This is a genomic window from Pinirhizobacter sp. (assembly GCF_036499745.1).
Classification (GTDB): domain Bacteria; phylum Pseudomonadota; class Gammaproteobacteria; order Xanthomonadales; family Rhodanobacteraceae; genus Pinirhizobacter.
In genome coordinates, this window is sequence record NZ_DASYDG010000033.1 from 57,672 (window position 1) to 102,015 (window position 44,344).

The window sequence follows — 44,344 nt, forward strand, 5'->3', positions numbered from 1 at the left end:
GTAAGCTTGGGCAGGGCGGCGTAATGGTTCTCGGCCCACTTTCTGAACGGCGGCACGGGTGTGCCTGCACGTACCGCAACAGCGCGGTCGCGCAACTGGGCGAGGTCCTGGGCATAGGCCGCCTCGCGCTCGCCTGCTGGAATGATGTAATCGAGCAACCACAGGGCGTGCCAGGCGTTCTTCGCCGGCAACGGGGTGGAGTCCACGCGCAGCAGTTCCAGCGCATCACGCTCGGCAGCGCTGGGCGCGCGAAAGCGGCCCCATGCAGCCAGGCCCAGTGCCAGCAACAGAAGCAAGAACACCGCGCCAGCGATGCGCCTGGCCAACCCCATCGATCCCATCCCCCTGCTTCGCCACGGTCAGCGTGGCCGGATAGTACCGGTATCGGCCGGGGATTCAACTAGTTGAGTGGGAAACCTGTGCGGGTGGATGAACGGCCCGGGTAAAAGCCTTGGGCTTTATTCCGCTTCGGCGAAGGGAAAGGGGGAGGCAAATTGCCCCCACCCTTCGGCCAACGGAGCGCGGCTGCGAGACTTTAGGTTCCTACTCAGCTGATCCGCTTGATACCGGAAGCGCGGCGGCGACCTCGCGAAACGACAGCAACGCAGCTTCCAGGTGATCAATGATCTCCTGAGCCAAAACATCTGGGGGTGGCAGATCGTCGAGGTTGTCCAGGCTGTCATCCTTCAGCCAGAAGATGTCCAGGCTCGCTTTATCGCGCGCTACCAGCGTCTTGTAGTTGAAGTACTTGAAGCGCTCGGTTTCCTTGCGCTTATGCCGGTTAGTCGGGTTGTAACAGGCGATGAAGTCCTGCAGGTCTTCCGCCTTCAGCGTCTTCGTCTTCAGGGTGAAATGCTTATTCGTACGAAGGTCGTAGATCCACACGCCTTTGGTCTGGACCTTGCCAACCTTGGGTTTTGCATCGAAGAACAGTACGTTCGCCTTCACACCCTGCGCGTAGAAAATGCCTGTGGGCAGCCGCAGCAGGGTATGCACGTCACACGTTTCCAGTAGCTTGCGGCGAATCTTCTCGCCAGCGCCGCCCTCGAAAAGCACGTTGTCGGGAAGCACCACGGCCGCCTGGCCGGTTGTTTTGAGCATCGACACGATGTGCTGCAGGAAGTTGAGCTGCTTGTTCGAGGTGGTCTGCCAGAAGTCCTGGCGCTCATAGGTCAGCGCGTCGCGGTCTTCCTGGCCGTCCTCGTTGGTGATGGTCATGCTGCTCTTCTTGCCGAAGGGCGGGTTGGCCAGCACGTAATCGAACTTTTGCTTCGACTCTGAGATCAGGGCATCGGAACGATCCACCGTCGGCTCGCCATCGAGGTCGCCGACGTTGTGCAGAAATAGATTCATCAGGCACAAGCGACGAGTCGCGGCGACAATCTCGTTTCCGAAGAACGCTTTGTGGCGTAAGAACTCCTTCTTTCTTTTGTCGAGTTGACTCCCGGGCCGCGTGAGCCATTCGTAGGCACCGAGAAAGAAACCGCCGGTGCCGCAGGCCGGGTCGGCAATGGTCTTCATCGGTTCCGGCTGCACGCACTCGACCATGGCCTGGATCAGTACGCGCGGAGTAAAGTATTGGCCGGCACCGCTCTTGGTGTCCTCGGCGTTCTTATGCAGCAGGCCTTCGTACAGATCGCCCTTGGTGTCGGCATCGAGGCTGATCCAGTCTTCGGCATCGATCATTTGCACCAGCCGCGCGAGTTTAGCCGGGTCTTGAATCTTGTTCTGAGCCTTGAAGAAGATCGCGCCGAGCATGCCAGGTTCCTCGCCCAGCCGGTGCAACACTTTCAGATAGTGCGCTTCCAACGGCTCGCCGACCTTGCGTCGCAGGCTCGCCCAATCGCAGCTCTTGGGAACGTGGGTCTCGCGGTTATAAGGGGGCAGCGAATACTCGTGCGCCATCTTCAGGAACAGCAGGTAGGTCAGCTGTTCTAGATAGTCGCCATAGCCGACGCCGTCATCGCGAAGGGTGTGACAGAAGTTCCAGATTTTCTGGACAAGGGCGGTGCTGTTCATCGTTATGGCTTGCCCATATTCTTGGAGGATGTCAGCCGTGTGGCTTGCGCCTGCAACTGAGTCAATTCTTCGTCGGCCTCGTGCTCGGAGGCCTGCAACTCGATGGCGCGGCGACGGCCATCAAAGTCGGCGTAGCGCTCGCCGATAGTGGCTTCCATCCGTTCCCGCGAGATCCGCCCGGAACCGATGAGCAATGAGCGTTCGTTAAAGCTGAGGAAACGATCTGTTTGCGCGACCCAGTCGATCATGCGGGTCTCGATGCGTCGCATCGCGCGGTCCTCGGCAAAATCCAGGAACATGGTGACCAACCGATCGAGCTGGTCGAGTTCTTCGTCATCAAGGTAATTTTTGGATATAACTGCATCGGACTTGCGGACTTGATCTCCGGCCCAGGTAGTCAACGCCATGTTGGCTGCGTCAGGATTTGCACGCTCCACGATCAGCTCTGCAGCGGTTCGGCCGGTAACCGCAAACACTAGTTTGTTTTGGATGGTGGCGAAGAAGGTTTTGGCCGTGGGCACAGTGCCGTCGTAGTCGCTGCTACTGGTTTTGAATAGGTCACGTAACCTTTGGTAGAAGCGCTTTTCCGAACTACGGATATCGCGTATGCGGCGCAGCAATTCATCGAAGTAGTCGGCGCGCTCGGCATCCTTCAAGCGCTGGTCGTTCAGCACGAAGCCCTTAACCAAATATTCGGCAAGCGTGGAGCCCGCCCAGCGCCGAAACTGGCTGCCACGTGGAGAGCGCACGCGGAAACCGACCGCCAGGATCATGTCCAACCGATAAAGCTGAACAGGTCGACTAACGCGCCGGCTACCCTCGATTTGAACTGTCAAGGAATCCTTGACAGTTGCCTCTGTTGACAACTCGCCCTCTTCGAGAATGTTGCGGATGTGCAGGCTCACGTTCTGCTTGGTGGTGTCGAAGAGGTCGGTCATCTCACCCTGGGTGAGCCAGACCGTGCCGCCGGCGGCGCGTAGGTGGACGTCGGTTCGTCCGTCCTCAGTGCGGTAGAGGATCAGTTCGCCATTGCTCTCGTTCATGCGCGCTCCTTCTTCTGGCGAGCATTCTTTGTTTTTGGTTTCTCGGCGACCGCGACACGCGCTCCGCGGATCCGATCCAGCAGTACGCTGGCAGGTTCGTCACTTGGTTCCTGTGGCACTAGTTGACCGGCGAAGGCGGCCCTTAGGATGTTCTTACGTTGGGCGGAAGCCTGCCTGATTCCAAGCGCTGCGGCCTCGTCTTGATCACGGACACTGGATAGCGAATCTGACAGTCTTTCGACCAGCAGGAGTTGCTCGTGCATCGGCGGAATTGGTACCGGAAGACGCTCAAGGATCTCGAGATTTATGTTTTTCTGGGCCGTTGCGGGAGCCTCATCCTCTAGCTTCTGCTGCGCTGTGCGGATGTAGTACTCGACGTATTCCACCGACACTGCATCACTCGCTGGAAGAAAGCCTACGACGCTATCGGGAAAGCAGGCCTCCACCGCAAGCAATGCCGTCTTACCGATGTTTGCGGCGATCGTTATACAGAGGGTCTTCGTTGGCCACAACCGACTTTGCGCGAGCCCGGCCTCGCTATAGGTGATGGATGCTTTGCGAACGAAGGTGTCCGAATCCCGAATGTCCCCAGTTTGCACAAAGGGGTAAGGGCCGCCGTACAAATGCGGGGCGTTTCTTGGCCGATGCTTGGAACGACCGCGGTCAAGCCATCCGATTTGGGACAGGGTGGCCCATACCCATCCTTCTGGAAGCTCGGAAAAGTCGGTGGTGTCGAGAGATATCGGCTCAGGGTATTTATTCCGCCAATCTCCCGGAGGAGTCTTGCCTTGTTCAATAAACTTAGCAAGTTGTTTTGCCTCCCAGTGTGCGCGACGATCGGTGAGAATGCTTTGCAGCAGGTCGGTGCCGATTTCCCTCGGTCTTCTGTTCGCGATGCGGGCCATACGCCAGTCGGCGGTCAGTGCGCCTTCCATCGCCGCCTTCAGTAGTGATTGGCGATACTGCTCAAGCTTACGCTGCAACACCTTCAACTCAGTCACGCCAGCATCGAGGTCGGAGAACAGCTCTTCGAGCTTCTTGACGATTCGGTATTGCTCGCTCTTAGGCGGCAACATGAATTTGTAGTTGGAGATGTCTCTAGGACGAACTGCTGGATAAAGCGCCCCTTGAACAAGGCTCGACATTGTGTCGATGAAGTGGTCCGTCTGAACGAGGTAGTAAAGGAACTTCGGCTCGACCCAACGTGTACGCAGAACATGAAATCCGGTTGAAGCAACGAGTTGCGATTCCGAGCAAGGGACCATTGCCACTGCGTTCAAGTTTGGTCGCGTCATCGACACCAATACGTCGCCGGGAGCAACGATCTGCCTAGCTCGGCTAGGAGCCTCGTCGAGCTCGAGGAGCCTCTGTTCGCGCAAGGCTTTTGCCTCACGGTCAATGCTGCCGATGTCCAGATAGACAAAAGCCCTAGTCGGCCCAGTTTGCGCAACATGGCCCTCAACGACCTCGGCGAGCGTGGTCAGTGCGTAGCCCGGTGCAATCAACTCAGCAGACCGGTCGTGCTTCGAAATCAAGCGACTAACTCCTCGTTCATTTCTGTCAGCAGTTCATCGAACTGCTCGCCAAATACTTGCCATACTTTCTGCAGTCCACCCTTGTCGGCTAGCTGCGCATAGTCGAAATCTTCGCGACTGATCGAACAACTAGATGCGACGTGATCCTTCATCAAACGTAGCCACTCGGTTTGTTCCAGAGTAAACGCCGTGGCGCGCTGCGCATTATGGCGGAATATCCACTCCTGGAAACGCTTGTCGACACTGTCAGCGAACGGGCGTAGTTCTTCGTCGAGGCCCAATGCGAAGCGCACGAGTGCGATCAGGTCGGTGAGCTGGCGGCGGATTTCGGCGCCTTTGACCTTGCCGGCCTGGACACGTGCGTAGGCCGACCACAGCCGCTCAGTGGTGAGCATCAGCGGTGGCCGAGACAGTACGTCGTGCAGATCCTCAATCATGGCGAAGGTGAGCAGCCGACGCCGGTAGGGCTGCTGGTAGAAGAAATCCAGCGCGGTGATCTCGTCGCGGTGTACGCGCAAATAATCGGCGAATACCTGAATGGTGGCCGTGGCCTGCGCCTCTGCCTGTGCGCTGAATCCGGTCGAGACCACTTGGTCAATGTTGATGTGATCGATGAGCTGTTCGTGCTCGCGGCGGGCGGAGTCGATCAGATCGCGCAGCTTGGGATCGTCGAACGGTTGACAAGCCGCGGCAACTCGGCGACGACGTGCGGCGTCCAATTCGTCGGCCGCGAGGACGTCCTCGCTGGACGTGATGCCGGCGGCATTGGCGGTATCCAGCGCATCGGCCACGATCCGATCGGGATCCAGCGCTATAATCAGGTTACGCGCGAGATCATTGAGGCTGCGGCCATCTGCAACCTGTTTGATCCGGGTCAAAGCCTTATCGTCTAGCTGCTTGGCCAATCGCACCAGACGGTTGCCGAGCGTGAGTACCGTGTCGTCATCGCGGCTACCAATCGCAACACCCTTGAGCAGATTGTTCAGCGAGACGGCAGGCATTTTTTCCAAGGGTCGGCTTTCGGTTTTCAGCGATTTTTCCACCCCGACGGCGTCGATCAAAACGAAGTGTGTCTTAGCGCTGTCGGCGCTACTGCTGACCTTCTTCAACGATTCCGCATCAAGGCTTCGCACGCCGCGGCCTTTCATCTGCTCGTAATAGCCCTTACTGCGCACATCGCGCATGAACAGCAGCACTTCCAGTGGCTTCACATCTGTACCGGTAGCAATCATGTCGACCGTGACGGCGATACGCGGGTGGTACTCGTTGCGAAAGTTGGACAGGATGCTGTCCGGGTCTTCCTCGGCCTTGTAGGTCACCTTCTTGCAGAATGCATTGCCTTCATCGTAGACCTCACGCACGGTGCGAATAATGTCATCCGCGTGGCTGTCGGTTTTGGCGAAGATAAGGGTCTTGGGCACTTCAGCGCGATTAGGATAAATGCGAGTTTCCACCGCCGTTTTCATCGCTTGTATCACCTGGCGGATCTGGCTGGGGTTGACCACCGATCGATCGAGGTCAGTTCTGCTGTAGGTCGTGTCTTCCTCGGTCTGAGCCCAGCGCTTCTTGCGAGTCTGACGGTCGCGGTGATCGATCCATTCTTTGGCCTTCAGCTCGGCACCGGCGCGGGTGATCTCAGTTTCGATCTCGTAGACGTCATAGCCCACGTTGACGCCGTCAACCACCGACTGTTCGTAGCTGTACTCAGCAACCACATTTTCGTTGAAGAAACCGTAGGTACGCTTGTCTGGGGTGGCAGTGAGGCCAATCAGGAAAGCATCGAAGTAGTCCAGCACCTGCTTCCATAGGTTGTAAATGCTCCGATGGCACTCATCGATGATGATGAAGTCGAAGGTCTCAATCGGCACTGACGGGTTGTAACGGACCAGCTTGGCCTGTTTGTCCAACGCCCCTAATTCCGCGGTAGATATGTCCTCGGCCGATTCGTCGATCGGCTCGCCGGAGAGGATGGAGTACATGCGCTGGATGGTGCTGATGCAAACCTGCCCATGAGGATCGATGTTGCTGGAGGACAGTCGCTGCACGTTGTAGAGCTCAGTGAACTTCCGGCCGTCATCCGGCGGCGTGTAGGCCATGAACTCCTGATGCGCCTGCTTGCCAAGGTTTCTAGTGTCGACCAAGAAAAGAATGCGCTTGGCTCCGCCGAACTTGAGTAGACGGTATACAGACGTGATGGCGGTGAACGTCTTACCCGCGCCCGTGGCCATATGGACCAGTGCGCGGGGTTTGTTCATAGCCAGCGATTTCTCCAGGCCGGTGACGGCACTGACCTGGCAGTCACGCAAGTTCCGCTCCGGAAGGGGCGGCATCTGGGTCAACCGACGGCGCAGTGTTTCTGGCAGTGCGGCCCAATCCGCTAGAGTCTGGGGCTGAAAGAAGTAAAACAGTTCGCGGGATCGTGGCACTGGGTCTGCGCCATCGGTAAAGAAAAGGATCTGACCGGTGCTCTCGTAGAGAAAGCGCAGCGGCAATCCGCCCTTGTGCCATTTCAGCGAAGCACCGGCATAGCGTTCCGTCTGGGTTTCATGGACGCTCAGGTTCTCGCCGGCCTCGTCGCGCTTGGCTTCGATAACTCCCACGGGGTTGCGATCAACGTAGAGAACGTAATCTGCAGGCCCGGTGTCGGTCGGGAACTCGCGCACGGCCACGCCCTGGGCGGCGCCCAGGTTTAGTTCCTTGATGTCCTGGACAAGCCAGCCCGCTGTTTCCAGCTTCTGATCGATCAGGAGGCGGGCCTTGGCCTCGGGCGTCATGCTTCGGGCCTAGTGGCCCCTGCCAGCCAACCGTGGGCGGCGACGCATTGATTTGGAGCCACCTCGGAAGCACTCCCGCTCTCGCCGCGAACCATCCTTATCTTTGCCATTGGAGCCCCCTTGCCAGTTGGGGCCTAATTTACGCACATAGCGGAACGCCGTCCCAGAAGATCTCCAAGGCGAAGATGTCACGGAGTCTCTCGGAAGGCACTTGCTCAAGATATTCGCATGCAAGTCAACTACTTGCGTGGTATTGCGCTGTAATAACGGCCCGTCGTTGACATGCAGGCTTATAACGTATAAATTGGAACTGCAATATACGATTTATACGTTATGAGAACGCAATGACAAAAACCGTATCGCTGCCCGACGATGTTTATGCGCAACTTGCCACATTGGCACGCCCCTTCGTTGATCGGGAGCCTAGCGATGTGATTCGACGCCTTGTCGTACAAGAAATCCTTGCCCTAGGCAATTCTTCTAACGGTAAGGCTAATAGCGCTCATTCGATGAAGCTAGTGGGTCGTGCACCCAGGGAGCGCGGCGTAACCATCATGCTCGATGGGACTGCCATCGATGCAGATACTGTCCCTGACCTTATTGAGAAAGTAGCCGCCTTCCTTTTCGATAGTGGCTATTGGTCGAAGCTTCTGGCGATAGCACCGTACAAAACCAGCTCGCGACGCTATCTCTTCTCCAAGACACCGGTTCACCCCAGTGGTAAGAACTTCTTCTCTGAGCTCAAGTACCGGGATCTCTATTTTGAGGTTCATAAGAATTACGCCACGTCGCTTGAACAGCTCCGTCGCCTTCTCGGAAAATTGGGAATAAACCTAACTTTCTAACGGGTCGCGTTCACAGATAGCAAGCCTCGATAAAAAAGCCCCGCCGGCGATCAATGAGATCTCGGCACCAGCAGGGCTTTACATCAGGCGGAACTCAACTACCGCGAGCAACCATCAGATCGCGTAATACATCTGGAACTCCAGCGGATGCGTGCTGGCGCGGTAACGGGTCACTTCCTGCATCTTCAGCGCGATGTAGCTGTCGATGAAGTCGTCGGTGAACACGCCACCGGCCTTCAGGAAGTCACGATCCTTGTCCAGCGCCTCAAGGGCCGCGTCCAGGCTCGAGCATACCTGCGGGATGTTCTTCTCTTCTTCCGGCGGCAGGTCGTAAAGATCCTTGTCCGACGGCGCGCCCGGGTCGATCTTGTTGATGATGCCGTCCAGCCCCGCCATCATCAGCGCGGTGAAGGTGAGGTAGCCCGACTGCACGGGATCGGGGAAGCGCAGCTCGATGCGGCGGCCCTTTGGGTTCGACACATACGGGATGCGGCAGCTGGCCGAGCGGTTGCGGGCCGAGTACGCCAGCATCACCGGGGCTTCGAAGCCCGGCACCAGGCGCTTGTAGCTGTTGGTGGAGGAATTGGCGAAGGCGTTGATGGCGCGGGCGTGCTTGAAGATGCCGCCGATGTACCACAGCGCCGTCTGCGACAGGCCGCCGTAGAGGTCGCCGGCGAAGAGGTTCTCGCCGCCCTTGGACAGCGACTGGTGCACGTGCATGCCCGAGCCGTTGTCACCCACGATGGGCTTGGGCATGAAGGTAACCGTCTTGCCGTTCTGGTGGGCGACGTTCTTGACCACGTACTTCAGCGTGATGAGTTCATCCGCCTTCTTCACCAGCGTATTGAACTTCACGCCGATCTCGCACTGGCCGGCATTGGCCACTTCGTGGTGGTGCACTTCCACCACCTGGCCCAGCGACTCGAGCACCTTGCACATATCGGCGCGCAGGTCGCCCAGGGTGTCCACCGGGCTCACCGGGAAATAGCCGCCCTTCACGCCGGGACGGTGGCCGGTGTTGTTGCCTTCGTACTTGTAACGCGAGCTCCACGCGGCTTCTTCAGAGCCGATTTCGTAGAACACGCGGCCCATGTCGTTCTGCCAGCGGACCGAATCGAAGATGAAGAACTCAGGCTCCGGACCGAAGAACGCGGTGTCGGCGATGCCGGTGCTCTTGAGGTAGGCCTCGCCGCGCTTGGCGATCGAACGCGGGTCGCGGCCGTAGGCCTGCATCGTGCTGGGCTCGAGCACGTCGCAATGGATGACCAGCTGCGTGTGCTGGGAGAACGGATCCAGGTAGGCCGTATCAGGATCTGGCATCAGCACCATGTCCGATTCGTTGATGCCCTTCCAGCCGGCGATCGACGAGCCGTCGAACATCTTGCCGTCCTCGAAGGTTTCCGCGTCCACCGCATGGGCCGGGAAGGTCGTGTGATGCTGCTTGCCCAGCACATCGACGAAGCGGAAGTCGACGAACTCGACATCGTGCTCCTGCATCAGGTCAAGCACGTTTTCAACGGAGGACATGGGGCGAAACCTCGGGTTTAGTGGGTGAATGGATCGTCCATAGCAATGGATGTGCCAAGCCAAGCTTGATATACATCAATGACTTGACGGCGACGTTGCACAGCGATTGCACCACCATGGGGCATTGCAAATGCGTGCCTCCCCAGTATGTCGCGCGGCGGTGCAGGGCGAAACCCTTTGCAGCGCATAGGCCTTAAGCTAGGCCGCTCCCTTACCTGCCGGAATGTTTCGTGGGCGACCTCCTCAACTCCATCCTGCTCGGCATCATCGAGGGCATTACCGAATTCCTCCCCATCTCCAGCACCGGTCACCTGCTCATCGCCGAGCGGTGGCTGGGCGAACGGTCGGACACCTTCAACGTGGTGATCCAGGCCGGCGCGATCCTGGCGGTTACCTTCATCTACTGGCGGCGTGTGTGGGAACTTGTCTCGCAATGGCGCGATCCGGCCAACCGCGATTACCTGGCCAAGCTCGCCGTGGCCTTCCTGATCACAGCCGTACTGGGCTTCATCGCGGTGAAGATGGGCTTCAAGCTGCCCGAGACATTGGGACCGATCGCCTGGGCGCTGGTGATCGGCGGCCTGTGGATGCTGGCGGCTGAGAAACTGGCCGAGCGCAGCGTCGACCGTACGGAGATCACGTGGCGCACCGCCATCGTGGTGGGCCTGCTGCAGATGGTGGCGGGGCTGCTCCCCGGCACGTCGCGATCGATGGCAACGATCTTCGGCGCGATGATGGCCGGCACCACCAATCGCGCGGCGGCCACGGAGTTCTCGTTCCTGGTGGGTATCCCCACCATGTACGCTGCCAGCGCCTATGAGCTTTACAAGACACTCCACCACGGCAACGGCATCCATGAGGACTGGACCTCGCTCGGCGTGGCCTTCGTGGTGTCCGCGGTGGTCGCCTTTATCGCCGTGAAGTGGCTGCTGGGCTACATCCGCAGCCATCGCTTCACGCCATTCGCGATCTACCGCATCGTGCTGGGCGTGGGCCTGCTGGTCTTCCTGAAAGTCGGCGGCTGATGCAGTACCGCCTGCTCGATCTGGGCATCGACACCGAACGCCAGCGCGTTACGCGCGGCGAGGATGTCCTTCCCGTGTCGGGGTTGAGCTTCCGCTTGCTGGCCTTCCTGCTGACGCAGGGTGATCGGGTGGTCGGCTTCGATGAGCTGATCGACCAGGTATGGGCGCCGGCGGTGGTGGGCGAGGAAACCGTGACCCAGCGCATCAAGCTGCTACGGCAGGCGCTGGGCGATGAAGGGCGGCAGCCGCGCTATATACGATCGGTGCGCGGACGCGGCTACCAGCTGGCGGCGATGCCGAGGATCGAGGGTGAAGACTTGCCCGCGCCACCACCGCGGCGATGGCCCTGGTGGGTGGCGGTGGGTGTTGCCGGCGCGTTTGCGGCTGCCTGCGCGGCTTACCTGTGGCTGCACAGGGTCGACCGTACGCCGCCGCCCGATCCACGCAGCCCCTTGTTGGTACGTGCCTCGTACTATGCCGCGATCGGGCAGCACGACAACAACGAACGCGCGATCGAGCTGTATACCGATGCGCTGAACCAGGCGCCGCTGGACCGCGACGCCATGCTGGGCCTCAGTCGCGCAATGAGCGCCCGCGCCTGCCTTTACAATGGCGACCGCGATGACGTCGAACGCGGCCTGGAGCTGGCCAACCGCCTGCTTGCCATCGACCCTGCCCGTGCCGCCGCGTGGTCGGCGAAGGGTTATGCACAGGATTGCGCCGGCCGCATCGACGAGGCGATGTCCGCCTATGCGCACGCCGTGCAACTGGATCCCGCCGACGATGCCACGCGTGCCTCCCTGGCCTATCTGCACCAGGAGAAGGGCATGCTGGCGCAAGCCCTGCATGAGAACCTCTCGATGCACGGCGACGGCAGCAAGGTACGCTTTCGCGAGGTGCAGATCGGCCGCGAACTGGAATTGCTCGGGTTCACCGCCAACGCGCAGATGCGCCTGGAACGCAGCTTCCGGCTTTATCCCGACAATGTGTTCTCCAATCTGGCCTGGCCGCGCTCGCTGTTCCTGCAGGGTCGTTTCACGCAGGCAGCGTCGGCGCTGGCCGTGGCGCAGGAACGCAACACCCCGCACGTGGACCTGGACATGCTGTCCGGCGAACTGGCCCTGCAACGCGGCGACCGCGCCACCGCGGAAGCTGCCTTCCAGCATGCGGCGCGCCTGCGACCCCTGATGAGCCTTCCGACCACGCTGCTGGGGATCTATGGCCCGGGCGGCGTCGATCCGGCGTGGACCGCCGAACGCGTCGACGAATTCGACCACCAGCTGGTGGGCAGTACGCCGTGGCCATCGCAGTATCTGGAACTGGCGATCCTTGAATTGTCACGTGACCGCAAGGCGCCGGCAGTGGCGGCGATCAATCGCGCGATCGACGCCGGCTACCGTGACCAGGCCTATCTTCAGGTCTCCCCGCTGTTTATCAAGCTGGCGGGCGATCCCGGTTTTGCCCACGCCCTGGATCGCATCGCCGCCGATGTCGCCCGCCAGCGCGCCGAAGTACTCAATGCGAGCTGGCGGCCGCCGGACCTGCCGCCCCCGTCGCACTGAGCACGTAGTCGCTGAAGATTTTCTGCGATTGCGGGTGTGCGTAGCGCTGGTTATAGGCATGGCTGGTAAGCACCGTCACCAGACGCAGTTCGGGCACCACGAACACATAATTGCCGCCATTACCCGACATGGCCCAGGCCACGACCTCGCGGCCGGCTGTCTTGAAGTGGAAACGCCACCAGAAATAGCCGTACTCGGCATCCTCCCTGGCCTTGGCGTGCGGCGTGAGCATCGAATGGATGAATGCCGCCGATATCACCTGCCGACCCTGCCAGCGGCCATCATCCAGCGCGAGCTGGCCGAGCTTCGCCAGGTCACGCGCGGTGTAGCGGGTACCACCGCCACCCATGCCGATGCCCTCGGCAGAAACATTCCATTGCACGTGGTTGATGCCCAACGGCTTTTCAAGAACGTCAGCGGCGAAGGCCGATAGCGGCCTGTGCGTGGCGCGTTCGATGACGGCACCGACGGTGAACGCGCCAGCGGTGCAGTATGAAAACGAACGCCCGTAAGGACTATCCGAAGGCTTTGTCATCCACGGCGCGAATCCCTTCACCGGCAGCGAAAGCGCGAACGTGAGCCAGCGTTCGCTCACATACATCCGCTCCTCATTGCCGGTGGAGAACTGGTTGTCGTCGTCACATTCCCAGATCGAGCTCATCGTCATGAGGTCTTCGACGGTGATGGCGCGCTTGCGCGGGTCCACCTCGTGGTAGTCGGGAAAGAAGTCGTACACCTTCGCATCCACGCCCTTCACCAGGCCGCGGTCGATCGCTGCGCCCATCAGCAGGGCGGTCACGCTCTTTGAAGCTGAGCGGATGTCGTTCAGAGTGTCGGCGGTATTGCTGTTGAAGTAGTGCTCGTACACGGTGCGGCCGTCCTGGACCACCAGCAGGCTGGTGATGTCCTTGAACGTGTTGTCGGCGATCTTCGGCTCCACCGCCGCAATGCGGGCCGGGTCCAGGCGCTGCGCTGGCGGCGACGCATGCGCGGCCGACGCAAGGGCGAGGGCGGCGACGGAAGAAAAGACCAGGGCAAACGACTTCATCACTTCAAGCTCCATCGGCGTGCGGCCCACTGCCGCTTCGGCCATCAGGCCACGCCGCCGAATGAAGTGCCTGAAACGGCAAGTGAAGAATTATGAAGGCGCGGCAATCACCGGAAACGAAGTGATCCGCAGCTTTGCCACGGCGTAGGGCACCAGGGTAAGCGTGGTAGCCGGCTCGTCGATGGCGGCCTTCGGCTGGGCCGGTACCGGATCGGCCGCGCCCTCCTCGACCTTCCATCCCGGTACCGGCCGGCCTTCGACGGCCAGGGTAAGCGGCGGTGGGCCCGCAAAAGGCGAGACGGGCAGCGCGTGCTCGCTGGCAACCACCCCGGCGCCCGTCGATACGCCGTAGTTCCAGCGCGAGCCCGGGTAGACCTGCCAGTCGGCGGTGAGGCCTCGCTTGCGCCAAAGCACCCAGTTCTCTTTGATGGGCAGGGAAAAGACCAGGGCGCCGAAGGTGAAACTGTGTGAGCCATTGAAACCCGCCTCGGCGATCGGGCGAGCGTCGAAGGCGAGCTCGACCGTATCGGCGGCCTTCCAGCTACGCTCAATCGTGGCGAAGCTGCCGGGCGCACCGGCGGCCACGGGCTTGCCGTTCACCTTGATCGCGGTATGCGGCGACCAGCCGGGCATGCGCAGTCGCAGTGGGAAGGCCACCGGCGATTCTGGATGAAGGGTGATCCTCACCTGCTGTCGGAAGGGGTAGTCCGTGGCTTGCTCGAGCCTCAGCGGAATCCCGCGGACCGTGGTCGAAACCTCACACGGGGCGTAGGCGGCAGCGGCCAACCCGCCGTCGGCCGTGGCCATCCACAGGCTGGCGGTGAACTTGGGCCAGCCCTGGTGGAAGTTGGCCGTGCAGCAACCGAAATGCGGATCCAGGCCGAACAGGTTCGCTTCCGGACCATTGGTGGTCCAGGGCCGGCGGTGCAGGCTCGATTCCACCTGATTGGGCTGCTGGTCGTACTGGTGCGCCCACATGTCGTCGGTGAACGTGCCCGGCAAGGCATTGAAGGCGATCCGCTCCAGGCGATCGCCGATGGCCGCATCGCCGGTAATGGCCAGGGCCAGCTCCAGCGAGTACATCGCCTCCACCACGGCGCAAAGCTCCACGCCCTGCGACGGGCTGCGTCCGGCCAGGTGTTCATCGGCCGAGAACATGCCGTTGGGCAAGCCGTGATATTGGTCGAGCATGGCCAGCTGGTGATTCACTGCCTCACGGTCGGCGCTCTTGCCCGATACCTGCGACCACACCGGCGAGGCCTTCAACGCCTGGGCGTTGTTCACGCCATGCACCTGCAGCCCGATGTCTTCCATGAAGGCATCGCCGCCATGGGCTTCTTTCTTGATGGCCTCGGGATCCACCTTCGTCTTGAAGGGGAAGTTGGCAAACATGCCCTGCCAGTCGTAGCCCTGGGCCTGCAGCAGCTTCGCCAGTTCCAGCAGGCGGGGATCGTGCGTACGGCTGTAAAGCCACACTACCGATACCAGCTCGTCCTGCCAGCGCATGCGGCCCCAGTCGCGCAGCGGACGCGCGGGCAGCGCCTGCAGCTGGTGAACGAAGTAATTCGTCATTAAAGGAATAACGCGCGGATCGCCGGTGAGCTCGTGGAACTGGGTGAGCACTTTGAGCATCACCATGCGCGGCCACCAGTCGTCGTTGCCGTGTGGGCCGAACATGCCATCGGGCCAGGGATGGTCGAGCGTGAAGTCAATGAAGCGGCGGGCCTTCGCCTTCAGCGGTTCAGAGTCCAGCTGCCAGGCCAATGGCAGCAGGCCGTCTAGAAAGTAAGGTCCGCGCTCCCACGACTCACCCTTGCCACCCAGCCATCCGCTGTCAGGGCCGACATCCGGCCAGGTCTCATCCAGATGTCCGCCCAGGCCGTCGGCCTGTATCTGCAACTGGCGGCGCAGCCAGCCGGTGGGCTTGATCGCGCCCGTAGGCAACAGCTGGAAGGGTTGCCGCGCCAGGGGCGATGGCGGAAACACTACCTGGCGGAACGATGCATCGGCATCGCCCGCGCTGTGGCTGTCGCCGGATGCGGGAGCCGCGAAAGCAACGCCACCGAAGCTGAGGGCGGGAGCCGCGACGGCGGCGCCCGCGGCGCGGATGAAGGCGCGCCGGCCGTTACGTACGTCCGTATCGACCATGCCTCAGGCAGCCGCCATGTCGGGCTCGTCCTCGGTCACTTGTATGTTTCGTCCCGTGGCTGCATCGGCCGCGGCAAGTTCCGTGGCGTAGGCAGACGGCGGGTCCTTGGCAAAGGACACCGCGCAGGAAGGCTCATTCGTGCGCGAGAACAACGCATCCACCCATCCGATGAAGGCCTGCACGCGCGCTGACAGGTGGCGCTTCTGCGGGTAGACGATCCACACCGGCGAGCCGGTGCACACCAGCTCCGGCAGCACCACTTCCAGCATGCCCTTGGCCACCATGCAGGCGGCCATGCAGTGCGGGGCGTAGATGATCCCCAGGTCGTTCACCGCGGCCTGGATCACCGATTCACCATCGTTGATCAGCATGTGCGGCTCGTAGTCCACCTCGATCCGGCCTTCGCTGGTTTCCAGGCACCAGGCCGTGGGCTTTCCGGTGCTCGGGGAGATATGGCGGACCAGGCGATGGTTCTGCAGGTCTTCGATGCTGGTGGGCCGCCCGTGCTTTGCCAGGTAGGCCGGCGAAGCAAACAGCACGTTGCGCAGGTAGCCGAGCTTGCGCGCGATCAGGTTGGAATCGGGCAGGTCGCCGATGCGGATCGCGCAATCGATGCCTTCTTCATTCAAGTCGTAGGGGTAATCGCACATGGACAGATCCAGGCGGATCGCGGGGTATTTCTCCTCGAAATCGGCCAGGTTCTGCATCAATACCGCGCGCCCGATCGACACCGCCACACCCACCCGAAGCTTGCCCGACGGACACGAGCGGGATTCCCCCAGGGCCTCGGTGGCTTCGGCCAGATCCAGCAGGATCTGCTTGCAACGTTCATAGAACGCGCTGCCATCGTCGGTTAAACGCAGGGCCCGGGTAGACCTGAAGAACAGCCGGGCGCCCAGCGTTTCTTCCAGCCGGGCGATGGCCCGGCTGACCCCGGACGGGGTCATGCCCAGTTTCGGTGCCGCGGCGGAGAAGCCCTTTGATTCCACTACCCGCACGAAGGCGGTAATTGCCGAGAAGTCTTCCATCGTGCCACCTATTGATGACTGCTGGTCACAGGACAAATGATTCTACGCCGACTTTTATCCACCGGAGCAAGACCCAGTTACTAACCTGACCGGTCCGGTATTTCTCCGGACCCGAACATTGGGGCTTGTTAGATGAAGACAAAGATCATATTCGCCACGGCGGCAGCCGCGGTGGTGGCAGCATCGGCTTTCTGGTTAGGGCGCCCGGCACCCATCCAGGCCGCGGCCGCCATGCCGGCGCCTGAAGTCACCGTCGCCCAGGTACTGGTGCGCCCGGTGGACGACGCCGTCGCCTTTACCGGCCGGCTGCAGGCGGTGGACACCATTGCGCTGCGCCCGCGGGTCAGCGGTTACGTGGATTCCGTTGAATTCACCGAGGGGGCGCTGGTCAAGAAAGGCCAGCTGCTCTTTCGTATCGACCCCCGACCCTACCAGGCCGAAGTCGATCGCCTGGCAGCCACCCTTGCCCAGGCCAGCTCGGAACTATCGCTAGCCCAGGCCAATGCCTCGCGTGCCGGTCGCCTGCTGGAACAAAAAGCCGTATCGAAGGAAGAAGCCGACCGTCAGCAGACCGCGGCCGTGACGGCGCAGTCGCAGGTGGCGGCCACCACCGCGGCCCTGGCGTCCGCACGCTTGAACCGCGAGTTCACCGAGGTGCGTGCGCCGATCGACGGCCGCGTATCGAACGCGTTGATCACCGCGGGCAACCTGGTGACGCCGAGCGACGTGCTGACCACGGTGGTAAGCGTGAACCCGGTGTACGCCTACTTCGACGTGGATGAACAGGCTTACCTCAAGCTCGACCGCTTGCGACGTGAGCGTGGCCATGCACCGGACGTATCCATGGGCCTGGCCGACGAGCAAGGCTACCCGCATGCGGGCCATATCGACTTCGTCGACAACCAGCTGCGCACAGGCACCGGCACCATCCGCCTGCGCGCGGTGTTCGACAACGCCGATAACTCGTACACGCCGGGACTGTACGCCCGCATCCAGCTTCGTACCGCCGGCAACCATCCGCGCGCGCTGATCGACGACCGCGCCGTGGGTACCGACCTTGGCAACAAGTTCGTCTACGTGGTGGGTAAGGATCGCAAGATCGAGTACCGCCGCGTGGAGACCGGTCCGCTGGTGGACGGCCTGCGCGTGGTCGACGATGGCCTGACCGCCGCCGACAGCGTTGTGGTATCCGGCCTTCAGCACGTGCGCCCCGGCGTGGAAGTGACGCCCAAGACCGTAGCGATGGACTCCCGTCGCAGTGACACCGATCCGCAGGTTGCCAACCGTACGACGAAATCCCCGTCGATCGCGGATGCCGGCCGCTAAGGCAAAGACATGAAAATCGCCCAGTTCTTCGTCGACCGCCCAATCCTGGCGGGCGTCCTCTCCGTGCTTATCGTCATCGCGGGCGGCATCTCGCTGTTCAAGCTGCCGATCAGCGAATACCCCGAGGTCGTGCCGCCTACCGTGGTGGTCAAGGCCAGCTATCCCGGCGCGAATCCCAAGGTGATCGCCGAAACCGTCGCCACGCCGCTGGAAACCCAGATCGTTGGTGTGGAAAACATGCTGTACACGTCGTCGCAGAGCACCAGCGATGGCCAGATGACCCTGACAGTGACCTTCGCCCTGGGCACCAATCTGAACGATGCCCAGGTGCAGGTGCAGAACCGCGTGTCACAGGCCCTGCCGCGCCTGCCCGAAGAAGTGCAGCGCCTTGGCGTGACCACGCAGAAGAGCTCGCCCGACCTGACCATGGTCGTGCATCTGATCTCGCCCGATAACCGCTACGACATGCTGTACCTGTCCAACTACGCGCGCCTGCACGTGAAGGACCAGCTGGCACGCCTGGATGGCGTGGGCGACGTGCAGATCTTCGGTGCCGGTGAATATTCCATGCGCGTGTGGCTGGACCCGGACAAGCTCGCCGCGCGCAACATGACCACCGGTGACGTGATCAAGGCCATCCGCGAGCAGAACGTGCAGGTGGCCGCCGGTGCGCTCAATGCCCCGCCCGGCCCGAACAACAATGCCTTCCAGGTGAACATCAACACCCAGGGCCGCCTGACCACCGAAGACCAGTTCCTCGACATCGTGGTGCGCAGTGACGCCCAGGGGTCGGTGACGCACCTGCGTGATATCGGCAAGGTGGAACTGGGTTCCAACAGCTACGCGCTGCGCAGCCTTCTGAACAACAAGGAAGCCGTGGCGGTGCCGGTGTTCCAGCGCCCCGGTTCCAACGCGATCAACATTTCCGACCAGGTCCGTGCCGAGATGGCCGTACTGAAGAAGGACTTCCCGCAAGGGATGGATTACAAGATCGTCTACGACCCTACTGTATTCGTGCGCGGCTCCATCGACGCGGTGGTGCATACCCTGTTCGAAGCCATCGCCCTGGTGGTGCTGGTGGTGATCCTGTTCCTGCAGACATGGCGCGCCTCGGTGATCCCGCTGATCGCCGGGCCGGTGTCGTTGATCGGCACCTTCGCGGTGATGTATATCGCAGGCTTCTCGCTGAACGCACTTTCCCTGTTCGGCCTGGTACTGGCCATCGGTATCGTGGTGGACGACGCCATCGTGGTGGTGGAGAACGTCGAGCGACATATCGAACTGGGCCAGCCACCACTGGAGGCCACGCGCGCGGCGATGAAGGAAGTGACCGGGCCCATCGTGGCCACGGCGCTGGTGCTGTGTGCGGTGTTCATCCCGGCGGCGTTCATCAGCGGCCTGACGGGCCAGTTCTACCGCCAGTTCGCCCTCACCATCGCCATCTCCACGGTGATCTCGGCCTTCAACTCGCTCACCCTTAGCCCGGCGCTTTCGGCGCTCCTGCTCAAGGGCCACGACGCGAAGAAGGACAAGCTCTCCATCCTGCTCGAACGCGGCCTGGGCTGGCTGTTCCGTCCGTTCAACCGCATGTTCGTGCGCGCCTCCAATGGTTACGTGGGCGGCGTCAAGCGCGTGCTGGGCAAGGGCTCGGCGGCGCTGGTGCTTTACGCAGGCCTGGTGGTGCTGGCCTTCGCAGGCTTTGCCCATGTGCCCACCGGCTTCGTGCCGCCGCAGGACAAGCAATACCTGGTGTCGTTCGCGCAGCTGCCCGATGCCGCTTCGCTGGACCGGACCGAAGGCGTGATCCGCCGCATGAGCGACGTGGCTCTGAAGCAGCCTGGCGTGGAAAGCGCCGTGGCCTTCCCCGGCCTGTCGATCAATGGCTTCACCAACAGCACCAACTCCGGCATCGTCTTCGTCACCCTGAAGCCCTTCGACGAGCGCCGCGATCCGAGCCTGTCGGCCGGCGCCATTACGGCAGCGCTCACCCAGAAGTATTCGGCGATGCAGGACGCTTACATCGCGATCTTCCCGCCGCCGCCCGTGAATGGCCTGGGCACCATCGGTGGCTTCCGTATGCAGGTGGAAGACCGTGGCGACCTCGGCTTCGAAGAGCTGTACAAGCAAACCCAGGGACTGATCGGCGCCAGCCACAAGACACCCGCCCTGGCAGGATTGTTCTCCAGCTACCAGGTATCGGTGCCGCAGGTGGATGCGGATGTCGATCGCGAAAAGGCCAAGGCCGAGGGCGTGGACCTGGGCGATGTATTCGAGACCATGCAGTCGTACCTGGGTTCGCTGTACGTCAACGACTTCAACCGCTTCGGCCGCACCTATCAGGTGAACGTGTCGGCGGATCCGTCGTACCGCCACGAGCCAAGTGACATCCTGCGCCTGAAGACCCGCAATGCAGCCGGTGAGGCCGTGCCGCTGGGCTCGTTCGTCACCGTCAGGCAGGGCGTGGGTCCCGACCGCGTGCAGCACTACAACGGCTATCCCACCGCCGAGATCAACGGCGGCGCGGCCCCCGGGTTCTCTACCGGCCAGGCCCAGGACGCGATGGAGAAGCTGGCGAAGGACAACCTGCCCAACGGCATGTCGTTCGAATGGACCGAACTGACCTACCAGCAGATCCTGGCCGGCAACACGTCCGTCGTGGTGTTCCCGCTGTGCGTGCTGCTGGTGTTCCTGGTGCTCGCATCCCTGTACGAAAGCCTGTCGCTTCCGCTGGCGGTGATCCTGATCGTGCCGATGGTGCTGCTGTCCGCCATTTCCGGTGTGTTCCTTACAGGTGGCGACAACAACATCTTCACTCAGATCGGCTTGATCGTACTGGTGGGGCTTGCGTGCAAGAACGCCATCCTGATCGTGGAGTTCGCCAAGGATGCACAGGAGCGTGGACTGTCGCGCCGTGACGCGGTGCTGGAAGCCGCCCGGCTACGCCTGCGTCCGATCCTGATGACATCCTTCGCCTTCATCATGGGCGTGGTGCCGCTGGTGACGTCCCACGGTGCCGGTGCCGAGATGCGCCATGCCATGGGCGTGGCGGTGTTCGCCGGCATGCTCGGTGTCACCTTCTTCGGGCTGCTGTACACCCCGTTGTTCTACACCATCATCCGTGGCTGGACCGAGCGCTCTGCCGAGCGCCGGCGCCTGCGCCGCGAACACGCCGCGCTAGAAGCGCAGGGCGCTGGAGAACACTGATGCCTACTCCGTTCCGTTATACGGCGATCTTCGCCGCCCTGCTCGCCGCCGGCTGCGCCAGCGTCGGTCCCGACTACAAGGCACCGGTTGAAAAACCGGTGGCCTTGATCGGCGCCGATGCCCACGCCCAGGCGCCTGAGCCGGTACCCGCCCAATGGTGGTCACAGTTCGGCGATACCACGCTGGATGCGTTGATCACCCAGGCGGCAAAGAATGCGCCCGACCTTGCCATTGCACAGGCGCGGCTGCGTGAAGCGCGGGCATACCTGGGCACGGCGAAGTCGGCCCAGATTCCCGATATCGAAACCGGTGCGTCCTATTCCCGTGCCAGGGAACAGCAGCCGGGCTTTACCGACCAGCGCACCACCATCACCAGCTACCAGGCAGGCTTCGACGCCTCATGGGAGCTGGACCTCTTCGGCGGCATCCGGCGTCAGGTGGAAGCAGCACGTGCGGATGTAGGTGCAGGCGAAGCCTCGTTGCAGGATGCACAGGTCACCCTGTTCGCCGAAGTGGCGCGCAACTACTTCGAGCTGCGTGGCACGCAGCTGCGCATCGATGTTGCCCATCGCAACATCGACAACCAGCGCGAGACGGTGCGGCTTACCTCCGCCCGTGAGCAGATCGGCTCCGGATCGGAGCAGGACGTGGCCAGCGCGAAGGCACGCCTGGCGGCGACCGAAGCCGCCCTGCCCTCGCTGGAGGCCAGTGCGTTCGCTTCACAGGCACGCATCGCCGTGTTGCTGGGCGAGCGTCCGGGCGAACTGGGCGTGGACCTTTCGCCTTCCAGCTTCCACCCCATCGATACGGCACTGCCCATCGGCGCCGCCGACGACGTGCTGCGCCGCCGCCCCGATGTACGCATTGCCGAGCGCAACCTGGCTGCCGCCAACGCGCGCATCGGCGTGGCGAAGGCCGAGTACTTCCCGCACATCTCGCTGGGCGGTTTCGTCGGTTTCCTCGCCGGCCGCAGCAACGACTTCGGCGGCGCGGACAGCCGTGCATGGTCGATCGCGCCCAGTATCAGCTGGTCGGGATTGAACGTGGAGAAGGTGCGTTCGGGCGTCAAGGCCAGCGAGGCCAGGGCCGACGAAGCCCGCGCCACGTACCAGCGTACGGTGCTGCAGGCCATCGAGGATGTCGACAATGCGCTGGTGAGCTACAACCACCAGCACGAGCGGGTCGGCAGCCTGATCGAACAGGCCAACCAGAGCCGCCGCGCCGCGGACCTGGCGCAGATCCGCTACAAGGAAGGTTCGACGAGTTTCCTGGAACTTCTCGACGCGCAACGCACGCAACTGGCGGCGGAAGACCAGCTGGCTGAAGGCGAGGCGGCGATCAATACGCGTGCGGTACAGATCTACAAGGCGTTGGGTGGCGGTTGGGCCGGCAACGAAAACGTCGCCACGCGCTAAAGCGTGGCGGAATACCGCGGCGCACGGGAGATCCCGGCGCCGCTACAAGCGAAGCCCAGACGCACCGAACATACCTTGATGGCTCAGACGACAGCGACGCGCTCGTTGGTGGGTAATCGCTGGAACTCGTTATCGGACGCCCTTGCTGGCTCGCCGCGTTCCTCGCCGTCCGACTGGCTCATTTTCCATTGCTCCCTTCAGATACCGACCAGCATCGCTCCATGCGATTTCGACCCCGCGTGACGCATCACTGAGAATCGCCTCACGACGATTGCGGTGGTAGGAGGCCTGACCCACGCCAAAAACGCTTATCAGGCCCCGAACGAACGCATTGGATTCGGTTTTAGTGGCCATCGTTGCTGACTCCTACCCGTGCTGGGCGTGCGAATAAGTGTATCCACATCACACGCCTCCTGCGACTAACCCAGTGTAGGTGCCGTCCGCTTCTTCACTGCATAACCGATTGCCAGCAACACGAACCATACAGGGCTAGCCATCAGCGCGGCACGCGTATCGGCCTGCAACGTCAACAGCACCAGTACGAAGACGAAGAACACCAGACAGGCCCAGCACATGAACACACCGCCGGGCATCTTGTACTTCGATGCCTCGTGCAGATGCGGACGCTTGCGCCGGTACGCCATATAGGCGAACAGGATCAGCGACCAGACGAACATGAAGAGCACGGCTGAGAGCGTGGTGACCAGCGTGAACGCAGTGACCAGATCGGGCACCACGTACACCATCGTCGCGCCCAGCAGCAGGATGAAGCATGAGAACAGCAGCCCGCGCGCGGGCACGGCGGCCTTCGACAGCCTGGAGAATGCCTTCGGTGCATGGCCTTCCTCAGCCAGGCCGTAGAGCATGCGGCTGGTGCTGAAGATGCCGCTGTTGGAGCTGGAAGTGGCCGAGGTCAGCACCACGAAATTGATCAGGCTGGCCGCGGCGGGGATCCCCGCCAGCACAAACAGTTCTACGAACGGGCTCTTGCCCGGCAGCACCTGGCGCCAGGGCGTGACCGTCATGATCACCACCAGGGCCAGCACGTAGAAGATGATGATGCGCACGGGGATCGAGTTGATCGCCTTGGGCAGGTTGCGCTCAGGGTCAGCGGTTTCCGCCGCCGTGGTACCCACCAGCTCAATGCCGACGAAAGCGAACACGGCAATCTGGAACCCGGCGAAGAAACCACCGATTCCCGTGGGGAAGAAACCGCCGTCGTTCCAGAGGTTGGCAAGGCTCGCCTTGTTGCCCGAAGACGAGGTGAAGCCCCAGGCCACCAGGCCCACGCCTGTGATGATGAGCGCCACGATGGCGACGATCTTGATCAGCGCGAACCAGAATTCCATCTCGCCGAACAGCCTTACCGTGACCAGGTTCAAGGTAAGCAACAGCAGTACGCAAAGCACCGCGGGTATCCAGGCAGGCATGCCCGGGAACCAGTACTGCACGTAGGCGGCGATGGCGATCACATCGGCAATCGCCGTGATGATCCAGCAGAACCAGTATGTCCAGCCGCAGTAGAAGCCTGCCCATGGGCCCAGGAGGTCGGTGGAGAAGTCGATGAACGACTTGTATTCGAGGTTCGACAACAACAACTCGCCCATCGCCCGCATCACGAAGAACAGCATCACGCCGATGATCAGGTACACCAGCAGGATCGACGGCCCGGCCAGGCTGATGGTTTTCCCCGACCCCATGAATAACCCGGTACCGATGGCACCGCCGATGGCGATCAGTTGCAGGTGGCGGTTGGAAAGACTGCGGCGGAGGTGATCGGGCTCAGGTTGCATCGAATGGGATCGCTCGCGGGATATTCCCTCTGACGATAGCAGCCATGCGGCCCGCCGCGAAGCCGTGCCCTGGCCGGATCTACCGGCCCACCATCATGGCAAACCACTCCCAGCCCCGCAGACGTCCGGCCACCAGCTTGGCGCTGGTAAGCATCGGCACCGCCAGCAACGCGCCCGGGATGCCCCACAGCCAGCCCCACACCAGCAGCCACAACAGGATGGCCACCGGCGACAGCCGCATGCGGCGGCCCTGGATCAGCGGGGTGATCACGTTGCCCTCGATGGCCGTGATCGCAGCGAAGCTCAACGCGGGCAACATGGCCGTACCGGCATCGTTGAAGTGCAGCAGACCCACCAGGCATAACACCACCGTGGTGGTAATGGCGCCCACGTAAGGCACGAAGTTGAAGAGCATGGCCACCGCGCCCCACAGCAGCGGGTCGGGCACGCCATAGCCATAAAGCATCGCCGCGGTGATCAGGCCCAGGCCGGCGTTGATCGCCATCGTTGTCAGCAGGTACCGCGATACCTCCGACTGGATACTTCGCACGATCGATACCGTGTGCCGCTTCTGGGCGAAGGTCGGCGATACCTCCACCGCCCGCCGCAACAGTTCATCGCCATAGATCAGGAAGAAGAACACCAGCAGCGCCACGGTCAGCACGCTTGCCATCACCTTCGGCGCACCGGTGATGACATCCCATGAACTGAATACCGCCACCGGCGCCGGCTGGCCGGCACGCGGGTTGCCGCCCACCAGGTTCTGCGTGGCACGGCTGGCCGCTTCCAGTTGCTGCGTCATGGGTTTGATCTTCGGCGCCAGCTGGCGCATGGCTTCAGGCGCCTGGTGGAACCAGTTCAGCGCCGCCGGCGCCAGCATGCTGGTGCCGCCGCCTACGGCCCCGCCCAGGGCCAACATCACCACGCAGGCACTGAGCCAGCGTGGTACCCCCAACCTTGCGCCAAACGAAACGATGGGGTTCAGTCCCAGGCCGATGAAGCCGGCCAGCAACAAGGGGATCAACAGCGGCTTGCCGATGGTCACCGTGTAAATGATGGCCAGGAACAGCATGGTCTGCAGCACCAGTCGGATCGACCGCATGTGCCGCGAGATGCGGCGGATCGAGGTGCCATTGAGCTTGCGGTGGTGTTCGCGAAGGATCGGCGCTTTCAACAAGGCCGCGGCGCCGGGGGCCACGGCTGGTGTGGCCGGGGTCGGCGGCGTCGCCTGCAGGTCGCTCATGAGTTGCCGCCGTCCCCGCCACCCATGAAATTCCCGGCGGCGAGCATCACCGCGCGGGTGGCAAGTTCCGTCGCTCCACCGGAAAGCATCGAAACCAGCCCCGGCACGCGCAACGGATTGACATCCAGCACGCCAAGCACCACGCCCACACCCGTTGCGGCGGACACCACTGTCAACGGATGCTCATAGCCCTTGGCGTAGAGCGATGCCGCCAGTGCGGCCACGGCTTCGCGCGAAGCGCGGACCTCAGCCTGGGCCAGGCGGACGGCGGCGATGTTCTTGAAGACGCTCATGTTCTGCCCCTTCCTTTCGACCGCGTTCGGTCGCCTCGTGTACCAGGGCGCGCATTTCCGCGCGCGTCACCGGCATGCCCAGCCAGGCCATGCACCGCTTGAACACGGTGATGGCGCCCAACAGCAACAGCAACTGGATCACTGCCAGCGCACCCAGTGCCCAGGCCCACGATCCGAACCATTGGGCCAGACCCCAGCCCAGCAGCGCGAGCAGTGTAAGGCCCAATGCCACCGCAAAGGTGGTGGCGGCCAGTGCCATGAACAGCATCACCACGATGCCGCTTTTGGCCAGCCGCACCTCCGCCCCGAAAAGCTTGAAATGGCTTCCGAAGACCTGCCTGATCCCACTGGCAAGCTGGCCCAACTCCGCCGTCCAGGAGGGTTCCGGTGGGTTCGGCGGATCTTCCGGCGGCGGTACGCCGGCAGTTCCTGGATCAGTCATCCGCCGCCCCTGGTCGTCTGGTTGGGTACAGGTGCGTGATGATCAGCGACGCAGGATGCGGCCGGCAAGCCAGCCGGCGGCCAGCGCGATGGCGAGCGACTGGACTGGCTTCTCGCGGACGTATTCGCGGGCGGTTTCCAGCCATTCGTCGGTGCGTTCGCGGGCGTCGCCAACCACTTCACGCGCACGCTCTGAGTATTCATTGACCTTTTCCGTGGCATGGGTGGCACCGGCAGCGGCCTTGTCGGTGGCGCCATGCAGGCTTGTCTCCACTTTATCGGCCGCGCGGTCCACCGCGTCCTTGGTCTTCTCCACCGCGTTGCTGGTGGCCTGCTTCACGCGCTCGGCGCGCTCCTCGATACGTTCGGCGGCGCTGACCGTGTTGGCGGCAGCGACGACGGCCGGTTCGACCTGCTTATTCATGGGGATCTCCAGTCCGGGCGGGTGCTCGCCACGTAGCCACCTTAGGGTAGTGGCACGCGGTCTTGCTTAACCATTAAGGCCCGCCCCGCGCGCACTGGGCGTGAACGAAGTGCGGGTAAAACCACGACGCGCTGTGCGGGCGTTCATTTTCCTGATTTCTTGCCGGTTTTCGGCGCATCCTTCCTGGGCGCGCCAGGTACCTTGGTATAAGTCACGCGGTATACCGCCCCGGCCAGGTCATCGCTCACCAGCAGTGAGCCATCGCCCAAAGGCTGCACGTCCACCGGGCGCCCCCAGGCCTGTTCACCCTGCTTGAAGCCGTCGATGAACACCTTGTAGTCGCTCACCCGATCGCCCTGGATGTCCACGCTCATCACCCGGTAGCCGGATTTGGCACTGCGGTTCCACGAACCGTGTTCGGCGATGAACAGCACCTGGTGATAATCGCTGGGGAACGCCTTGCCTTCATAGAAGCGAAGGCCCAGCGCCGCCACATGCGCCCCCAGCTTCAACGCCGGTGGCGTGTAATCGGCGCAGTGCTTGCCCTTGCCGAATTCCGGATCGAGCGTGTCGCCCTGGTGGCAGTAGGGAAAACCGAAATGCTGGCCCGGCTTGGTGACATGGTTGAGTTCGTCGCTGGGCAGGTCGTCGCCCATCATGTCCCGCCCGTTGTCGGTGAGCCACAGGGTGCCGTCCTGGTTCCAGGTGAAGCCCACGGTGTTGCGCAACCCCAATGCTACGTCTTCCACACCCGAGCCATCGGGATTCATGCGGGTGAGCTTGGCGTAGCCTTTTTGATCGCAGACGTTGCACGGTGCGCCGATCGGCACGTACAGCTTGCCATCGGGTCCGAAGGCGAGGAATTTCCCACCGTGATGGGCGTCGCGGGTGAGCTTGTCGGTCACCAGCTCAGGCTTCGGCGGGTCATCCAGGTGGCTTTCGATGTCGCGCAGCACCACGATGCGGCTGATCGCCGATATGTAAAGATCGCCGCCCTTGAAGGCGATGCCGATGGGCTGGGTCAGCCCGCTGGCCACCACGCGCACCTTGTCCGCCTTGCCCGAACCGTCGGTATCGGTAAGCGCGTAGACCTTGCCGGCGTCACTGGAGCCGACGAAAACCGTGCCATGGCCGCCGATGGCGATCTCGCGCGCATCGGGCACCTTGTCGCTATAGATGGCGATATGGAAGCCCGGCGGCAGGGTGAGCTTGTCGAGCTCCGGCGCCGCGTAAGCCGCCGGGGCGAGGGCCACCAGGCCCAGGATAGTGATCAGTGAAGCGCGCATCGGGGCCACTCTCGCCGGCTGGGCCGCTGAGGGTACTACCCGCGCCCTCGCCCCTGCCATCGTCCGGTTGCCGGGTATGGCGAAACCGCCGCGCTCGGCTAGACTCCTCCACGCGGGGAATTCTTGCGATCGACAACATTCAACCGGAAGTAAGGGGAAGGTATGGATCAGGCAAGCATCGTCACCCGGGTCAAGCAGATCCTGGGCTCGCCACGCACCGAGTGGCCGCTGATCGCGGCAGAGCCGGCGACCATCAAGGGGCTCTACCTCAACTACATCGCCATTCTGGCGGCGATACCGCCACTGGCCGGCTTCATCCGCAACAGCCTGATCGGCAATGGCGCCTTCGGCATCACCATCCGCACCCCGATCCCGCAGGGGATCATCCTGGCGGTGCTCACCTACGCCTTGAGCCTGGTGGTGGTGTACGTGGTGGCGCTGATCGTCAACGCGCTGGCGTCGACCTTCGATGGCCGCCAGGACATGGTGCAGGCGCTCAAGGTGGTGGCTTATTCCTATACCGCCGCATGGGTGGCGGGGATCTTCATCATCCTGCCGTGGCTTGGCTGGCTGGTGGCGCTGGCCGGCGCCATCTACAGCATCTACCTGATGTACCTGGGCATGTCGCCGGTGATGAAAAACCCGCCGCAGAAGTCGGCCGGCTACACCGCGCTGGCGGTGGTGATCGCCGTGGTACTGCAGTGGCTGGTGGGCCTGGTGCTGTTCATGGCCATCGGCGGCGCGGCGATTTCCGCGGCGGCGCTGTCCAACCCGCACTGAAGGTACCGAGGCTGATGAGGGGCCGGGTAGCGGCTAGCCGTTACCCGGCCCCTTGTTTTTTCAGGCGTCCGCGATCGCGTTGAAGCGGGCGGTGATGTACTCGTCGGTGAAGCTGGTCATGTCCCAGCCGCGGATGAAACCGCAATGACCGCCATGGGCGGCGATGTCCAGCTCGATGTTCGAAGGCAACGTCAACTGGCGGAAGGCGCCGATGGGAATCACCGGGTCGTCCTCGGCGGTGAAGATGGTGGCGGGCAAGGTCATGCCGCGCAGGCGATCGCCGGCCACCGAGTAGCCTTCCAGGTAACTTTCCAGCGAGTCAAAATCCGTGTGGCGCAGCACCAGCGAGCGGGTGAGGTCGCGCATGTTCTGCTTCAGTTCCGCCAGCTCGAAGTACTGCTGGTTAGGAAAGGCGTTCTGCTTCATGCGCAACGAACGCCGCCACTTCTGCATGAAATAAGCGTGGTAGAACCACGGCGCTTCCTTCTCGAGGGAAAACAGCCCCTCGGCCGGGTCGATGATCGGGCATACGGCCAGGGTGTAGTCGAGCGGAATGCCCTCCGCCGGCGCCCTCATGCCCACGCGCAGGGCAAAATTCCCCCCTAAGGAAAACCCCGCCAGGGCCATGCAGCGCGACGGCCAGCGCCGGGCGATGTCGCCTACCGCGTGCACCACTTCGTCGATGCGGCATGAATGGAACAGCGATTCGTTCAGCGGATGGCTGTCGCCGTGGTCGCGGAAGTTCAGCCGGAAGATGTCCCAGCCTTCGTCGAGAAGGCGGCTTCCAGTCTGCAGCACATAAGTGGAGTCGACGCTGCCTTCCCAGCCGTGGAACAACACGGCCAGTCCCCGCGACGCACGCCCGGTGCTTTGCGCGGTATAGGCGCCGGACAAACGGATACCCGGACCACCTTCCACCATTACATCCTGGGCGCCCTCGCGCACCTTGTGCGCGGCCTTGGGCAGCAGGAAGCTCCGTATGCCCGACGATGACAGCATGGTCTGGATGTGGCCGCTGCGCAGCGCCCAGGGCGGTTTGAAATCTGCCCCCCGAGGCAGGCTCATGCCGGTTCCCCGGCCCCCGCCGCGGCCGGTACCGGCCCCAGCGATTGTTCGATGCGCGCGCGCGAAGCCTCGGCCATGCGGCGGCGCGCATCGGGGCTGGCGGGCACGGGCTCCAGGAAATGGACTTCCGCATCCAGGGGCGCCTCGCCCAGCAGGCGCACGAAATTGCCCATGAACGACTCGCCTTCGCGGAAACCAGCGTCGATCAGGCGTTTACCATTCCGGGCAAAGCGCAGCGCCACCGGCTGCACGGGTACCTCGGCATCGAGCGCGGCCTGGAAGATGCGCGCGTGGAATACCCGCAGTACGCCGTTGTAGCCGCTTCCCCCCTCAGGGAATACTGCCACCGAGCGGCCGGCGCGCAGGCGCTCGACCATCACCTGCATCACCGACGCCAGCGAGTGGTTGCTGCCCCGGCGGTGGAAGATGGTGCCGCCGCGCGCGGCCATCCAGCCCACCAGCGGCCAGCCGGCGATCTCGGCCTTGGCCACGAAGCAGGCGGCGCGCTGGGTGTGCATCAGTTCGATGTCCAGCCACGAGGTGTGGTTGGCCACGAACATCACTGGGTCCGCCAGCGGCTTGCCGAAGCGCCGGCTGCGGAAGCCGAAGATACGCAGCAGCCAGGTGGACCACAGCCGGATGGCCCGATGGCCGAAGGGCTCGCGGCCATCCTTCATCACGCCTTGCGACCAGCTAAGGATGAGCGCGCAGATCAACACGCCGAACAGCACGTGCAGCACGAGCAAAGGGATACGCCACAGGTAGCGCCAGGGGCGCATGCGGTCGGGGGGTGCCTGGCTGGCAGCGTCGGGGGTCATCAAGCCTGCAAGATTAACCAGCCGCGCGCGAAGCCGCCAGAGGGAGCGCCGCCGAACGCTTCACCGTGCGTAGTACGAAGCTTGAATTGACGTCGGCCACGCCCGCCGCGTTGAGCAGCCGGTCGAGCAGGAAGCGGGAGAAGCCTTCGAGGTCGGCCACGTACACGTGCATGAGGTAGTCCATGTCGCCGGTGAGTGCATAGCAGTCGACCACTTCCTCCCAGTCGCGCACGCGCTCGACGAAGCCCTCGATGCTGGTGTTGTCGTGTTTCTCCAGCTGCACGCGGACGAAAGCCTGCAGCCCCAGGCCCACCGCCGCCGGATCCACCCGGGCGGCGTAGCCGGCGATCACCCCCTCGGCCTCCAGCTTCTGCACCCGACGCAGGCAGGCCGAGGGTGACAGGTTCGCCATATCGGCCAGTTCCGCGTTGGTTACCCGGCCCTGGGTTTGCAGGGTGGCGAGGATGCGCAGATCGGTCTTGTCCAGGGAAATCGTCATTTTATTGCGTCAAGTTGGCTTTCACATCGAGTATGTTGCGCCAATAGCCTCCCATGACGCAACAAAACAAGCTTATTGCGTGTGTTCGCCGCTAATCTAGGGCTAACCAACTACTGAGCCACCGTCATGCAGACTCCCCGTCGCGTTGAACACCAGCAAACCGATCGCGGTTACGTGCCGGTGTACGCCACGGGCGTGGTCGACCAGCCCTGGGACAGCTACACCGCCACCGACCACCAGGTGTGGAACATCCTTTACGAGCGCCAGCGTGCCCTGTTGCCCGCCTATGCCTGCCCGGAATTCCTCGAGGGTGTGGAACGCTTCGGGCTGGGTGACGGCGGCATCCCGCGCTTCGACCATTTGAACGAAGTGTTGGCCCAGGCTACCGGCTGGCAGCTGGTGGCCGTGGAAGGCCTGCTGCCCGACGAGGTGTTCTTCGACCACCTGGCCAACCGGCGATTCCCGGTGAGCTGGTGGATCCGCAAGATGGACCAGCTGGACTACCTCTCCGAGCCGGACCTCTTCCACGACCTCTTCGGCCATGTGCCGCTGCTGCTGAACCCCGTCTTCGCCGACTACATGCAGGCCTATGGCCGCGGCGGCATGAAGGCCCATGCCATCGGCCCCGAGGCGCTGATGAACCTGACGCGCCTGTACTGGTACACGGTGGAGTTCGGATTGATCCGCACCGACGCGGGCCTTCGCATCTACGGCGCGGGTATCGTCAGCTCCAAGGGTGAGTCCATCTACAGCATCGATTCGCCAGCGCCCAACCGCATCGGCTTCGATCTCGCCCGCGTGATGCAGACACGCTACCGCATCGATACCTACCAGCAGACCTACTTCGTGATCGATAGCTTCGAGCAGCTGTTCGACGCCACGGGGCCGGACTTTACCCCGCTGTATGCGGAGCTGGCCACGCGTCCCGTGCATGCCGCGGGTGATGTACTGGAAGGTGACAAGGTGTACCAGCGTGGTACGCGCGAAGGCTGGGCGACGGGTGGTGACAACTAGCCTCTGCTTTCGATCGTGTGGCTGAACAGTGCTGTCGGCTACTTATACGCACCCGCTAGACCCACCTTGTAGCCAGCCTTTTTCAGAAAGGCCGTTGCCTTGCCGTTGACGACCAGCAACGTGATCATATTGACCAGCGGGATCAGCAGGAAAACGAACGTGATGATCTTCGCCACGATCGACCACCCGAGTTCGCTGGCAATCTTGAAGATACCGAACAGTCCCAACACGACGCCCCCTAGGCGAAGTACCCAGGAACCCATAATCATGTAGCCGCCCGCGGTCCGGGAAACGTCCAGGTTGGGCAGCACCACGACCAAAGCGACCGCGGCAAGATTGATAAGAAAGGCACAGATAACTGCCTTCTGCCCTTTTGAAATTTCGCGTGCGGTCAGATCAGTTTTCTGGTTCTGGTTGAACTTGAGGTCGGTGAAATTCGGTTCCATGGACTGCCCCTGTCATCGTGACGATGGATTGAACGTTAGAACGCCATAACCAAATGCGCTGACAACATCTGCGCCTGATCACGTTGTCCGTTCTCGTAGTCGTAGCCGAAGTTCAGTGATGTGCGCGGTGACAGCCTGGCGTCCAGGCCCACATTTAACACCCCGCTGTAGCGAGACAGGCCAATGCCCAGCAGCGGCTGCCATTGCTGCAGGCCGACGAAACTGGCCTCGAACACGTCGCCGCGTGAAGCAAGGGTGCGCTGGAACTGCGCGCTCGCGTGGAAATCCAGCGCGCGGCCATCGCCGAAGTCCCAGTGGTGATTGGCGCGCAGGCCTACGCCCGCCTGCCAGCGATCCAGCGTCTGGGCATTCGCCTGCAGGCCGAAACCACCCGCGCCCTGCTCGGCGAAACCACCGCGGTCAATGCTCGCGTATTCCACGTTGACGAAGGGCATGATGCGACTACCCGCCCAGTTCAGATGCAGACCAGTCTCGCCATAGGCTACGTTGTAGTTGCCGCTATATGCGGTCCCCACACCTTGTGCGCTGGTGCCAAGCAGCAGTTGGCGATTCACATCCTGCTGGAAATGACCGAAGCCGATGCGGCCCTGCGTGTACCAGTTGCCGTTGAGCGCACCGGCGTAGAACATGCCTTCGGTGTTTCGGCTGTGGTTGTGGTCGTAGCCCTGTTCGAGTTGTTGCTTTCCCTGGCTCTGGCCGAACGCGAAACCGGCCACGCCGGAACTGCCGATCTTCAGGTCGTTGCCGACCAGCCACCCATTCAACTGGAAGCCGACGCCATCGAAGCCGGCGCGCCCCATGTCGCCACCCACGTCGAGGTTCTGCGTCCACATGCCATAGCCGATATTCTTGCCGAGCAGATCGTCGAAGCGATCGGCCAGCGCGCGGCTGGATGCATCGATGGCCTCGAAGGTCATGGCCGCACTGGCCGCATGCAGCTGGCCAGACAGACTCTGCAACGAGGCTTGCGCTGCCTGCACCGTGGGCGCTTGCTGGAACTCCCCCGCGGCCTTCACGAAGTTGTCCGGGACGTCCGAGAGGGTGCCGCTGGCGATCTTCTTGTCCAGCTGTGTGAAAGCGCTCTGCACGCGCTGCGCGCTGCCGAGGGAAGCCGGCGTGAATGACCCGCCACTGCGCATGATCGCAGCGGTGATGTTCAGGCCAGTTGTATCCAGCCACACGCTGTTGGCGTTGTAGTTGATGGTGGTTGCGGTAAACACCACTCCGGTGTCCTTGGCCAGTTGGCTGAAGGTACCGGTGACGCCTCCTGTGGCGGTGAGCACATCGGTATGCGTGTTGCTGGTGTAGCCGCTGCCGGCGCCGGTGATCTCCAGCGTGCCGCCGAGTGCGGCAGAACCGTTGACGGCAAGCTTACTGCCCAGGCTGACGGCCAGTGTGCCGGTGGGGACCTGGGTATAGTTGCCGCCGATGGCCGAGTCACCGCCGTGCACCGCGACCTTCCCGGCATTGGTGAGGTTTCCAGTCACCCCGGGGACGCCGTCCAGCGTACCGCCGGCATTTGCGACCACGTCGCCCGATAGCGCCTGTGTTGCATGCAGCGAACCGGCGTTGATGGATGTATTGACGACGCCCTGCAGCGCGTTGTCGTCCAGGACCCAGGTGCCACCACCGTTCTTGATCAGGTTTCCACCGAACGTCGTCGCGCCTGTCACCGCGTTTGAATACAGCTGGGTGGTGCCGGCCGTGCCGTCGAGCGTCAGCGTGGACTGGGTGTTGACACCGATTCTCAGCGCGCCGTGAATATATCCACCTGCGATCAAGGTGATGTTATTGATGACTCCTGGATCCATCTGTACGTCGCCAACGATGTAACCCGCGTTGGAGAGCGTCAGGGTTCCGTTCGAACCGTAGTTGCCGAAAGCATGGTAAACGGGCACGTAGATGCTACAGGCAAGTGTGACCGAACAATCACCGGAAGGTGCCGCCGTCGCTTCGATGGTCGATCCCGCACCGTTGATGACAGTACCACCGAAACCCAAACCAATTCCTTCTTGGGCTCCCGTGATCTTGCTGCCGCCGGTGTTGTTCACAGTGCTGGTCGCGCTTGACTGGCTTCCTATGGATACTCCGACGTTTCCCGAGATGATGCTCGCTCCATCATTGGTCACTATGCCGCCGTCAGACATGAGGATTCCGCTATTCTTCCCCAGAATGATGCTTGCGCCAAGGTTGTTTATTACGGCGCTGTTGGCAAAGGTTTCTATGCCGAAGCTTATGGGGAAATTGTACGGCGGATTGCTTCCAGACGTGATCTGACCCCCATTGGTATTGTTGACCAAGGTTGGACTACCGCTGATACCGTCAGAAAAGTTGCCTGAGATGGTTCCTCCGGTATTGTTCACCACACCTTGTGATGTCACGCCGGTGAAACCACGAATCAGGCTGCCAGTGCCGTTGGTCAATGTACTATTCAGACCCAACTGGACGGCGGGCACGTCAATCGAATAGGACGGATGCTCGTTGTCAATGACGCCGCCATTGTGGTTCAGCACATTAACTGCGCCACCACTCACGAACGGGACGTTGACAGCCTCCGTCGTCATGACGCCCGAATTGTCCACTGTTGCGCCATCCTCAAGCTCAGCGAACCCCGTGCTCGCGCCTTGGTCAATCTGCAGGACCGCGTGGGCATTGTTGCCACCCACCAGAATCTTAGAACTGAGCGACGCCCCGCTCGCGACCCTCAGCGTCCCGTCTGTGACATACGTCGCGCCGTCAATTCTTAAGCTGCCAAACGTGTTCACGCCGGTGAGTGTCAGGGTATTTGTGCCTAACTTGATCAGCTTTCCATACGTGCCACTGATGGCGCCGCTGTAGGTCAAGTCGTTACTGCGATCGAAAGCTAACGTCCCACCGTTAACTACATCGCCGACTAGCGAACCCGTGGTGCCGCCGTTACCAATCTGCAGCGTACCCAAATCGATCTCGGTAACGCCGGTATTCTTGAAATCGCCAGTGACAGTGAGCGTGTTGAAGCCCATCTTTTGCACCGAGCCGGTGCCCGTGACCTGATGGCTGAACACAACGTCGTCCGTTCGGTTAAATGCCAGCTTCCCATTGTTCGTGATGTCGCCCGCGACCCAGCCCGTGCTGCCTTGACTGCCCAGTTGCAACGTACCGCCGCTAATAAGCGTGCCGCCGGTATACGTGTTGTTGGCACTCAGCGAAAAGGCGCCCGCCCCTTCCTTGATCAGGTTGCCGCTGCCGCTTATCAAACCGCCGTAGCCAAATATTGTGCCGGGCGAGCTTCCGTAATTGAACACCAAGGTTCCGCTGTTCGTCGTGTCGCCGCCGAAAATCTGGCCGGTCGTGCCACCGTTGCCTACCTGCAACGTGCCCCTGCTGATGGTGATGCCATTGGGGAGGTAGTTGCTGTTGGTCAAGATCAGCGTGCCGGTGCCAGCCTGGGTCATCGAACCATTGCCGCTGACCTTGCCGTCGAAGGTCACGGTATCGCTGCGGTCGAACACCAGCGAAGCATTGTTGGTGATGTCGCCGGTGATCGAACCGGTGGTGCCGCCATTACCAATCTGCAGAGTGCCGGCAGAGATGGTCGTAGGGTCGGTATTGTAATAGGTCTGGGTGCCGTCCTCAGTGAGGTTGCCGGTCAGGATCAGGGTTCCTGCACCGTCCTTGATCAACGCGCCGGTCCCGGTGATGTTGCTGTTGAAGATCACATCGTCGCCGCGATTAAATCTCACATACCGATTGTTGACGATGTCACCGGTGATCCAGCCAGTCGTACCGCCGTTGCCGATCTGCAGAACGCCGTCGCTGATCGTAGTTCCACCGCCGTATGTGTTGTTGCCGGTAAGTACCAGTGTACCGATCCCGGCCTGTGTCACCGAGCCGCTACCGCTGATGACGCCGTCGAAGTTGTAGAGATCGCTGCGGAAAAAAGCCAGGGTGGCGTTGTCGGTGACGTTGCCAATAATCGATCCGCTGGTAAATCTATTGCCGATCTGCAGTGTGCCGCCACTTACTGTGGTGCCGCCCGTGTAGGTGTTTTCGCCACCGAGCACGAGCGTGCCTGCGTCGGTCTTGACCAAGCCCACGCTGCCAGCAAGTACGCTGTTGATGGTGGCGGCGTAGGTTAGGCCGGCCGTGGTGCCGTTAGCCACGCGGATGATTGAATGTGTCGGGTCGTTTTCGCTGCCAACCATGTGGATAGCATCGCCCTGCACCACGTATCCGTTGCCCAATTCCATCCCAGCAACATTGATGTCGCCATTGGCGGCATCGACAGTTACTGTGCCGTACGCACCCTGAAACACCGCGAAGGAACCGTCGTTAAACGTTGTATTGACTGCGCCGCTAGCATCGGTCCAGTTGGTGTTGGAAGCCGGACTATTGTTTTGCCAGATGCCACCGCCGCCGTTGTTCACGTGGTCATTTTTTGCGCCAACATCCCAGAAACTAAAAGTCATGCCCTGCGTGTTGATCAAATTGACGTTCTTCTCCGAGCCGGTCTGTACGAGCCAGCCATCGGGCACGCTTAAACCGTTGTCGATCAAGGTGCCGCCGTAAAAGAACAGATGGTAGACGCCAGGGCCCGGCATATCTCCCGCTGCAAGATTGACGTTGAGCACGCCATCGAGCGTCAGGTCGCCTCGAACGAAGATAAAATCGCCCAGCCGGGCGCCACTGGCGTCGGGCGCAGCAAAGTCGTAGTTCAGCTTCGAACCAGAAGACAAGCTGAGATTGCCATTCATGGTGAGCGTGCCGATCGCCCCCTTGCTGCCAGGCGCCAGGGTGGCACCGTCGGCGACGGTGACATTACCGCCGATGATGCCCTTGCCGCCCAGTGTCGCACCACCGGCAACGGTGGTTGCACCCATGGCCGCGGTCTGGTCGCCGTCCACGTACAGGCCACCCGCTTGCACCTGCAAACTGCCGTTGTAGCTGTTGCTGCCGGTAAGCGTCAGAACGTTGGTGCCGTTCTTGATCAGGCCGCCCGTGCCGCTGACCGTATTGGCGAAGCTGAAGTCGTCGGAACGATTGAAAGCCAGCGTGCCGTTGTCAACGATATTGCCCACGATACTGCCGGTGGTACCGCCGTTGCCAAGCTGCAGCGTGCCCAGGTTGATGGTGGTGCCGCCGGCATACGTGCTAGTGCCGGTGAGCGCCAGCGTACCGGCGCCACCCTTGATCAGGTTGATCGAGCCGCTGAGGTTATCTGGGAGCACCGTGACACTGTTCGCATCGACGTCGATTTCGCCGCCGGTGAACGTGGTATCGCCTGCGGGCGGGGGAGGTGGTTGCGTGGGTTTGACATTGGCGCCGCCTCCGCCCCCGCCCCCACCGCCACAGGCCGACAGCCCAAGTGCCAAAGCCACAGCCAGCGCTACTGCGCACGGCCTGAACCCGACGCCCAAAGTCATACGACCGGGTGCGCCCACACCTCGCAGTGCTTCCATGTATTTTCCCCTGTTGTGGGCGCATCTTGCCGCAAGAATGGGCGGCACGCCTTGTGCGCTGCCGCATGCGATCGAGAAGGACGAGCCGCCCGTGGCTCGCTTCAGGGGCTTAGTGCAGTGACTTCAGCCACGGCGTGACCTTGGCTACCCAGATGTCGTAACCCTGGCGATTCATGTGCAGGCCGTCGGCGATGAAGAGTTCGGGCCGTGGCTGGCCGTTTTTGTCGAGCATGTCGGGCCAGATGTCCAGGAAGGCCACGTTCTTCTGCGTGGCTGCCCACGTCTTGATCATGTCGTTGGCCTGGTGCATCGGTGCCATCAGGGACTTCCGGGCCACGCTGGGCTTGATCGCGATGAAGGCGATGGGCACGTTGGGCTGTGCCTTGCGCACCTTCGAGACGAAAGCCTTGAAGTCGTCGAACACGCCCTGCGGCGTGTCGCCACCCATGATGTCGTTGTCGCCGGCGTACACCACGATGGCCCTGGCCTTGTATGGGGTAACGATGCGGTCGGCGAAATACACCGAATCATCAAGGTCCGAACCGCCAAAGCCGCGGTTGATGGTGTGCACGAAGGGAAAGTCTTCGCTCAAGGATTTCCAGAAGCGGATCGAGGACGAACCGACGAAGAGCACCGAGCCCGGCGGTGGCGGGTTGGCTTTGTCTTCGGCCTGGAAGGCGGCGATGTCCTTGTCCCATACGCCGTGGGCATTTTCCTTGGCGAAGGAAATTGCGGGAAGCAACAGGAACAGCACGATAAGCAGGCGTTTCATGGGGACCTCGCGGTGGATTCGCGCCAGTGACGTACGGCTAAGGAGCCTCGTCGCGATCCATGAGGGTGCCAGATATCGTGGCAAGTTGGTGTATCGATGGGCCAACGGACCGGACGAATGAACCACCCAGGCATGCCCTGCCTGTCAGCCCCGGTCACGTCATGGTGTTCATGACCGGTTAGCCAGCCGCGGATCACTCCGACACGACCCGATGGTTCATTCGTCCTGCGCTGACTCGTGCAGGAGCATTCGCCACTCTGTTTTCACTCAGAGTGGCGGGCGAGCCAGGGTAGAAAACCGCTTATGATCCAATACGGCCGGGCCGAAGCCCGCCTGACCGCCCGCCATAGAAAGACGGGAAATCACGGGTACCGCAGGAGATGGGCCTGCGATACCCGGGATCATAAAAACGGGTTTCTACACCCGACCGCCAGGAGTTGCCCCGGCGGCATGCAAATGATCCCGGATTCGCCGCTACAACTCCATATAGTAAGCGTCGCAAAGTTTGCGCCGACAGCCCATCGGACGAAGCTCAAATGGGATGGCGTGAACGCCGGCAGCGATACCCAGCGCCCAGGGACCTTCAACGTCGATGGGACCCAGCCTTCTCGTCCGAACCAGATGGCTTTTCCCAAAGGCGCCCAAGTCGAACGACCTTGCAGTGATAGCAAGCGTTGTCTACCCCTGACGCCTTTCGGGATGTTGACCTAACCTACCGGCCGGGAAGACCACGGGCAGCCACCGCTTGTCCCCAGCGGCCCACCTTTTGTCCCCGAATCGAGTCAATCCGGCCCCTTGCATCTAGCCCGGCAGCCGCTGACCGGCGAGTATTTGGGTTCAACGATCCAGGGGAATTGCAACGTGCACAGCCGTGAATGGTTCAAACTCCCGCCTGCAGTTGTGGTCCCCAAGGAAAGTATCACCCCGGTACTGATCATTGCCGTGCTCTTTGGCTTAGGCCACGTGTTGACCAACGGGCAATACGGCTTCCACCGGGATGAACTGCAGTTCTTGAGCGACGCCCAGCATCTGGATTGGGGCTTCGTACCCTACCCACCGCTGACGTCTGCGCTCGAGCTTGTGGCGTTCAAGCTGTTTGGGCTGTCGCTGGTGGGGTTGCGGCTGTTCTCGGTATTGGCCCAAGTCGTGGTGATCCTGGTCAGCGGTCTTATGGCGCGTGACCTTGGTGGTGGCCGTCTGGCCCAGGTCTTCACGGCGATCGCCGTTGGGCTGTCACCGGCGCCCATGGGCAATGCCACCATGTTCCAGTACTCGTCGTTCGATATGTTGTGGTGGGTGCTTATCGCCTGGAGCGTGATCCGCTTGCTGCGCGACGACGACCCGCGCTGGTGGGTGGCAATCGGCCTGTTTGCGGGGCTTGGCCTGCAGACTAAATATTCGATAGCCTTTTTGCTTGTGGGCGTGCTGGTAGGCGTGGTGCTTACCGATGCACGGCGATACCTCGCTAGTGGCTGGCTCTGGGCCGGCGTGGTTGTTGCGCTGCTGGTATTTGCCCCCAACCTCGTCTGGCTGGCCAAGCACGATTTCATTTCCTATAGGTTCCTGCAGGGGATCCACGCGCGCGACGTTAATCAGGGACGCGCGGACGGGTTCCTGCGCGATCAGTTCCTTATCAATGCCAACCTGTTTGCGGCGCCGGTCTGGCTCGCGGGTCTGGTTGGATACTTCCGAACGCGCCGCTACCGCATGCTTGCCTGGATGTATGTCGTCCCGCTTCTGTTGTTTTTGCTTCTGCGGGGCCGCTTCTACTACGTCAGCTCGACGTACCCGATGCTGCTGGCCATGGGTTCAGTGATCGGAGAGCGGTGGCTGCGCACGTTGCATCCTGCATGGCGGGTCGCAACCGCGGCACTGATGTTCAGCGGTGTTGCGGCTATCGGCATCTACGCCGCGTTGATCATCATGCCGATGACGTCAAGTGGTCCGCTGCGGGATTTCGCGCTGAAGAGGAACAACGACCTGCGTGAGAAAGTCGGCTGGAACCAGCTTGTTACGCGAGTTGCCGCCATTCGTGATGCACTTTCCGCCGAACAACAGGCCGACCTGGGCATCGTGGTGGGCAACTACGGCGAGCAAGGCGCTATCGCCCTTCTCGGCAAGCGTTATGGCCTGCCAACGCCGATCACAGCGCTCAATTCAGGATGGCTACGTGGCTATCCGCAACCACCGCCACGCACAGTGATCGTACTGGGAAGTTCACGTGAGCGCGCCGATGAACTCTTTACCGATTGCCGTCTCGCTGGCCACTCGGGTAACGCGTGGGGCGTCGTCAATGAAGAAAGCCGGGATCATCCTGACATCTTTGTCTGCGGCCCCGCGCGCAAACTGTGGAGTGAGCTTTGGAGTTACGGGCCCGAATTTGGGTAATACGCGACCCGATACCCGGCCTGTCCAGGCACTACTATCGGTTTGTTTAGATCGGCTTGGGTCGTTTGACGGGCGTAAGTTCGAACACCATCGACACCCGCGAGCCATCCCAGCGATAGGCCAGGTGCTGTGCCTGCGTGCAGGGCGAAACGACATCGGGATAGAACGCCGCCACGCACTGGCCACCGGCGTGCCGCGCGCTCTCGTACACGATGCCATCGGATCCTGCCGCCCGCAGCGCGCGAGCCAGCGTCACGCTGGCGACGTAGGAGCTGGGCGATTGTTCGTCCGGCCAACCACCACGGATGTCATGCAACTGCGCCACGATCGATGTGGTGTAGCAACGCATTTGCATGTCGGTGGGCGGTTCCTTCGTGGCACGCATGAAGGCTTCGCAGTGGTACACGGTTTCCTCGATGGCCGTAGCCACCGTGCGCGCGGCGTAGAACACGCCCCATGACCCATCGGAAAAACGGCTGCCCATCGGGTTCAGATGGGTGAAAGCCGCCATCACCGGTGTGCTGCCGGGGCCTGAGATGCGGCGCTCACGCGGCACCAGCGACAGAGTGCCCGTCTCGGCTCGCAGGCGCGGGTTGGTCAGCGACTCGATGGCGAACACGGCGTCGAGGTCCGCCGGGTTCGCGATGCGGTCGAATAGTCCCGTGGGCGGGAATCGGCTGGAGACGATGCGCCACGCCTGCGTCCAGCGCACGCGGCGCAGCGGTGGCTCGGCGTTCATCCGTTCCAGCCGCGTTGGGCGTCCAGGTATTGGCGTACCACGAAGAGGTCGGCGACGTTCCCCGACAGCATGCGTTCCAGCGCTGAGTGCCCGCCGAATAGCGGCGCGGTGTTGGCCCGGCGGACCCAGCCTTCGGCCTGGGCCGGGTCGGGGAAGAGGATGGCCAGGTCCTTGTAAATACCCAGCAGGTAACTGATGCGTTCGATGGTGTCGCGGCCGATATGGCCGTCCTGCTCGCGCTTCCACTTGTAGAAGGTGGATTCGGGCGGGTCGCCCAGTAGGGTGCGCTGCTCGCTGGCCCGCAATTCCCAACGCTCGGCCAGGGCGAAGAAGGCGCGCAGGGCCGGGCCGCCGAGTTCGGGGAGGGGGGCGATGGAAGGCTGGGTTTGGGCCATGGCAGTAACTTCACCTGTGAAGTTGACGGGCAGTTTACAACATCCATGTAGCTCGTGCCAGCCTTCGGGCCGCGATAGGCTTCACGCTGGACCCTCAACCAAGGATGGACCCGTGAAGATTCCTGACCAGCCCCTGATGGCGACCGAATCGGACCCTCGCCTCCTCCGGCAGCAACGCGCTTTTATGGCGCGGGCTGTGGCATCACGAGAAGAGACGAAACGGACCGGAATTTACTTCGACGCGCGCGAGGTTCATGACGAACTTCGCGCGAAGCTTGCGAGCCGAATCAGGGAGGAAACAGCATGATCAGGACCTTAGTGCCTGGCTTCATGCGTGCCCTCGTTACTACGCGAGCGTTGGCCGAACGGCCAACCTGGCTGAATTCGCAGGACGTGTTATTTGCCAGCGAGTAATGGATTGGTGATTAAACAACCCCTTCGCGTCGCTCCCTCGCCAGCGCATGTGTCCGCCTGACAAAATCCGCCTGCAACGGCGTGGGCATCCAGTCGCGACGCCGCGTCAACGCGATGCCCCTGCGCAACTCCTTGCCGAGGTCGCCGATTTCCGTGAGCGTGCCGGCCCGGTGTTCGAACAGGAACTGGTCGCGGGAAATGAGGGCAAGCCAGTCGCCCTGGAGCAGCAACCCGCGCGTGACCAACACCGACCCACACTCGATGCGTAGCCTGGGCGGTTCCACGCCCCGGCTGAGGAAGATCTGTTCCCATTTCGTACGCAGGGGAATACCCGGTGCGGAGATGACCCAGGGATAGGCCAGCAGATCCGGCAACTCCAGTTGCGTCTTGCCCTGCAGGGGATGGCCGGTGCGCCCGACCACCACCGGATCGTCGTCGTAAAGTTCCTCCTGCACCACTTCGCGGTGCGGCGACGGATTGCGCCGGGCGCCGATGATCAGGTCGATGTCGCCCTGGCGAAGGCTTGTGAGTAGCTCGCGATAGGGCGCCTCGACCACCTTCACCGCCGCCGACACGTGCGCCGTGGTGAACCGGGCGAGTAATTCGGAGAAAAAGATGGCGCGCGCACTGGGCAGGATGCCGACGATCACGCGACCGGCCTCGCCGGTGCTCATGGCGCCGATCTCCTCGACACCCGCTCGCAGCTCCGCCAGCATCAGTCGCGCGAAACGAACGAAGCGGCTGGCGACGTCGGTCGGCCGTACGATGCGACCCACGCGCACGAAGAGATCCATGCCGAGGATGTCCTGCAATTCGCGCACCGCGCGATGCACCGCCGGCTGGGAGAGGCCTGTCAGTTCTGACGCCTGCACATAGCTGCTGTTGCCTTCGACAGCGATCAGCGCGCGCAGCTGCACCATGGTCACGCGCCGCTCGATATGCGGCAGCGGTGCCAGCCGCGCCGATCGCCTTACCAACCGGCCGCCATGCACCAGGTAACGCAGTGCGCGATTCACGCGGACCATCATGACCTTGCCGGCCGCGGTGGGCGCGGCGCCATCGGGCAGCCGGTCGAACAGGCGCTCGCCAAGCACGCGCTCCATCTTGGCGATCGCCTGGGCAAGGGCAGGCTGAGACAGATTCACCTCGCGCGCGGCGGCGCTCATGCTGCCCGACCGCCCGGTGACAAGCAGTGCATCCAGGTGCCTCAGGTTGAGTTGGAATATGTCCTTCACGAGCAATCAATCGTATTTGCTTATGGCCTGATCATAAAACGAATTTGGCAAACCCCATATAGGGCGCGCACCTTTGCGCTATTCCGAACGTAGGAAAAGGTGCATGTCCACAGTCAATACCAAAGTCCAAAGGCCCGACCAGGCGCTGGTCGACGCGCTGGGGCGGCTGGGCGTGGCTACGATCCACGAGGCCCAGGGCCGCAAGGGCCTGCTCGCCAGCCACCTTCGCCCCATCTACGCAGGCGCGCGCATCGCCGGCTCGGCGGTCACGGTGTCCATTCCACCCGGTGATAACTGGATGATCCACGTGGCCATCGAGCAACTGCACGACGGCGACATC

Annotated in this window: 34 protein-coding genes and 1 pseudogene (1 of these 35 running past the window's edge); 11 read left to right on the forward strand and 24 right to left on the reverse strand. The window is 62.2% G+C overall.

Annotation, left to right across the window (positions count from 1 at the left end):
• The 5 genes from VGM61_RS12975 to VGM61_RS12995 all read right to left on the reverse strand — a co-directional run.
• Window positions 1-332: the 5' end (the start) of a hypothetical protein gene (locus tag VGM61_RS12975; RefSeq protein ID WP_331523251.1), read on the reverse strand. It extends 1,006 nt beyond the left edge of the window; the window shows 332 of its 1,338 coding nt (coding positions 1-332); the start codon lies at window positions 330-332; its stop codon lies beyond the left edge, outside the window.
• A 211-nt stretch (window positions 333-543) separates the two neighbouring features.
• Entirely contained in the window at window positions 544-2,019 is a 1,476-nt protein-coding gene (locus tag VGM61_RS12980) for a class I SAM-dependent DNA methyltransferase (RefSeq protein WP_331523252.1), read from the reverse strand.
• 2 nt (window positions 2,020-2,021) lie between these two features.
• The gene (locus tag VGM61_RS12985) at window positions 2,022-3,062 is read right to left on the reverse strand and encodes a virulence RhuM family protein (protein WP_331523253.1); all 1,041 of its coding nucleotides are present in this window, start codon (window positions 3,060-3,062) and stop codon (window positions 2,022-2,024) included.
• On the reverse strand, window positions 3,059-4,597 hold the full coding sequence (locus tag VGM61_RS12990) for a restriction endonuclease subunit S (RefSeq protein WP_331523254.1): 1,539 nt from the start codon (window positions 4,595-4,597) through the stop codon (window positions 3,059-3,061). The genes VGM61_RS12985 and VGM61_RS12990 overlap by 4 nt, the downstream gene beginning before the upstream one ends.
• The gene (locus tag VGM61_RS12995) at window positions 4,594-7,371 is read right to left on the reverse strand and encodes a type I restriction-modification enzyme R subunit C-terminal domain-containing protein (protein WP_331523255.1); all 2,778 of its coding nucleotides are present in this window, start codon (window positions 7,369-7,371) and stop codon (window positions 4,594-4,596) included. The genes VGM61_RS12990 and VGM61_RS12995 overlap by 4 nt, the downstream gene beginning before the upstream one ends.
• 344 nt (window positions 7,372-7,715) lie before the next feature.
• Here VGM61_RS12995 and VGM61_RS13000 point away from each other — a divergent pair, with 344 nt between their 5' ends.
• Complete coding sequence (locus VGM61_RS13000) at window positions 7,716-8,216, forward strand: hypothetical protein (protein ID WP_331523256.1); 501 nt, start codon at window positions 7,716-7,718, stop codon at window positions 8,214-8,216.
• 114 nt (window positions 8,217-8,330) lie between these two features.
• Here VGM61_RS13000 and glnA read toward each other — a convergent pair whose 3' ends face one another.
• The gene (gene glnA, locus VGM61_RS13005) at window positions 8,331-9,743 is read right to left on the reverse strand and encodes a type I glutamate--ammonia ligase (protein ID WP_331523257.1); all 1,413 of its coding nucleotides are present in this window, start codon (window positions 9,741-9,743) and stop codon (window positions 8,331-8,333) included.
• Between the two features lie 230 nt (window positions 9,744-9,973).
• Here glnA and VGM61_RS13010 point away from each other — a divergent pair, with 230 nt between their 5' ends.
• Together VGM61_RS13010 and VGM61_RS13015 are read left to right on the forward strand one after the other, a co-directional pair.
• Window positions 9,974-10,768 (forward strand): undecaprenyl-diphosphate phosphatase, encoded by a 795-nt coding sequence (locus VGM61_RS13010; protein WP_331523258.1) that lies wholly within the window; start codon window positions 9,974-9,976, stop codon window positions 10,766-10,768.
• Window positions 10,768-12,330 (forward strand): winged helix-turn-helix domain-containing protein, encoded by a 1,563-nt coding sequence (locus VGM61_RS13015; RefSeq protein WP_331523259.1) that lies wholly within the window; start codon window positions 10,768-10,770, stop codon window positions 12,328-12,330. Before VGM61_RS13010 ends, VGM61_RS13015 begins: the two co-directional genes overlap by 1 nt.
• Here the strand turns inward: VGM61_RS13015 and VGM61_RS13020 are convergent.
• The 3 genes from VGM61_RS13020 to VGM61_RS13030 are packed head-to-tail and all read right to left on the reverse strand — an operon-like array spanning window position 12,284 to window position 16,555.
• Window positions 12,284-13,423, reverse strand: coding sequence for a serine hydrolase (locus VGM61_RS13020; protein ID WP_331523260.1), 1,140 nt, complete (start codon window positions 13,421-13,423; stop codon window positions 12,284-12,286). The two genes, VGM61_RS13015 and VGM61_RS13020, sit on opposite strands and share 47 nt — an antisense overlap.
• Before the next feature lie 45 nt (window positions 13,424-13,468).
• Window positions 13,469-15,526, reverse strand: a complete 2,058-nt coding sequence (locus VGM61_RS13025) for a beta-L-arabinofuranosidase domain-containing protein (RefSeq protein WP_331523261.1) — start codon at window positions 15,524-15,526, stop codon at window positions 13,469-13,471.
• Window positions 15,527-15,529: 3 nt separating this feature from the next.
• Window positions 15,530-16,555 carry a LysR family transcriptional regulator gene (locus VGM61_RS13030; RefSeq protein ID WP_331523262.1) on the reverse strand — a complete coding sequence of 342 codons (1,026 nt, stop codon included), beginning with the start codon at window positions 16,553-16,555 and terminating at the stop codon, window positions 15,530-15,532.
• Window positions 16,556-16,687: 132 nt separating this feature from the next.
• On the opposite strand from VGM61_RS13030, the gene VGM61_RS13035 reads away from it, so the two are divergent.
• From VGM61_RS13035 to VGM61_RS13045, 3 genes are read left to right on the forward strand one after another with little or no spacing between them, the layout of a single operon-like run.
• On the forward strand, window positions 16,688-17,881 hold the full coding sequence (locus tag VGM61_RS13035; protein WP_331523263.1) for an efflux RND transporter periplasmic adaptor subunit: 1,194 nt from the start codon (window positions 16,688-16,690) through the stop codon (window positions 17,879-17,881).
• Window positions 17,882-17,890: 9 nt separating this feature from the next.
• Window positions 17,891-21,085 (forward strand): multidrug efflux RND transporter permease subunit, encoded by a 3,195-nt coding sequence (locus VGM61_RS13040; RefSeq protein WP_331523264.1) that lies wholly within the window; start codon window positions 17,891-17,893, stop codon window positions 21,083-21,085.
• Window positions 21,085-22,500 carry an efflux transporter outer membrane subunit gene (locus VGM61_RS13045; RefSeq protein ID WP_331523265.1) on the forward strand — a complete coding sequence of 472 codons (1,416 nt, stop codon included), beginning with the start codon at window positions 21,085-21,087 and terminating at the stop codon, window positions 22,498-22,500. The genes VGM61_RS13040 and VGM61_RS13045 overlap by 1 nt, the downstream gene beginning before the upstream one ends.
• Before the next feature lie 419 nt (window positions 22,501-22,919).
• Here VGM61_RS13045 and cycA read toward each other — a convergent pair whose 3' ends face one another.
• From cycA to VGM61_RS13075, 6 genes are all read right to left on the reverse strand, one after another.
• Window positions 22,920-24,293: a D-serine/D-alanine/glycine transporter gene (gene cycA, locus VGM61_RS13050; protein WP_331523266.1), complete on the reverse strand. Its 1,374-nt coding sequence runs from the start codon at window positions 24,291-24,293 to the stop codon at window positions 22,920-22,922.
• Window positions 24,294-24,372: 79 nt separating this feature from the next.
• The gene (locus VGM61_RS13055) at window positions 24,373-25,536 is read right to left on the reverse strand and encodes an AI-2E family transporter (protein WP_331523267.1); all 1,164 of its coding nucleotides are present in this window, start codon (window positions 25,534-25,536) and stop codon (window positions 24,373-24,375) included.
• Complete coding sequence (locus tag VGM61_RS13060) at window positions 25,533-25,829, reverse strand: hypothetical protein (protein WP_331523268.1); 297 nt, start codon at window positions 25,827-25,829, stop codon at window positions 25,533-25,535. Before VGM61_RS13060 ends, VGM61_RS13055 begins: the two co-directional genes overlap by 4 nt.
• Complete coding sequence (locus tag VGM61_RS13065; protein WP_331523269.1) at window positions 25,783-26,271, reverse strand: ABC transporter ATP-binding protein; 489 nt, start codon at window positions 26,269-26,271, stop codon at window positions 25,783-25,785. The genes VGM61_RS13060 and VGM61_RS13065 overlap by 47 nt, the downstream gene beginning before the upstream one ends.
• Window positions 26,272-26,313: 42 nt before the next feature.
• The gene (locus VGM61_RS13070; protein WP_331523270.1) at window positions 26,314-26,694 is read right to left on the reverse strand and encodes a hypothetical protein; all 381 of its coding nucleotides are present in this window, start codon (window positions 26,692-26,694) and stop codon (window positions 26,314-26,316) included.
• A 143-nt stretch (window positions 26,695-26,837) separates the two neighbouring features.
• Window positions 26,838-27,980: a PQQ-dependent sugar dehydrogenase gene (locus VGM61_RS13075; RefSeq protein WP_331523271.1), complete on the reverse strand. Its 1,143-nt coding sequence runs from the start codon at window positions 27,978-27,980 to the stop codon at window positions 26,838-26,840.
• 162 nt (window positions 27,981-28,142) lie between these two features.
• On the opposite strand from VGM61_RS13075, the gene VGM61_RS13080 reads away from it, so the two are divergent.
• The gene (locus tag VGM61_RS13080; RefSeq protein ID WP_331523272.1) at window positions 28,143-28,760 is read left to right on the forward strand and encodes a Yip1 family protein; all 618 of its coding nucleotides are present in this window, start codon (window positions 28,143-28,145) and stop codon (window positions 28,758-28,760) included.
• A 60-nt stretch (window positions 28,761-28,820) separates the two neighbouring features.
• Here the strand turns inward: VGM61_RS13080 and VGM61_RS13085 are convergent, their stop codons facing one another.
• From VGM61_RS13085 to VGM61_RS13095, 3 genes are read right to left on the reverse strand one after another with little or no spacing between them, the layout of a single operon-like run.
• Window positions 28,821-29,825, reverse strand: coding sequence for a YheT family hydrolase (locus tag VGM61_RS13085; protein WP_331523273.1), 1,005 nt, complete (start codon window positions 29,823-29,825; stop codon window positions 28,821-28,823).
• Window positions 29,822-30,643 carry a lysophospholipid acyltransferase family protein gene (locus tag VGM61_RS13090; protein ID WP_331523274.1) on the reverse strand — a complete coding sequence of 274 codons (822 nt, stop codon included), beginning with the start codon at window positions 30,641-30,643 and terminating at the stop codon, window positions 29,822-29,824. The genes VGM61_RS13085 and VGM61_RS13090 overlap by 4 nt, the downstream gene beginning before the upstream one ends.
• Window positions 30,644-30,656: 13 nt before the next feature.
• Window positions 30,657-31,142 (reverse strand): Lrp/AsnC family transcriptional regulator, encoded by a 486-nt coding sequence (locus VGM61_RS13095; RefSeq protein ID WP_331523275.1) that lies wholly within the window; start codon window positions 31,140-31,142, stop codon window positions 30,657-30,659.
• Window positions 31,143-31,268: 126 nt separating this feature from the next.
• On the opposite strand from VGM61_RS13095, the gene phhA reads away from it, so the two are divergent.
• Window positions 31,269-32,156: a phenylalanine 4-monooxygenase gene (phhA, locus tag VGM61_RS13100; RefSeq protein ID WP_331523276.1), complete on the forward strand. Its 888-nt coding sequence runs from the start codon at window positions 31,269-31,271 to the stop codon at window positions 32,154-32,156.
• 38 nt (window positions 32,157-32,194) lie between these two features.
• Here the strand turns inward: phhA and VGM61_RS13105 are convergent, their stop codons facing one another.
• The 3 genes from VGM61_RS13105 to VGM61_RS13115 form a co-directional block, all read right to left on the reverse strand.
• Window positions 32,195-32,602: a hypothetical protein gene (locus VGM61_RS13105; RefSeq protein ID WP_331523277.1), complete on the reverse strand. Its 408-nt coding sequence runs from the start codon at window positions 32,600-32,602 to the stop codon at window positions 32,195-32,197.
• 35 nt (window positions 32,603-32,637) lie between these two features.
• Window positions 32,638-38,061, reverse strand: a complete 5,424-nt coding sequence (locus VGM61_RS13110) for an autotransporter-associated beta strand repeat-containing protein (RefSeq protein WP_331523278.1) — start codon at window positions 38,059-38,061, stop codon at window positions 32,638-32,640.
• 109 nt (window positions 38,062-38,170) lie between these two features.
• Entirely contained in the window at window positions 38,171-38,833 is a 663-nt protein-coding gene (locus VGM61_RS13115; RefSeq protein ID WP_331523279.1) for an SGNH/GDSL hydrolase family protein, read from the reverse strand.
• An 861-nt stretch (window positions 38,834-39,694) separates the two neighbouring features.
• Here VGM61_RS13115 and VGM61_RS13120 point away from each other — a divergent pair.
• Window positions 39,695-41,221 (forward strand): glycosyltransferase family 39 protein, encoded by a 1,527-nt coding sequence (locus tag VGM61_RS13120; protein WP_331523280.1) that lies wholly within the window; start codon window positions 39,695-39,697, stop codon window positions 41,219-41,221.
• A 46-nt stretch (window positions 41,222-41,267) separates the two neighbouring features.
• On the opposite strand, the gene VGM61_RS13125 is transcribed toward VGM61_RS13120, so the two are convergent.
• Complete coding sequence (locus VGM61_RS13125; protein ID WP_331523281.1) at window positions 41,268-41,960, reverse strand: RES family NAD+ phosphorylase; 693 nt, start codon at window positions 41,958-41,960, stop codon at window positions 41,268-41,270.
• Window positions 41,957-42,355 carry an MbcA/ParS/Xre antitoxin family protein gene (locus tag VGM61_RS13130; RefSeq protein ID WP_331523282.1) on the reverse strand — a complete coding sequence of 133 codons (399 nt, stop codon included), beginning with the start codon at window positions 42,353-42,355 and terminating at the stop codon, window positions 41,957-41,959. The genes VGM61_RS13125 and VGM61_RS13130 overlap by 4 nt, the downstream gene beginning before the upstream one ends.
• Before the next feature lie 112 nt (window positions 42,356-42,467).
• Between VGM61_RS13130 and VGM61_RS13135 the strand changes: the two genes are divergently transcribed.
• Window positions 42,468-42,662: a hypothetical protein gene (locus tag VGM61_RS13135; RefSeq protein ID WP_331523283.1), complete on the forward strand. Its 195-nt coding sequence runs from the start codon at window positions 42,468-42,470 to the stop codon at window positions 42,660-42,662.
• A gap of 118 nt (window positions 42,663-42,780) precedes the next feature.
• Here VGM61_RS13135 and VGM61_RS13140 read toward each other — a convergent pair whose 3' ends face one another.
• The gene (locus VGM61_RS13140) at window positions 42,781-44,004 is read right to left on the reverse strand and encodes a LysR family transcriptional regulator (RefSeq protein ID WP_331523284.1); all 1,224 of its coding nucleotides are present in this window, start codon (window positions 44,002-44,004) and stop codon (window positions 42,781-42,783) included.
• 103 nt (window positions 44,005-44,107) lie between these two features.
• Here VGM61_RS13140 and VGM61_RS13145 point away from each other — a divergent pair.
• A pseudogene (locus tag VGM61_RS13145) lies at window positions 44,108-44,344 on the forward strand (4-carboxy-4-hydroxy-2-oxoadipate aldolase/oxaloacetate decarboxylase); the annotation flags it as partial.

Coding starts and splice junctions, on each gene's coding strand:
- VGM61_RS12980 (WP_331523252.1), bottom strand. CDS start 2,019: ATGAACAGCACCGCCCTTGTCCAGAAAATCTGGAACTTCTGTCACACC.
- VGM61_RS12985 (WP_331523253.1), bottom strand. CDS start 3,062: ATGAACGAGAGCAATGGCGAACTGATCCTCTACCGCACTGAGGACGGA.
- VGM61_RS12995 (WP_331523255.1), bottom strand. CDS start 7,371: ATGACGCCCGAGGCCAAGGCCCGCCTCCTGATCGATCAGAAGCTGGAA.
- VGM61_RS13000 (WP_331523256.1), top strand. CDS start 7,716: ATGACAAAAACCGTATCGCTGCCCGACGATGTTTATGCGCAACTTGCC.
- glnA (WP_331523257.1), bottom strand. CDS start 9,743: ATGTCCTCCGTTGAAAACGTGCTTGACCTGATGCAGGAGCACGATGTC.
- VGM61_RS13015 (WP_331523259.1), top strand. CDS start 10,768: ATGCAGTACCGCCTGCTCGATCTGGGCATCGACACCGAACGCCAGCGC.
- VGM61_RS13020 (WP_331523260.1), bottom strand. CDS start 13,423: ATGGCCGAAGCGGCAGTGGGCCGCACGCCGATGGAGCTTGAAGTGATG.
- VGM61_RS13025 (WP_331523261.1), bottom strand. CDS start 15,526: ATGGTCGATACGGACGTACGTAACGGCCGGCGCGCCTTCATCCGCGCC.
- VGM61_RS13030 (WP_331523262.1), bottom strand. CDS start 16,555: ATGGAAGACTTCTCGGCAATTACCGCCTTCGTGCGGGTAGTGGAATCA.
- VGM61_RS13035 (WP_331523263.1), top strand. CDS start 16,688: ATGAAGACAAAGATCATATTCGCCACGGCGGCAGCCGCGGTGGTGGCA.
- VGM61_RS13040 (WP_331523264.1), top strand. CDS start 17,891: ATGAAAATCGCCCAGTTCTTCGTCGACCGCCCAATCCTGGCGGGCGTC.
- VGM61_RS13045 (WP_331523265.1), top strand. CDS start 21,085: ATGCCTACTCCGTTCCGTTATACGGCGATCTTCGCCGCCCTGCTCGCC.
- cycA (WP_331523266.1), bottom strand. CDS start 24,293: ATGCAACCTGAGCCCGATCACCTCCGCCGCAGTCTTTCCAACCGCCAC.
- VGM61_RS13055 (WP_331523267.1), bottom strand. CDS start 25,536: ATGAGCGACCTGCAGGCGACGCCGCCGACCCCGGCCACACCAGCCGTG.
- VGM61_RS13060 (WP_331523268.1), bottom strand. CDS start 25,829: ATGAGCGTCTTCAAGAACATCGCCGCCGTCCGCCTGGCCCAGGCTGAG.
- VGM61_RS13065 (WP_331523269.1), bottom strand. CDS start 26,271: ATGACTGATCCAGGAACTGCCGGCGTACCGCCGCCGGAAGATCCGCCG.
- VGM61_RS13070 (WP_331523270.1), bottom strand. CDS start 26,694: ATGAATAAGCAGGTCGAACCGGCCGTCGTCGCTGCCGCCAACACGGTC.
- VGM61_RS13075 (WP_331523271.1), bottom strand. CDS start 27,980: ATGCGCGCTTCACTGATCACTATCCTGGGCCTGGTGGCCCTCGCCCCG.
- VGM61_RS13080 (WP_331523272.1), top strand. CDS start 28,143: ATGGATCAGGCAAGCATCGTCACCCGGGTCAAGCAGATCCTGGGCTCG.
- VGM61_RS13085 (WP_331523273.1), bottom strand. CDS start 29,825: ATGAGCCTGCCTCGGGGGGCAGATTTCAAACCGCCCTGGGCGCTGCGC.
- VGM61_RS13090 (WP_331523274.1), bottom strand. CDS start 30,643: ATGACCCCCGACGCTGCCAGCCAGGCACCCCCCGACCGCATGCGCCCC.
- VGM61_RS13095 (WP_331523275.1), bottom strand. CDS start 31,142: ATGACGATTTCCCTGGACAAGACCGATCTGCGCATCCTCGCCACCCTG.
- phhA (WP_331523276.1), top strand. CDS start 31,269: ATGCAGACTCCCCGTCGCGTTGAACACCAGCAAACCGATCGCGGTTAC.
- VGM61_RS13105 (WP_331523277.1), bottom strand. CDS start 32,602: ATGGAACCGAATTTCACCGACCTCAAGTTCAACCAGAACCAGAAAACT.
- VGM61_RS13110 (WP_331523278.1), bottom strand. CDS start 38,061: ATGGAAGCACTGCGAGGTGTGGGCGCACCCGGTCGTATGACTTTGGGC.
- VGM61_RS13115 (WP_331523279.1), bottom strand. CDS start 38,833: ATGAAACGCCTGCTTATCGTGCTGTTCCTGTTGCTTCCCGCAATTTCC.
- VGM61_RS13125 (WP_331523281.1), bottom strand. CDS start 41,960: ATGAACGCCGAGCCACCGCTGCGCCGCGTGCGCTGGACGCAGGCGTGG.
- VGM61_RS13130 (WP_331523282.1), bottom strand. CDS start 42,355: ATGGCCCAAACCCAGCCTTCCATCGCCCCCCTCCCCGAACTCGGCGGC.